This window comes from Microcoleus sp. Pol7_A1 (assembly GCF_036701085.1).
In the GTDB taxonomy this organism is placed as follows: Bacteria; Cyanobacteriota; Cyanobacteriia; order Cyanobacteriales; family Microcoleaceae; genus Microcoleus; species Microcoleus asticus.
The window spans coordinates 207,458-265,128 of record NZ_JAUBQD010000001.1; the positions used below are offsets into that span (position 1 = coordinate 207,458).

General features: G+C 47.1%; 52 protein-coding genes and 1 tRNA gene (1 of these 53 cut by a window edge). 28 read left to right on the top strand and 25 right to left on the bottom strand.

The window, feature by feature from the left end:
• Both QUA20_RS00930 and QUA20_RS00935 read right to left on the bottom strand, forming a co-directional pair.
• Positions 1–1,349, bottom strand: a 1,349-nt coding sequence (locus tag QUA20_RS00930) for a serine/threonine-protein kinase (RefSeq protein ID WP_333184458.1), incomplete at its 3' end; no start/stop codon positions are given.
• A 396-nt stretch (positions 1,350–1,745) separates the two neighbouring features.
• Positions 1,746–2,204, bottom strand: coding sequence for a GatB/YqeY domain-containing protein (locus QUA20_RS00935; protein WP_172193402.1), 459 nt, complete (start codon positions 2,202–2,204; stop codon positions 1,746–1,748).
• Positions 2,205–3,012: 808 nt separating this feature from the next.
• Between QUA20_RS00935 and QUA20_RS00940 the strand changes: the two genes are divergently transcribed.
• From QUA20_RS00940 to QUA20_RS00950, 3 genes are all read left to right on the top strand, one after another.
• Positions 3,013–4,005 (top strand): ribose-phosphate pyrophosphokinase, encoded by a 993-nt coding sequence (locus tag QUA20_RS00940; RefSeq protein ID WP_333184463.1) that lies wholly within the window; start codon positions 3,013–3,015, stop codon positions 4,003–4,005.
• A 346-nt stretch (positions 4,006–4,351) separates the two neighbouring features.
• Positions 4,352–5,095: a DUF3747 domain-containing protein gene (locus QUA20_RS00945; RefSeq protein WP_333184466.1), complete on the top strand. Its 744-nt coding sequence runs from the start codon at positions 4,352–4,354 to the stop codon at positions 5,093–5,095.
• A 145-nt stretch (positions 5,096–5,240) separates the two neighbouring features.
• The gene (locus QUA20_RS00950; protein WP_333184687.1) at positions 5,241–5,687 is read left to right on the top strand and encodes an S-layer homology domain-containing protein; all 447 of its coding nucleotides are present in this window, start codon (positions 5,241–5,243) and stop codon (positions 5,685–5,687) included.
• Positions 5,688–5,819: 132 nt separating this feature from the next.
• Here the strand turns inward: QUA20_RS00950 and QUA20_RS00955 are convergent, their stop codons facing one another.
• The 3 genes from QUA20_RS00955 to QUA20_RS00965 form a co-directional block, all read right to left on the bottom strand.
• On the bottom strand, positions 5,820–6,734 hold the full coding sequence (locus tag QUA20_RS00955; protein ID WP_333184469.1) for a hypothetical protein: 915 nt from the start codon (positions 6,732–6,734) through the stop codon (positions 5,820–5,822).
• The gene (locus QUA20_RS00960; protein ID WP_333184471.1) at positions 6,712–11,016 is read right to left on the bottom strand and encodes an AAA domain-containing protein; all 4,305 of its coding nucleotides are present in this window, start codon (positions 11,014–11,016) and stop codon (positions 6,712–6,714) included. Before QUA20_RS00960 ends, QUA20_RS00955 begins: the two co-directional genes overlap by 23 nt.
• Positions 11,017–11,198: 182 nt before the next feature.
• Positions 11,199–11,271, bottom strand: a tRNA-His gene (locus QUA20_RS00965).
• A 396-nt stretch (positions 11,272–11,667) separates the two neighbouring features.
• Here QUA20_RS00965 and QUA20_RS00970 point away from each other — a divergent pair.
• The 5 genes from QUA20_RS00970 to QUA20_RS00990 all read left to right on the top strand — a co-directional run bounded on the left by QUA20_RS00970 (position 11,668) and on the right by QUA20_RS00990 (position 17,137).
• Positions 11,668–13,191, top strand: a complete 1,524-nt coding sequence (locus QUA20_RS00970; protein WP_333184473.1) for a serine/threonine-protein kinase — start codon at positions 11,668–11,670, stop codon at positions 13,189–13,191.
• Positions 13,192–13,387: 196 nt separating this feature from the next.
• A complete protein-coding gene (locus tag QUA20_RS00975; RefSeq protein ID WP_333184476.1) occupies positions 13,388–14,071 on the top strand; it encodes a manganese catalase family protein in 684 nt (227 codons plus the stop codon).
• 269 nt (positions 14,072–14,340) lie between these two features.
• Entirely contained in the window at positions 14,341–15,075 is a 735-nt protein-coding gene (locus tag QUA20_RS00980) for a sirohydrochlorin chelatase (RefSeq protein WP_333184479.1), read from the top strand.
• Positions 15,072–15,881, top strand: a complete 810-nt coding sequence (gene cobA, locus QUA20_RS00985) for a uroporphyrinogen-III C-methyltransferase (RefSeq protein ID WP_333184483.1) — start codon at positions 15,072–15,074, stop codon at positions 15,879–15,881. Before QUA20_RS00980 ends, cobA begins: the two co-directional genes overlap by 4 nt.
• A 665-nt stretch (positions 15,882–16,546) precedes the next feature.
• Positions 16,547–17,137, top strand: coding sequence for a cytochrome b (locus QUA20_RS00990; protein WP_333184485.1), 591 nt, complete (start codon positions 16,547–16,549; stop codon positions 17,135–17,137).
• Between the two features lie 279 nt (positions 17,138–17,416).
• On the opposite strand, the gene QUA20_RS00995 is transcribed toward QUA20_RS00990, so the two are convergent.
• The 7 genes from QUA20_RS00995 to QUA20_RS01025 all read right to left on the bottom strand — a co-directional run bounded on the left by QUA20_RS00995 (position 17,417) and on the right by QUA20_RS01025 (position 22,128).
• Complete coding sequence (locus QUA20_RS00995) at positions 17,417–19,669, bottom strand: transglycosylase domain-containing protein (RefSeq protein WP_333184689.1); 2,253 nt, start codon at positions 19,667–19,669, stop codon at positions 17,417–17,419.
• Positions 19,670–20,005: 336 nt separating this feature from the next.
• Complete coding sequence (locus tag QUA20_RS01000) at positions 20,006–20,128, bottom strand: photosystem II reaction center protein J (RefSeq protein WP_172190233.1); 123 nt, start codon at positions 20,126–20,128, stop codon at positions 20,006–20,008.
• A 69-nt stretch (positions 20,129–20,197) separates the two neighbouring features.
• Entirely contained in the window at positions 20,198–20,320 is a 123-nt protein-coding gene (locus QUA20_RS01005) for a photosystem II reaction center protein L (RefSeq protein WP_172190234.1), read from the bottom strand.
• A 9-nt stretch (positions 20,321–20,329) separates the two neighbouring features.
• Positions 20,330–20,467: a cytochrome b559 subunit beta gene (gene psbF / locus QUA20_RS01010; RefSeq protein ID WP_006635504.1), complete on the bottom strand. Its 138-nt coding sequence runs from the start codon at positions 20,465–20,467 to the stop codon at positions 20,330–20,332.
• A 20-nt stretch (positions 20,468–20,487) separates the two neighbouring features.
• The gene (gene psbE / locus QUA20_RS01015) at positions 20,488–20,736 is read right to left on the bottom strand and encodes a cytochrome b559 subunit alpha (protein WP_006635503.1); all 249 of its coding nucleotides are present in this window, start codon (positions 20,734–20,736) and stop codon (positions 20,488–20,490) included.
• 56 nt (positions 20,737–20,792) lie between these two features.
• Complete coding sequence (locus tag QUA20_RS01020; RefSeq protein WP_172190235.1) at positions 20,793–21,806, bottom strand: photosynthesis system II assembly factor Ycf48; 1,014 nt, start codon at positions 21,804–21,806, stop codon at positions 20,793–20,795.
• Positions 21,793–22,128 carry a rubredoxin gene (locus QUA20_RS01025; RefSeq protein ID WP_172190236.1) on the bottom strand — a complete coding sequence of 112 codons (336 nt, stop codon included), beginning with the start codon at positions 22,126–22,128 and terminating at the stop codon, positions 21,793–21,795. Before QUA20_RS01025 ends, QUA20_RS01020 begins: the two co-directional genes overlap by 14 nt.
• A 162-nt stretch (positions 22,129–22,290) precedes the next feature.
• On the opposite strand from QUA20_RS01025, the gene ndhC reads away from it, so the two are divergent.
• From ndhC to QUA20_RS01070, 9 genes are all read left to right on the top strand, one after another.
• Complete coding sequence (gene ndhC / locus QUA20_RS01030; protein WP_006635500.1) at positions 22,291–22,653, top strand: photosynthetic/respiratory NAD(P)H-quinone oxidoreductase subunit C; 363 nt, start codon at positions 22,291–22,293, stop codon at positions 22,651–22,653.
• On the top strand, positions 22,644–23,366 hold the full coding sequence (gene ndhK / locus QUA20_RS01035; RefSeq protein WP_333184489.1) for a photosynthetic/respiratory NAD(P)H-quinone oxidoreductase subunit K: 723 nt from the start codon (positions 22,644–22,646) through the stop codon (positions 23,364–23,366). The genes ndhC and ndhK overlap by 10 nt, the downstream gene beginning before the upstream one ends.
• On the top strand, positions 23,359–23,862 hold the full coding sequence (locus QUA20_RS01040) for an NAD(P)H-quinone oxidoreductase subunit J (protein ID WP_172190238.1): 504 nt from the start codon (positions 23,359–23,361) through the stop codon (positions 23,860–23,862). The genes ndhK and QUA20_RS01040 overlap by 8 nt, the downstream gene beginning before the upstream one ends.
• A 176-nt stretch (positions 23,863–24,038) precedes the next feature.
• Positions 24,039–24,797, top strand: a complete 759-nt coding sequence (locus QUA20_RS01045; RefSeq protein WP_333184491.1) for a hypothetical protein — start codon at positions 24,039–24,041, stop codon at positions 24,795–24,797.
• Positions 24,798–24,962: 165 nt separating this feature from the next.
• Positions 24,963–25,247: a hypothetical protein gene (locus QUA20_RS01050; protein WP_333184493.1), complete on the top strand. Its 285-nt coding sequence runs from the start codon at positions 24,963–24,965 to the stop codon at positions 25,245–25,247.
• Positions 25,244–25,696, top strand: coding sequence for a PIN domain-containing protein (locus tag QUA20_RS01055; protein ID WP_190739498.1), 453 nt, complete (start codon positions 25,244–25,246; stop codon positions 25,694–25,696). The genes QUA20_RS01050 and QUA20_RS01055 overlap by 4 nt, the downstream gene beginning before the upstream one ends.
• A 107-nt stretch (positions 25,697–25,803) precedes the next feature.
• Positions 25,804–26,136 (top strand): DUF6883 domain-containing protein, encoded by a 333-nt coding sequence (locus QUA20_RS01060; RefSeq protein WP_333184497.1) that lies wholly within the window; start codon positions 25,804–25,806, stop codon positions 26,134–26,136.
• 18 nt (positions 26,137–26,154) lie between these two features.
• Positions 26,155–26,403, top strand: coding sequence for a DUF4926 domain-containing protein (locus tag QUA20_RS01065; protein ID WP_333184500.1), 249 nt, complete (start codon positions 26,155–26,157; stop codon positions 26,401–26,403).
• 115 nt (positions 26,404–26,518) lie between these two features.
• A complete protein-coding gene (locus tag QUA20_RS01070; RefSeq protein ID WP_333184503.1) occupies positions 26,519–27,139 on the top strand; it encodes a Uma2 family endonuclease in 621 nt (206 codons plus the stop codon).
• A 68-nt stretch (positions 27,140–27,207) separates the two neighbouring features.
• Here the strand turns inward: QUA20_RS01070 and QUA20_RS01075 are convergent, their stop codons facing one another.
• Both QUA20_RS01075 and QUA20_RS01080 read right to left on the bottom strand, forming a co-directional pair.
• The gene (locus QUA20_RS01075; RefSeq protein WP_172190243.1) at positions 27,208–28,473 is read right to left on the bottom strand and encodes an ABC transporter permease; all 1,266 of its coding nucleotides are present in this window, start codon (positions 28,471–28,473) and stop codon (positions 27,208–27,210) included.
• Positions 28,474–28,729: 256 nt separating this feature from the next.
• Positions 28,730–30,550 carry an efflux RND transporter periplasmic adaptor subunit gene (locus QUA20_RS01080; RefSeq protein WP_333184507.1) on the bottom strand — a complete coding sequence of 607 codons (1,821 nt, stop codon included), beginning with the start codon at positions 30,548–30,550 and terminating at the stop codon, positions 28,730–28,732.
• 212 nt (positions 30,551–30,762) lie between these two features.
• Here QUA20_RS01080 and QUA20_RS01085 point away from each other — a divergent pair, with 212 nt between their 5' ends.
• Both QUA20_RS01085 and QUA20_RS01090 read left to right on the top strand, forming a co-directional pair.
• Positions 30,763–31,041, top strand: coding sequence for a BrnT family toxin (locus QUA20_RS01085; RefSeq protein WP_333033472.1), 279 nt, complete (start codon positions 30,763–30,765; stop codon positions 31,039–31,041).
• Positions 31,004–31,282: a BrnA antitoxin family protein gene (locus tag QUA20_RS01090; protein ID WP_333184510.1), complete on the top strand. Its 279-nt coding sequence runs from the start codon at positions 31,004–31,006 to the stop codon at positions 31,280–31,282. Before QUA20_RS01085 ends, QUA20_RS01090 begins: the two co-directional genes overlap by 38 nt.
• A gap of 52 nt (positions 31,283–31,334) precedes the next feature.
• Here the strand turns inward: QUA20_RS01090 and QUA20_RS01095 are convergent, their stop codons facing one another.
• Positions 31,335–31,646 (bottom strand): helix-turn-helix transcriptional regulator, encoded by a 312-nt coding sequence (locus QUA20_RS01095; protein ID WP_333184512.1) that lies wholly within the window; start codon positions 31,644–31,646, stop codon positions 31,335–31,337.
• A gap of 18 nt (positions 31,647–31,664) precedes the next feature.
• Here QUA20_RS01095 and QUA20_RS01100 point away from each other — a divergent pair, with 18 nt between their 5' ends.
• Positions 31,665–31,814 (top strand): hypothetical protein, encoded by a 150-nt coding sequence (locus QUA20_RS01100; protein WP_333184514.1) that lies wholly within the window; start codon positions 31,665–31,667, stop codon positions 31,812–31,814.
• Here QUA20_RS01100 and QUA20_RS01105 read toward each other — a convergent pair.
• Together QUA20_RS01105 and QUA20_RS01110 are read right to left on the bottom strand one after the other, a co-directional pair.
• The gene (locus QUA20_RS01105; protein ID WP_333184517.1) at positions 31,783–33,051 is read right to left on the bottom strand and encodes a pitrilysin family protein; all 1,269 of its coding nucleotides are present in this window, start codon (positions 33,049–33,051) and stop codon (positions 31,783–31,785) included. The genes QUA20_RS01100 and QUA20_RS01105 overlap by 32 nt on opposite strands.
• A 279-nt stretch (positions 33,052–33,330) precedes the next feature.
• A complete protein-coding gene (locus QUA20_RS01110; RefSeq protein ID WP_333184520.1) occupies positions 33,331–34,596 on the bottom strand; it encodes a pitrilysin family protein in 1,266 nt (421 codons plus the stop codon).
• A gap of 435 nt (positions 34,597–35,031) precedes the next feature.
• On the opposite strand from QUA20_RS01110, the gene QUA20_RS01115 reads away from it, so the two are divergent.
• On the top strand, positions 35,032–36,060 hold the full coding sequence (locus QUA20_RS01115) for a hemerythrin domain-containing protein (RefSeq protein ID WP_333184522.1): 1,029 nt from the start codon (positions 35,032–35,034) through the stop codon (positions 36,058–36,060).
• Positions 36,061–36,938: 878 nt separating this feature from the next.
• On the opposite strand, the gene QUA20_RS01120 is transcribed toward QUA20_RS01115, so the two are convergent.
• Complete coding sequence (locus QUA20_RS01120; RefSeq protein WP_333184526.1) at positions 36,939–37,385, bottom strand: BP74-related protein; 447 nt, start codon at positions 37,383–37,385, stop codon at positions 36,939–36,941.
• Between the two features lie 81 nt (positions 37,386–37,466).
• Between QUA20_RS01120 and QUA20_RS01125 the strand changes: the two genes are divergently transcribed.
• From QUA20_RS01125 to QUA20_RS01135, 3 genes are all read left to right on the top strand, one after another.
• The gene (locus tag QUA20_RS01125; protein ID WP_333184528.1) at positions 37,467–37,706 is read left to right on the top strand and encodes a hypothetical protein; all 240 of its coding nucleotides are present in this window, start codon (positions 37,467–37,469) and stop codon (positions 37,704–37,706) included.
• Positions 37,707–38,252: 546 nt separating this feature from the next.
• Positions 38,253–39,056: an SDR family NAD(P)-dependent oxidoreductase gene (locus QUA20_RS01130; protein WP_333184531.1), complete on the top strand. Its 804-nt coding sequence runs from the start codon at positions 38,253–38,255 to the stop codon at positions 39,054–39,056.
• A 106-nt stretch (positions 39,057–39,162) separates the two neighbouring features.
• A complete protein-coding gene (locus tag QUA20_RS01135) occupies positions 39,163–40,005 on the top strand; it encodes an MBL fold metallo-hydrolase (RefSeq protein ID WP_333184533.1) in 843 nt (280 codons plus the stop codon).
• A 1,578-nt stretch (positions 40,006–41,583) separates the two neighbouring features.
• On the opposite strand, the gene QUA20_RS01140 is transcribed toward QUA20_RS01135, so the two are convergent.
• The 4 genes from QUA20_RS01140 to QUA20_RS01155 all read right to left on the bottom strand — a co-directional run bounded on the left by QUA20_RS01140 (position 41,584) and on the right by QUA20_RS01155 (position 48,117).
• On the bottom strand, positions 41,584–42,444 hold the full coding sequence (locus tag QUA20_RS01140; RefSeq protein WP_333184536.1) for an SDR family oxidoreductase: 861 nt from the start codon (positions 42,442–42,444) through the stop codon (positions 41,584–41,586).
• A 398-nt stretch (positions 42,445–42,842) separates the two neighbouring features.
• A complete protein-coding gene (locus tag QUA20_RS01145; protein ID WP_333184538.1) occupies positions 42,843–45,443 on the bottom strand; it encodes an SdrD B-like domain-containing protein in 2,601 nt (866 codons plus the stop codon).
• A 276-nt stretch (positions 45,444–45,719) separates the two neighbouring features.
• On the bottom strand, positions 45,720–45,920 hold the full coding sequence (locus tag QUA20_RS01150) for a hypothetical protein (RefSeq protein ID WP_333184540.1): 201 nt from the start codon (positions 45,918–45,920) through the stop codon (positions 45,720–45,722).
• 181 nt (positions 45,921–46,101) lie between these two features.
• Entirely contained in the window at positions 46,102–48,117 is a 2,016-nt protein-coding gene (locus tag QUA20_RS01155) for an SdrD B-like domain-containing protein (RefSeq protein WP_333184541.1), read from the bottom strand.
• Between the two features lie 196 nt (positions 48,118–48,313).
• On the opposite strand from QUA20_RS01155, the gene QUA20_RS01160 reads away from it, so the two are divergent.
• Positions 48,314–48,994: a peptidoglycan-binding protein gene (locus QUA20_RS01160; protein WP_333184543.1), complete on the top strand. Its 681-nt coding sequence runs from the start codon at positions 48,314–48,316 to the stop codon at positions 48,992–48,994.
• A 755-nt stretch (positions 48,995–49,749) separates the two neighbouring features.
• Here QUA20_RS01160 and QUA20_RS01165 read toward each other — a convergent pair.
• Complete coding sequence (locus tag QUA20_RS01165) at positions 49,750–51,627, bottom strand: DUF1565 domain-containing protein (RefSeq protein WP_333184545.1); 1,878 nt, start codon at positions 51,625–51,627, stop codon at positions 49,750–49,752.
• A 360-nt stretch (positions 51,628–51,987) separates the two neighbouring features.
• Between QUA20_RS01165 and QUA20_RS01170 the strand changes: the two genes are divergently transcribed.
• Together QUA20_RS01170 and thiS are read left to right on the top strand one after the other, a co-directional pair.
• Complete coding sequence (locus QUA20_RS01170) at positions 51,988–53,070, top strand: thiamine phosphate synthase (protein ID WP_333184547.1); 1,083 nt, start codon at positions 51,988–51,990, stop codon at positions 53,068–53,070.
• A 97-nt stretch (positions 53,071–53,167) separates the two neighbouring features.
• A complete protein-coding gene (gene thiS, locus QUA20_RS01175) occupies positions 53,168–53,380 on the top strand; it encodes a sulfur carrier protein ThiS (protein ID WP_333184549.1) in 213 nt (70 codons plus the stop codon).
• Positions 53,381–53,581: 201 nt separating this feature from the next.
• Here the strand turns inward: thiS and rpmA are convergent, their stop codons facing one another.
• Positions 53,582–53,881: a 50S ribosomal protein L27 gene (rpmA, locus tag QUA20_RS01180; protein ID WP_172190165.1), complete on the bottom strand. Its 300-nt coding sequence runs from the start codon at positions 53,879–53,881 to the stop codon at positions 53,582–53,584.
• A 27-nt stretch (positions 53,882–53,908) separates the two neighbouring features.
• Positions 53,909–54,301, bottom strand: a complete 393-nt coding sequence (rplU, locus tag QUA20_RS01185) for a 50S ribosomal protein L21 (RefSeq protein WP_333031963.1) — start codon at positions 54,299–54,301, stop codon at positions 53,909–53,911.
• A gap of 299 nt (positions 54,302–54,600) precedes the next feature.
• Between rplU and QUA20_RS01190 the strand changes: the two genes are divergently transcribed.
• Positions 54,601–57,671, top strand: the 5' portion of a protein-coding gene (locus QUA20_RS01190; protein ID WP_333184551.1) for a pentapeptide repeat-containing protein. 85 nt of this gene lie beyond the right edge of the window; 3,071 of the gene's 3,156 nt are visible here — the first part of the coding sequence; it begins with the start codon at positions 54,601–54,603; the stop codon falls past the right edge of the window.

Below are 57,671 nucleotides of genomic sequence, written 5' to 3' on the forward strand. Positions count from 1 at the left end.
TCTGGGCTTGGTTCCGGCAAAGGTTCTGGGCTTGGTTCCGGCAAAGGTTCTGGGCTTGGTTCCGGCAAAGGTTCTGGGCTTGGTTCCGGCAAAGGTTCTGGACTTGGTTCCGGCAAAGGTTCTGGGTTTGGTATCGGCAAAGGTTGCGGGGTTGGGGTTGGCAAAGGTAGCGGGTTTGGTATCGGAGTTAGTGTCGGCGTCGGACTTGTAAGTGCTGGCGGTGTCGGAGTGGGTTTGGGGCGCGAATTGTTGAGAAATGAGCCTACTAAGGCCCAGGAACCGAAGCCAGTCAAGATTACTAAGCCCGTCAGCAGTCCGATCGCAGCGATGGGATTGTCCCAAAAAGAGCCGCCAACAGGCTCAATTAACGGGTCTGGCTGGTTTTGGGGGTGGGAACTCTGGGCGGCTGGCTCCGGCGACCGGCCCACGGCCACCGTTGCTATTAGCGAAGGGTTTGTCGGCACTACTACTGCTGGCGCGGGCGGTACAGTTGGCTGGCTAGGCTTAGGATTAGTTTGGTTGTCGAGTGCTTGGGCGACTTCGCTGACAGATTGATATCGATCGCCCGGAGACCGGCTCAACATCCGATTCAGCACCAAAGCCAAACCCGTGTTCACCTGCACTCGCTGCTGCCAATTCCACTGCAGCGTGGTTTGATCGAGCAATTCCTGCGGTTCTTTGCCCGTCAGCAGGACGATCGCCGTTACAGCTAAAGCGTAGAGGTCGCTGCTGGCAGTTGCCCGCCCGCTTTGCAACTGTTCCATCGGCGCGTAGCCGATTTTGCCGACAGTTGTCGCGTGGGCTGTTCCTTCGGGAGACTGAACTTTGGTGGCGAGTTCCTTCACCACTCCAAAGTCAATCAGTACCGGCATTTGATCGTTTTCCCTGCGGATGATATTTTCTGGGGAGATGTCGCGGTGGATGATGCCGCGGGCGTGGATGTGAGCCAGTACGGGCAGCATTTGCCGGATAAATACCAAGACTTCGGCTTCGGTGAAGGTGCGACCATTTGAAGTTCGATCGAGCATCAGTTCGCGGTAAGTCATCCCTTCCACGTAATCCTGCACTAAAAACAAACGCTGGTTCTCTTCAAATATTGCCCGAAACTGGGGAATTTGTGGGTGCCCAATTTGGTAAAGTATTGCCGCCTCTCTTTGAAACAATTCCTTCGATTTTTCCAAAACGTAAGGCCCGCTTTGCACCGGAATCAATTCCTTCAGGGCGCAGCGTTCTTGAAACCGCCCCAAATCTTCTACTAAATAAGTCCGGCCAAATCCTCCTTGACCTAAAATATTCACCAAGCGGTAGCGGTTTTGTAGGAGAGTTCCAATAGCAATAGGTGGCTGCATAAGTTTAAGTAGAAACTGTTAAAAAATAGACGATCGCTCACAGACTTAGTAATGCTATGTCTTTAATGCTCTTGAGCATACTTCACTGTCTGTAGTCCCCAGTCCCGACCAAAATTAGCATTGTACATTTTTTTGACATTATTGAACGCAAGGATGCTGAGAAACCGGGTCTTTTCACGAAAATACACAGGTTGCAACCCGCATATCCGAGCAAAAACCCGGTTTCTGCGTCAATATCTCAAGGGAGAAATGCACGATTTTTCGTAGAAACCGGGTTTTTTGGTCTTAGCCCTAATAAATTGTCGCCCCTCGGCCTAAGCCATACATCTCTATAAAGCTTGAGATTATTTATCGGAGATGTCTACTGTCTACTGACTACTGACTGCTGACTGCTGACTATTGACTAAGCTTTGCTTTAACCATGTCTTGAATTCTGTTACCGTCTGCTTTGCCTTTAAGCTGCTGCATTGCCTTGCCCATCACCTTGCCCATATCTTTTGCAGAAGTAGCGCCAACCGAAGCAATCACTTCGTCAACGACTTGACTCACCTCTTCGTCTGACATCTGCGGCGGCAAATACTCTTCAACAATTGCTAACTCCGCCTCCTCTTGTGCGACTAAATCTTCGCGGCCGCCTTTGCGGTATTGTTCGATCGAATCCCGGCGCTGTTTCGCTATTTGCATCAAAATTTCCAGTTCTTGAGCTTCTGTCAGCGTGTCTTGGCCGGAGGGACGGAGGCTGACTTCTTTTTCGAGAATAAATTTCTTGATGCCGCGAACTGTTTCCAAGCGAACTTTGTCCTTGGACTTCATGGCTGCTTTGATTTCTGCGTCAATGCGTTCTCTTAAGCTCATCGATTTCTACCTTGCTTTGCCCGATATCAAAAATCTGGAGTGCGCTCCCGATTCTTAATTTTTTTTACAGTATTTTTCAAGTTTATTGCCTGTTGGTGGCATTTTTATTGCATTAAACCCGGATGCCTTCGGCCTTCGACTGAATTTTGGGCGGCTAGACTTCCAGCCTCGACCCCAAATTGGCTCGCGCCAGAATTTTGAGACGTAGGGGCAGAAGTGCGATCGTACTTCTGCCAGTAATGATATCGCTAGAGCCCAGATTCCGCACCCTGGGGTATCGCACAGCACAATTACGTAGAAAACTCTATCTTTAACCCACATTCCGCCGCCTGGGGTGTCACATAGTATAATTACGCAGAAAACTCTATCTTTAAAGTGATAAATTATGCCTTTAAAAAGTTTTTTACCAGTTAACCTACGGTATTAAAGTACGATTTATAGCTTTATTGATGGATAAAAATAAGTAAAAACCGATTGTGACCGTTGAGGGTGCGGAATGTCGGATCGAAAGTAAAGTAATAAATTATGCCTTTAAAAAGTTTTTGATCGGTTAACCTACGGTATCAAAGTATAATTTATAGCTTTATTGCTAGATAAAAATAACTAAAAACCGATTGTGACCGTTGAAAATGCGGAAGGTGGGCTAGAAACCCGGTTTATCGGACATATTTCTCCAAGTCCTATTCAGTTCGCCTAACTTCACACTTGTGGCAGCTCCGAAAGTTAAATCTCTCAAAGAATTGGCTGAATATTTCTAGTTTCAGATGGTAAGATAGCGGTGGAATAAACGTCCTGCAAGAGGCCTGCTGTGATCCGTTCTGCTACTTTACCGCTTTCGCTTCCCGAGCCGCCGGTTTCCGCTCACGACCGTCTCCGGCTGTTCTCCGGTTCTGCTAATGTTCCCCTCGCCCAAGAGGTGGCTCGCTATCTGGGGATCGATTTGGGGCCGATGGTTCGCAAGCGGTTCGCTGATGGGGAACTCTACGTTCAAATTCAAGAATCGATTCGGGGTTGCGATGTTTACTTGATTCAGCCCACTTGTGGTCCGGTAAACGATCGCCTCATGGAATTGTTAATTATGATCGATGCTTGTCGGCGCGCTTCGGCCAGACAAATTACTGCCGTCATTCCCTATTACGGATATGCTAGGGCTGACCGCAAAACGGCTGGAAGAGAGTCGATTACTGCGAAGTTGGTGGCTAATTTGATTACTGAAGCTGGGGCCGGTCGCATTTTGGCGATGGATTTGCACTCGGCTCAGATTCAAGGTTATTTTGACATTCCTTTTGACCACGTTTACGGTTCGCCAGTGCTTTTGGATTATCTGGCGAGCAAGAAGTTGACGGATATTGTTGTGGTTTCGCCGGATGTTGGCGGAGTTGCTAGGGCGAGAGCTTTTGCCAAAAAACTTGGCGATGCTCCCCTGGCAATTATTGACAAGCGCCGCCAAGCTCACAACGTGGCAGAAGTGATGAACCTCATCGGTGATGTGAGGGGCAAAACAGCCGTGTTGGTGGACGACATGATCGACACTGCCGGCACGATTTCTGAGGGCGCGAGATTGTTGCGCCGCGAGGGTGCGAGGCAGGTTTATGCTTGTGCTACTCATGCGGTGTTTTCGCCTCCGGCGATCGAGCGTTTGTCTAGCGGGGTGTTGGAAGAGGTAATTGTTACGAATACAATTCCTGTGCTTGAAGAGAACCGTTTTAAGCAGTTGACAGTGCTTTCGGTAGCGAATTTGCTGGGAGAAACTATTTGGCGGATTCACGAAGATAGTTCTGTTAGCAGTATGTTCCGCTAGACAGGAAAGGCGCTTTTTGAATGTTTGTTTTAGGGTGCGTTACACTTGGTTAACGCACCATTTTTTTTGCGGATAGTGCGATAATTTCCCGCAAGTAATATCAAGTACCTCGGTAAAATAGCCATAACACTTGTAGGGGCGGATCTCACGAAGAATGTGTAATTCACATCCAGAATATCTATAAACCCGCCCTCACCGGGCTACAAACCAATTTTATTGTCGTTGTGCGATCGCTTGGTACCACCGGAACAAGAGATGCTAAAATCCTATCTTGTTGTCTAAAGAACACGACTTTTTTATATTCTAGATAAGTCTCATTCAAATAAGGAGCCAATAGGCAAAAATCATGAAATATTCACTTGTACGAACAGCGGCCGCACTGGCAGGTTCAGCAATTTTAACACTCGGGGCGATCGGTTCGGCTAAAGCATTTACTTTTGACGAAACCGAAATTAGCCAAGACCGAGTAATTGTCATCGCCCAACCCCGCCCTTACGGTGGCTACCAATTGCTAATTTTAGAACAGGTATCTGACAAACGGCAGTGCTGGAGCGAAAGCGGCTCTAATCCCGTGAAAGTTAATCCGTTATTAGTTACTTTTGATTTCACCGGTATTTGTGGTCGCGCAACAGACAGTAACGGCTTTTCAATTCGCATGGCCGGCACCGATTTAGCATTAAAATACAGCCTGACATTGGAAAGTGTTGATGGCAATGTTCTATTAATGGGAACTCCGGTAGATTTCCAAGGTGATTCGGTGATTATCGGTCGGACAAACGGCGATGTTAACGACTTCATGAAAATCAGTCTCGATCCTGCTTGGCACTTGAGTAAAAGAGCTTACCAAGGCCGAACATTAGGTCACTTTTATTTCACTACCAATCAACCCGCACCGGGAACAATTGGCAATACCGGAGGCAATACCGAAGCAATACCGCAGCCCTTACCGCAGCCAATACCAATACCAATACCAATACCAATACCGCAGCCAACACCGCAGCCAATACCGCAGCCAATACCGCAGCCAATACCGCAGCCAACACCGCAGGAAATACCGCAGGAAATACCGCAGGAAATACCAATACCGTAGGCAATACTGGCTTTTCTACAATTCGGAGATAGCTACCGATGATATCTACGCTTCCGAAATTAAAGAAGCTGTGGGCTTTGGGTTTGTAGCCCGGTTTTCTCAAAATAATACCTTTCGACCGCAACTTGCTGTTACCAGAGAGCAATTGGTATCTTTAGTATTGGAATCCTGGAAAGGAATACAAGATGCTAATATCACATTTCCTAGCAATGTTTCTATCCGTCCCTATAGCGACCTTCCTATTTCCCGCTGGAGTACCGGAAAAGTTCTATTTGCGCGGGACAACAAGATAGTTAGCGGCTATCAAGATGGAACTTTTAAACCTACGCAGCCCGTCACTCGCGCTGAATTGATGGCGGTGCGCCGTCGAGCGGCGGAATTTGGTTTGTCGGCGCGGGGAATGCAGCCGAATTTAGTTGCTAAAGAGCCGTCTAAAACTTTTTCAGACATTCAGAATTATTGGGCTGCTTCTATTATTACTCAAATGTCTTCTTATTGTTCTGTTGCTGCCACTGTTAACGAAATTGGCGGTTTGCTCCGAATGATTCTGCAAAAAGGAATTACGGGGCGGCGGCTACTTTGCGGATACTGAAATGCGTTAAGGCTCAGTAATATCGTGTTCGGTCAATTATCCGCAATCAAAGTATTTGTAGTGAAGGCTTTAGTCTTCATTACAAACCAATCTTATTGTGATAGTTCGATCGGACATGGTATAATTCCTGTTTTATTGCTTCTTACTTTTTCCTTCTTCCTTCTTCTTTCTTCCTTGTGCTGTAGATGGCTTTTTGGGAGTTTTTTGAACGGGGATTGTCTCTGACTCTTGCTGTGCGATGTCGGGGATTGATTCGCACAAGTCGTTCAAGGAAAGTTTTTGTTGAGATTCAAGTTCGTTGAGTCGGTTTGATGCTGTTTCTAATATTTGCTTTCCCTGTCGGACTTGAATAGTAGTTTTATTTTCGATCGCATCTAACAACACAAAAATCGAGACTGTTTGCCAAATATCTAAATCGTCGCCGATGACATCGCAATTAGACACAATTTTGCCGTTTTCAGGGACGTGAATTCCTAAGCCGGAAGCTTGAATTAACGGCTGGATTTCTGCTATACTTAAATCCGCAAGGTCGGTAATTTTATGTTCGAGCAATACTAAATCTGCTAAATCTGGCAAGTTGACAGCTTCTGCCGCTAAAGCATCGAATTTAAAGGTAAGAGTTTGATTAAGCGGATCGGAAATGGCGTAAATTGATTGAATTTGCGATCGACTAACCGCACCTTTATCGAAAAAATCTCTGCCTTGCGGGGCGATCGCAATTTTCCCATTTTCAGCCACCTCCAAGCTTTCCAAACTAACCAGAGTCGCCGCCGCAGTCTTCACAAAAATCTCGTCTAACCCCAGCAAATCCGCCAATTCCTTCAAAGTTGGCGCAGGTTCAAACTCAACGCCCGCCCGCAAAATGAACTCTTCCAACACGTTAAACTGGCGCGGTTCGCTAATCGCCACCTCCAGCGGAGTTTGCCGGATCGCAAAGCGGAATTGACGCGCCGCCAACACTGACAAACCCGGATTTTGTTGCTCAATTTGTTCCGCTAGCGAACTTAAATTTGAGTCAATTGTTTTAGTTGAGGACGCTAGAAACATCTACAAAACCTCCGCAGTGACGCACCGTTTTTGAAACTTCCTGATACATTTTTCCGACAGTACCTGTTTGTTGGGTAAATAAATCGTGGCAACCGACAACTACCAGCAATTCTTGAGCGCGGGAAAATGCCACATTCACCCGTTCCGGTTCCTTAGCAAATCCAATATCGCCCCTAACATTATTGCACACTGTGCTGACAATAATTACAGGTCTTTCCATGCCTTGAAATATGTCAACCGTACCAGTGCGGATGCTCAAAGCAGGGAATCTTTCGCCTTCGATTCTGTCTTTAATTGCATTTAATTGAGCAGCATAAAAAGTGATAATTCCGATTTCTTTCGGTGGTTCACCGTCGGCAACTTTGGGCCGCCAAGCTGTCTCCATTTGTTCGCACAAACGCTCGATCGCATCAATCTCCTTGATATTCAACCGCGAAGTACCCTGTTTTTCCTCTTCAAACCCTTGTCCGATCGGCGTTTTCACCCACAGAATGTGATTATTTTCTTGAATGATTCTACCTGCGAGGTTGTGGGCGCGTTTGGTGTCAGCTTCCTGAATGCCACAGTTGAGTTTTTGCTGGTAAAACTGATTGATTGCGCCCATAATTTGCGGGTGCATTCGATACTGAGTTGTCAGCATTTTTTTGATGCTGTCGCTGGCATTTTCAAACAATACTTTAAACAAAGATTCTTTTATGAAGCTAAGTTCGTCGCCGGTACAGCCGATGTCTTCAGCAATATCGTCGATCGTACTTTGATTAAACATCGGCGGCAATTGCCTGTGATCGCCCACTAATACTAACTTTCTGCCTTTCAAAGCGGGAATTAACAACTCTGGGGGAGTGCATTTGCTAACTTCGTCAATGATGACTGCATCAAAGCTGGGAAAGTTTTTAGTAAAATCGAAACTGGCAGCTTGCACGCAAGTAATGCCTATTACGTTGGCATTGTCAATATAAATTTGCTTTAAATCGTTGCGGTCTTTTTCTGATGGATTGCGGAGTTTTTGAATCCAATCTGTCACAAACGTTTGAGAGCGATTTAGTGCTGTTTCTTCTTGTTCTAATTTCCGCTGCCAAGTTTTGAAGAGGCGCTTAATTTTACTTAAAAAAGCTACGCTGAATAATCCTGTATTCGGAACTTCTGGCTGGTATTGAGTCGGGATAGTTTGCCATGCTGACTCCCACCAATTTCTCTCAACAAGTAATGCTGCTGTTGGTTGCTGCTGTTGCAGTTGAGCGGTAATTTCGCTCAATTCTGCTTGAAGTTGTGCGAGTTGCTGCTGCGAAGTTGCAGCCGCAATTTGCAGCGGGGATAAATGCTCGTCAAGACTGTTTTTGAGAGTCTCCAAAACCCCAAAAGGATCTAAGTCAGCAATGGATTTTTCAAGCTGAACCGTGCTTGCTTTCCAAGCCTCAACTTGCTTGACAAACTGCTGCGGTTGCTCCCAAATATTGGATTTTTGGGCGAGATATTGTTCGGATAAAATCCGCAATTTTTCAGGTGCGTTTGGCTGTTGGACAATTGCTTGCAACAAATTAGTAACTTCGCTAATTTTTAAGTTTGCCTCTTGCTGCGCTGTTTCTACCTGAAGTTTAGCGGCGGATATTTGCTGCTGGTTTAAGGTTTGACCGATTTTATCTAATAACTGTTGCTGTTTTATAAGCTGCTGTTCGGTTTCGGTTTTCAGGGGAACCACGCACTGACGCGCATTTGCGAGGATACTGTGCAGCAATTCTTTGACTAGGCGATCGAAGGTAGCCTGGATATGATTTGGCTGCAAGGATTTACTGTAAAATTGTTGAATGCTACCTAAGAAAGTGCCAGCTTTTTCAATGATAAATTTGCGCTGACTCGGGCTGACTTGGGAGTAGCTGGCGAAGTCTTTGGCTAGTTGCTGCCACTGTGTACGATCGCCCGCAGAGAGAACGATCGGCGTTTGACTCAAATTTAGGTGCAGAAACTCGCTAAACCGGAACTGTTGCCCTTGTATGTCCTTAAAACCCGCGCTTTCTTCGTGGGATATCGCCTTTTGCAACCGATCTAAATCGGGCAAATTGATTTTGCATTTGGGCGGCACGATCGGCAATTTGAGCGATCGGGCAATTTTCAGCAATCCTGCGGGCAATTCTACCATATCATCCGTCAGCATTGCGCCCGTTTGCCAGCAAGTTTTCACAACTTCATAGAGCCCCGTATCTGCCGTCTCAATCCATTGTGCAACGGCAACGACAACGGCTGCAATTTCCGCTTTTCGCAGTTCCAAATTCTTGATTTTCTGTTCGAGATTGTGGCGGTGTGTCTGATTTTGCCGATCGCCCAATTCGAGTTGATTCACAGCATCCGACATCTGCCGCGACACCCGCAACGACTCCGCAACCGTTGACATAGCGTGACAAACATCATCAGCGCGATCGAATGCTGTCTTAAATTGCGATATTTGCGCTGCTACAGTTTCCTGCAGCCAAACCCCAATCCCAAACGCGCCGCAAGCAGGGCGATCGAAACCTATTTGAGTAGCATTGCTAGCGGCAATCCGAACATTTGCCATAAAGTTTTCTACTAAAACATTGCCTTCTGAATATGGTTTTAGTCGGGGCATAAACTCGGCAACTTCTGGAGATTCCCAGTTGAGCTTAGGCGCATCCAGCAGATTTTCTAAACCACTAACTAGAGATTCAATCTCGCTTTTCTCGGTTAAAATCAGTTCATAATCTGCTGTTTGCTGGCTGTACTTTTCCTCAATATTTGCTTTACTGTCGTGCAGGTGTTTTAGTTCATTAAAAAAATCTTTCTCGGCGACAAAGTAGGCGGTAAATCGCTCGGATTCTGCCACCAACTGGCGCAAAGATTTGACATTCGTTTGGCGCTGCGAGAGCTTTTGTTCGCAGTCAGTCGCCGTATTTTGCAGCCAAGTGCCGATCGCATTTTCCTCTAAAAACGGCTGCCCTTCTTCCTGCACCTTATGAGCTTTTCCCTTCCGCAAAGCCCGAATCGCCGGATTGTGAACTAACCGACTCAAAGCATTGTCTACAGCCAAATTTGCTTGCGAAGCAATAAGCGTTTTGCCGCCCTGACGGGCAATTTGATAGCAAATCTCCGCAATCACAGTCGTTTTGCCAGTTCCCGGCGGGCCTTGAATCAAAATTAAATCCCGCGCCGAAAGCACGGTTTCTACGGCGGCAAGTTGATCCTCATTAGCATTGCGATTTAATAAGTTTTCCCGATCCAATTTAATCAGTTTTTCCGGCATTCTCGCCTGAGAAGAGTCGAATAAAAACTCGCTCAAATAGGGATTTTGAGCGCGCCCGTCTGTCAGCATTTTTAAAGCTTTTTTCTTGCGTTCGATCTGACTGATATCGCCCGCAGCCTCAAAATACAAGAATCCTTGTTTGGGCAGTTGATATCTGCCGCCCGCCATGCGATCGCCTAAATCAACATCTAACTTAATGCGTAATTTACCATGTTCAAAGTCAATTTCAGCGATGCTGCCCAATGTCTCTCCATCGCGGCTGCTTCTGCTTCCGGGCGGCGAATCAAACAGGATAATTTCTTCATTTCGTGCCTTTTTTAGCCTTTCGCGAAAGTCGCCCAATTCTAAGAAATTTTCCTCGTAGCCGTCAAGAGTTGCGGAATTACGATCGATTTCAAAAGTGACGATTTTGAAGCCGGAACCGTAATTGTGTCCTCGGAAAGGCACGCAAAATTGACGCGCTTCCGCGATGCGTTTTTCCACATTTAAAAAAGTATGCCAAACTTTTAGCTGTTCGGTAGTTGGTATGTGTCTGTCGTCCCAAAATGGCATTTGTTGGACGCGGGCGATCGACTTTGCAGGAATTGGCGATCTACTGTTAGCCAAAAGTCGCAACTGCACCGGCAAAGCATACCCATCTTTCCTCCCTCTGGGAACCGCCACCAAACCAGCATCCAGCAGTTTTAAACCGCCAATTCCGTCTTCACAGCGTACAGTTGCTAACAACCGCAAAGTGCGATCGGCTTTTTGCAACAATTGGGGTAATTCAAAATCATCTCCATCCGTAGCAAGCAGCAATTCCCAGATTTCTTCTTCCGAAAATCTCTCATTTACCTTTTGGCGGCGCACGTAGAACAGATTGTGCGATTTGCCAGCTATCTCCGACATCAGAATTTCCGCACGTTCTCTGCATTCCCAATCGCAATATTTCCCTAAAGCTGCTTCTCCTTCAATATCCCGAATAAACTTATTAATTGTGCGATCGCCACTAAATTTATATCCCCAATCTTCTGTTACTAAAGATGGCATATTTTGATTTTAGATTTTAGATTTTAGACTTTAGATTGGATTTAAGATTAGCACATCAGAACTTGTACCGACAGAACCGCTAAATCCCCAAAAAGATTAAGGTGTGCACTGCACACCCTACGACGATCGCAAATTACCGTACAGCCGACGGGCGATCGAATTAAACAGTTCAGAATTAAAAGGGCGAATGATGGGAATTGAACCCACGAATGGTGGTACCACAAACCACTGCCTTAACCACTTGGCTACACTCGCCATATGTTTTTAACTATAGCATCAGATCTCAGCACAAGTCTAGGGGTAAGGCAAAAATATTTTGAAATATTTCTGAGCGTCCCTGAACCGGACAGATCGATTGTGCCTCAAATTTCAAGCACAGTAAGAGTTTAGCACAATTTTCGCTCCGCGCGATCGGCAACTATCCCGCGCCCGGGCCGTCGCGCGGCCCGGACTCAGCAGCTCTGGCAGCGTCCCGATTCGACCCAGCGCATTAAAATAGCCTAATATCTCGAACTACATCAGTTGTCAACCCTCTCTCTTCTCTCTTTTCTCTCTTCCCTATTCCTTCGCGCCGCTTCGCGTCTTCGCGGTTCGTTTAAAAAAAAGTCTTGTCCGCCATCTAAAATCTAAAATCTAAAATCTAAAATCGATATGAGCTACTGTGTCAACCCAGAATGTCAAAATCCTCAAAACTCCCACACCGCCAAATTTTGCTTAAACTGCGGCTTTAACCTGTTGCTGAGACAGCGATATCGCCCAATTGAACTTTTAGGTAGAGGCGGATTTGGTAAAACTTTCCTAGCAATTGATGAAGACATCCCATCTTTACCGCGCTGTGCAGTCAAGCAATTTTATTTTTACGACCGTGACCCCGCAATTTTCAACAAAGCCGTTGAATTATTTCGGCAAGAAGGCGTCCGTTTAGACGAACTCGGAAAACACCCGCAAATCCCCACATTATTAGCCTGCTTTGAACAAGAAGGTCATATTTATTTAGTTCAAGAGTTTATAGAGGGATCGACTCTTAAACAAGAATTAGACCAGAATGTCTACGATGAAGATGAAATTTGGCAACTGCTGCAAGACTTATTGCCCGTGCTGCAATTTATCCACGACAAGCGCGTCATTCACCGCGACATCAAACCCGAAAATATTATCCGCCGCCAATCGGACAACAAACTTGTATTGATCGATTTCGGCATTGCCAAACTAATGACTGATACAGCCATACTCCGTCCAGCAACGCTCATCGGCAGTCAAGATTATGTAGCTCCCGAACAAATGCGCGGCAAAGTATTTCCTGCTAGCGACCTTTACAGTTTAGGTGTTACTTGCATTCGCCTGATGACGCAAGTTCCTCCCTTAGATATGTACGACTGCAACAACGATCGCTGGTGGTGGCGCGAGTTTCTCCCCAAAGCCACGAGTATTAGCGAGGAGTTAGGCGAAATTTTAGATAAATTGCTGCAAACTAATCTCAATCAGCGGTACAGTTTTGCTGCGGAAGTTTTGCAAGATACCCAAGCAGCTTTAGATATTCGCCATCAAAATTTGCTTTCGCCGAAAAAGCCGATCGCTCCTACTCTCAGTCATAGCGACAACTCAACCGATCTCAGCGCGCTACAAACTCCTGATTCTCCAATTTTACCCACAAATGCCGTCCCCAATTCCGCAGAAACTTTTTCCTTATCTGTTACTTCAAATATCGAGCCGACCATGATTTCTGCACGGGGAGTTGATTATACCAAATTGCGGGATTTTTTGTCAAACAAAAAGTGGCAAGAAGCCGATCGCGAAACTTGGGGCTTGATGTGTCAATCTCTTTCCCAGCCACCGGGAACTCAGCTAGAAATTAGCCAAATTTACCAGCTACCCTGCGAAGATTTGCAAACAGTCGATCGTCTGTGGTTGCACTACAGTCAAGGTCGGTTTGGCTTCAGCATCCAAAAGCAGATTTACGAAAGCGTTAAGGGAGATTATATCAGATTTTGCGATCTGGTCAACTGGCAAACCTACAATTCTGCTAATACTTTAGGGCAGATTAAATTTAGTCAGCAAGCACCAATCGGACACCTCCCCTCTCGCAGTTGGGTTGGCGGCATTCAGTGGCTGCGGCATCTCGATGCCCTGTCAGCAAAATTAACCGAGTGCGACAATAAAGCTGCTCCTAAATAGTAATTTAGTCTACCGACTCACTAAGTAAAATTTCATATTTAAACTCTACCTGAAAGCAGAGAAATTTGTCGAGCTAGATGTATCCATCGACCGAGGCTCGGTGCGATCGCTTGTCGCACAATGGATTAAGGCGAACACAGATAAAGTCTGCAATCCTTCAGACTTTAACAAGAGAACTAGAAAGAGGTACCGATCCATGTTTTTTCACAAAAAAGAATTAATGTCTGCGGTGAGAGTAGACGAACCTAACCCGCGTTTTGCGCAATTGCTGCTAGAACAGTTTGGCGGAGCAACCGGAGAACTGACAGCAGCTTTGCAATACTGGGTGCAGTCATTTCACTGTGAAAATGCAGGGATTAAGGATATGCTCCAAGATATTGCCATTGAAGAATTCAGCCACTTAGAAATGGTGGGGCAACTCATAGAAATGCACACCAAAAACGTTGACCAAACAGAAGCTTATAAAAGCACTTTGTTTGCCGTGCGCGGCGTAGGCCCACACTTGTTAGACAGCCAAGGTCAAGCTTGGACAGCAGCTTATATCAACGAAGGCGGGGATGTGGTGCGCGATTTGCGCGCTGATGTCGCTGCCGAAGCAGGAGCTCGCCAAACCTACGAAGAATTGATTAAACTAGCACCGGATGCAGCAACGAAAAAGACGCTGCATTTTCTGCTGACTCGCGAAATTTCTCACACTCAAATGTTCATGAAAGCCCTAGAATCGTTGGGTAAACTCACCGATCCTTTGTTCGGCAATATTCCGCCAGATTCCACTGTGGATCTCTACTTTAACTTGTCAACAAATGGCAAGGATGAACGCGGCCCTTGGAACTCTGAACCTACTTTCCAATACATTGCTGAACCAGGCCCTAGAGTTTAATCGGAATATTCCGCAATTAGCCTCGCAGCACAGTAGCCGAGTAGGTTGGGTAACGCGAAGCTCTACCCAACCTACTCTTCACTATGAAGAGCGATCGGCTAAAAAATGTTATAGTTATTGAAACTCTCCCGGACTCAAGCAGAAACCGGGTTTTTTTTACGAAAATACTTCGCAGCAGCCTCTGGCAACCGTGGAAAAACCCGGTTTCTTGAGTTAGTGCGCGCAAGTCCAGATCCAGATCGAACATTAACATTAAATCCATATTGAAATTGCGATCGACCTATTTATTAGTCTCTCACGGCAGCCGCGACCCCAGACCCCAACTAGCTTTGGAAAACCTAGGTCAACTGCTTTCTCAAAATTTGGGTGACTCGTTCCCCGCAGTAGCAACCGCCACCTTAGAACTCGGGCCCGCACCGCTGCACGAACAAATTTGCAGTTTTGGCGAACGTACCCTGTCGCTGGGACTGACAGAATTGCAAATCCTGCCTGTATTTTTATTGCCGGGAGTTCACGTCGCCGAAGACATACCGGCAGAGGTGGAAATTGCCCAACAAACTTTTGGTAACAAGCTAAAAATTGAATTGCGCCCGCATTTAGGTTCCCAGAAAGCAGGCTTAACAAAATTGGTAAAAAGTCAGATGCAAGAGGTGACTTTTCTCCCCAATCTGCTATGGCCAAAATGGATTTTATTATCTCACGGCAGCCGTCGCCCCGGAGGTAACTCGACAGTTGAGGAAATCGCCAGCCAACTCGGTGCACAGACAGCGTATTGGTCGGTCAAGCCGAGTTTGGAAGAGCAAATTGACAGTTTGGTTCGTGGTGGACAGCAGCAAATAGGGATTGTGCCATACTTCTTATTTAATGGAGGAATTACAGATGCGATCGCCAAAAATGTCGCACAGCTAAAGCAGCAATTTCCTGCGGCGGAACTTCATCTCGCAAATCCTCTAGGCGCAAGTGTAGAATTAGCAGACTTAATTGGGGATTTAATTCAAAAATGAACCGCAGTGGCACAGAAGAGGTAAAGGAAGCAAGAAAAATGTCTTTAGGCAAAGTGTATTTAGTAGGTGCGGGACCCGGAGATCCGGGTTTGATGACCTTGAAGGGAAAAGCTCTGTTAGAGTGCGCGGATGTGGTGATTTACGACGCTTTAGTCAGCCCTCAAATTTTGGCAGCAATCAACCCCCAAGCAGAACGAATTGATGCCGGAAAACGCAAAGGCCGTCACTCGTTAATGCAGGACGAAACAACTCAGTTAATGATAGAAAAAGCTGGAGATAATGCGATCGTAGTTCGTCTCAAAGGCGGCGACCCGTTTATCTTCGGCCGCGGCGGCGAAGAAATGGAAGAGTTGGTAAAAGCTGGAGTGTCGGTAGAAGTTGTGCCCGGCGTAACTTCTGGAATTGCGGCCCCTGCTTATGCGGGAATTCCTTTAACACACCGATCGTACAGTTCCTCTGTCACCTTTGTCACCGGTCACGAATCAGCGGGAAAATATCGACCGGAGGTAAATTGGCAGGCGATCGCCCGCGGCTCCGAAACCATTGTAGTATACATGGGAATCCACAATTTGCCTTACATTATCGGGCAGTTGACAGCAGCCGAAATGAGTGCAGAAACGCCCGTAGCATTAGTGCGCTGGGGAACGCGGCCGGAACAAGAAGAATTGATCGGGACTTTGGGTACAATTGTAGAGCAAGTTGAGGCGACTGGATTTGCAGCACCTGCGATCGCAGTAATCGGAAATGTCGTCAATTTGCACTCGATATTGTCTGGCTGTCGGCCAGTTTCTCAGACTGTAGAATAAGCGGGAGGATGGGGTCAGAAGCGCTCTAATTTCGATCGCTTTGATTTCGCTCCCTCTGATTTGGCTCGCCGGGGACGTTCGCACCCTCGATGTCATTCCGATGTCATTCTTGGACGCATCAATGACATATTTATGTCATTGCTCGCTCTTGAGCGTTAGCTTTCGCCCTCTATTATGAAAGCTATCGCAGCATCTGTTGTTCATGGGTTTTGCGTCCAGCACTGGATGCCAGCGAAAGCGCGCGGAAAATCTCGCCGTTTGTTGGCAGTCATTGCGTGTTGTGAGGCGATAATTTGATAATATTTTTTTGGGTCGTTTTTTGAGGCTTTTTTTCCAAAGTTCCGTTGCATAACTGTTTGTTTCGATTCCTGTACTGCAATATAAACTATTTTCTCCTTTGCCTTAGTCGCCAAAAACCTACAATTTTTTTTTAAATCAATGGTCGATCTGAGATTTATAGAACTTGCATATATTGAATGACCGCGCCCAAAAATGGAGACAAGCCCCCGACTTAAATCGCGGAGATATAAAAATTTTAGACCCTAATTCATGCTCCCAGATTCATCTGTCGAGTAAATATAAAATCTACAATCTAAAATCTAAAGTCTAAAGTCTAAAATCGACTGACAGAACCAAAACACAATTCAATATTTAGGAGGCATTAGATGAGTTCCAAATTAGTTCCGCAAGAGACAAAGCCCCAGCCTAGAGCGAATTCAGCCTTCAAGCAATTATGGTCAATGCACGCGGTGATGGCAACCTGTTATCTGCTGCTGTTGCTTGGGGGATTTTGGATGGTTAAAATGCCAGACAATACACCATTACGAGGCAACTCTTATACTTTGCATAAATCGATTGGGGTGTTGACAATTGGATTGCTAACTTGGCGTATTTTCATTTTGCAGCGAGTTTGGTGGCGTAAGTATACGCGCCGCCTCCCCAAGTTTACAGGTGAGTGGATTCGCAGGTTTCTACTGCACACGGCAATTTATCTGTTTATGCTAGCGGTTCCTCTGAGCGGATTTTTCCTCTCTAATTCCTATAAAAGCGGGAATGTCCCTTTCTTCTGGCTGGCAACCTTGCCAGATATCTTTCCTCAAAATGCAGCGGTTGTAGATTTTGCAGGAGATTTACATTTCTGGATTGCTTATACTTTCCTGGCCTTTATTGTACTGCACGCGATCGACCAACGAAAATATGTGCGATCGCTTTGGAGACGAACAACCCAAGCCCTGAAAAAATCATCGCTCAGTTAACCTTAATCAGTCCTGAAATCAATAACGTATTGATGTCATTGCTCACTCTTGAGCGTTAGCTTTCGCTCAGTTTCTCAGACTGTAGAATAAATTTCAATATTGCATCTGTAGTCATTAGTCATTTGTAAAATGACTAAGCTAATCCGCATTTAAATTGCACGGTCAAATAAACTTTTACTCTTGTAGGGTGGGCAGGAAAGCCCGCCCTCAACATACAGTTTAAATGCACAACCGCTTACTAACTACTAACTAATGACTAATGACTAATGACTGATGATTTCAACGCGCCACTTCCCGCATATACTCCCCCCACAACTGAGCGGCATTTGCACTACCTCCCCCAGTCGGAGAATTATCATCATTTCCCAACCAAACTCCTGTCACGAGTTGCTGACTGGGAATATAACCGACAAACCACAAATCTCTATTATCATTAGTCGTGCCTGTTTTTCCAGCTTCTCCCAACCCCAAAGCAGCACTGCTGCCCGTACCTCCCCGCACAACACCTTGCAGCATATCAGTCATGGTATCCGCTACGCCTTCAGAAACTAACTGCCGATTGGCAATGCCATCTTTTTGATAGTCATAAATCACCCGGCAACTGTTAAAATTATTTCGATCTTTGCAATCGCTGCTGTCAATAATTCGCTTGATTACGTGGGGGCGATTCCCCAAACCCCGGTTCGCAAAAACCCCGAATGCACCAGTTAATTGCAATACGTTAACTTCACTTTCACCTAATACTAAACCTGGGTTAGAACGCAGTTCAGATGTAATCCCCAAACGCCTCGCCATTCCCACTACATTGTCTAAACCGACATCTTGTGCTACTCTCAAAGCAATTGCATTTTCCGACTGTGCTAAACCCCGATACATATCCGCACTGCCGCTGGTTCTTTCGCAGCCGCTGTAACTTTGTCCGCCCCAGGAAAGCGGCTCGCAAGAATAAGTTTTATCGGGTGAGATTCCCTGTTCTAGGGCGGCTGCATAGGTGAAAATCTTAAATGTAGAACCGGGCTGTCTCAAAGCTTGGGTAGCCCGATTAAACTGACTTTTCAAATAATCTACGCCCCCAACTAAAGCTAAGACTTCTCCTGTTGTAGTATTGAGAGTTACCACTGCTCCTTGAGAAAAACCTGCATTGGCTCCCGCATTTTCTACAGCATTTCTGAGGGAAGCTTCAGCCACTTTTTGCAGGCCGGGATTCAAACCTGTTTCTACAATAAAATTGCCTTCTCTGGCTAACTGCTCCCCCAGCAAAAACTCCAATTCGTCAAATACATAACTGTAGAAATAAGGAGCGATCGTACTTTGCAGAAATTCGCGAGCTTTGGGATTAATTTCAATTCGCGATCGCCTCGCGCGATCGGCTTCTTCCTGAGAAACCGTCCCCAGTGCGCGCATCCGTTCGATCACTCGATCGCGATACTGCACCGCTAACTGATAATTTTGAATCGGATTAAAACTGTTTGGCGCAGGCAAAATTCCCGCCAAAGTCGCCGCCTCTGACAAAGTTAAATCCTTCGCCGACTTGCCAAAATAAAACCGAGACGCATCCTCAAAACCGTAAAGGTCTATTCCCAAAAACACGCGATTTAAATAAGTCAGCAATAGCTCGTCTTTGCTGTAATAGTTCTCCAGTTTAAAAGCCACTACAGCTTCCCGTAACTTGCGTCCCGCCGAATCTTGAGTTCCCACATAATCTCGAAACAAACTCCTCGCCAACTGCTGCGTCAGAGTGCTACCACCTTCACGAATTCCGCCCCCGCGAACATTAGTTAAAAGTGCTCGCAAAACGCCCAGCGGATCTACCCCCAAATGCCAATTGTAGCGGCTGTCTTCCGAAGCAAGTACCGCCTTGGATAAATAGGGCGAAAAATCCTGCAATTTTTTTAATTCTAAGTGAGCGTTATTCTGAGGAGGACGCAGCGGAGTTTGCCCGTCGCGGGCATAAACAATCACGGGGCCATTGATACTTCTCGGCAGAGGCCGCACGTGAAACTTGGTCGATTCCATACCTACCAAAACCGCAATCAAGGCGGTAATTCCGCTAACGCCGTAAAAGCTGTAACGCACAAGTTCCAAATACCAAGGCGGCGGATATACGTACTGAACTCTGACAGCGGCGGCTAGTTCCGGCGGGCCTAAAGTGAACACGTCTCCGTGACGCAGCGACATACTTTTAATTCGCCTTTTGCCGCTGTAAATGCCGTTGGTGGAGTCTTCATCTTTGATGACAAAAGGAGTCCGCCGCCGAGTATCCCGCGACAGGGATAAGTGGACGTGACTGACAACGGGATTGCGAACTACAATATCTGAAGATTTGGACGATCGACCTAACAAATATCGATCGCCCAACAGCGGATAAACCTCAGCTTTAGCTGCACCCGCATCCTGCACCCACAGTTCGGGTACTTTGGCATTCGGTTTCAGCGCTAGCTGGTTAAAATTAACCTTGGCAATAGTCTGGACTGCTTGGGTAATAGCACCCAAGACGGTTTGAGGTTTGCGGGGCGGCTGCGGTGGGGTCATATTTCGCTGTGCACTACGATCGAGCGATCGGCTCTTGCACCATTCTACTCGCAACTTTTGGCTAATTTCAGGATCTGTCCACACTCTTGAGGCGATAGTCGGCTAGTGGCGATCGATTTTGGGGTTATTGGTGAACCTGCCCGGAATCCGTTTATTGAGCGAATCTCCACCCAACCACAAAAAATCCCGCTCTTACCAGAGAATTAAATTATCATAAACTTGCCGAAAAATTAACACTTTCGATAACATTTATCCCAGCTTTACCAATAAACTTCGCATAATTAAAACCCCCCTTTTTGAAGGGGGGTTAAAAGCCGAAAATCAGCTTACTTCTCCTTACAGCGAAGAACCCAAACCGGCATAAGCACCGTAGAAGAAAAGACCCAAAATGCTCAGAACACCGAGGCCTGCGACAGTAGCTACCAGCCACAAAGGAATTCTGCCACTTTCACTAAACATAGCCATCACCTCACTAATTCACAGCTAAACAAATTCGATCGAACTATCGAAACCCAACTCAGACACCAGTTAATTAAAGAAATAACTGGAAAACAAAATACCCAGAGTAAAAATCAACAACAGACCCAAATAAAGAGAAGTCCGATTTAACTCAACAGGCTGCTCGTTGGGATTAGGAACGCGCTCAGGCATTGTAAACTCCTATCGTTGAATAAATTGCATTGCTGCGATCGCGCCCAAAAAGAAAATTGTTGGGACACCTAAAGTATGAACTGCCAACCACCGCACCGTAAAAATCGGATACGAAATTGGCTCATTGTTTGGGGTTCTGCTCGTCATTTTTCCAAATCCTTGTTAAATTACTTGGCAATGAACTGATCTACTTGTTTCTTAGCTTCAAAGCGATCCGAGATAATCGGCACTTCTTCCCGCTGCGGTGTGAAATACTGGTTAGGGCGAGGAGTTCCGAAAGCATCGTAAGCCAAACCCGTTTGCACAAACAGCCATCCAGCAATAAACAAAGCCGGAATGGTGATGCTGTGAATTACCCAATAACGGATACTTGTAATAATGTCCCCAAACGGACGTTCTCCAGTTGTACCAGCCATTTAGAATCCTCCTTTCAACAACAAATCGACAGACAATCTCTATTAATATTCTACTATCAAGCAGCTTGCGCTGAACCTTGATATTTAAGTAGAGTACCGCTCGCGCCGATCACAAATCCGCGATCGGGGCCCATAAAGACAATCCTGTAAAAATTAGCGGGAACATCTTCAACTTCGCGGTCTTTTTGCCAAGTTTTCCCGCCGTCCAAACTGCACAGCAAATTGCCGCCGCCGCCGGCTACCCAAACTTCATTATCAGTACGGTAAGCCATGTCCAGCAAACCCCAACTCGCCTTGCGATCGGGAAAAAACGGTTTTCCCCAACCTTCAGGATTGGACGGGTCGCTAAACTGAATTTGACCGCCGCGGGCGAGCATCCACAAACGCCCGTCCTTGGTAAAGCCCATATTTTGCAGGCGGCGAGAACTGTTGCGGTTGTGAGGTTCCCAAGCTTCTTGTCCGGGTTTCCACACCGAGTAGAAATTGCCCTTCGAGGAAACCGCAACATACTGCCCGTCTTCAGAACGGTTGATATTGCGAACTACCCCAAAAGAATCCTGCACGACAGCTTTCCAATTTTTGCCGCCGTCAGAAGTCCGGTAAATCGCCCCCACATCGGTGGTCATCTCGGCGGAATTCGGGCCCAAAGCCGCGATCGTACTCGGAGAACCTGGCAACTGACTGCTCAAAGCAATCCGCGTCCAAGATTTACCCTCATCGTTCGTGTGGAGCAAAACAGAAGGCTGGCCGACAATCCAGCCTTCTGAACCCGAAAAACTCACCGACGCAAAACGCGACCTCGGATCGTCGATATCCAGTGCTATAGACTTCCAGCTAGTGCCACCGTCGGAGGTTTCGAGCAGAGTTGCCTCCGAACCCACAACCCAGCCGTGCTGAGGATTGCCCGTAAAGGCAATATCCTGCAAATTAGCTTTCGTCGGCAAAGAAATCACTTGCCAGGGGTTGTAACTCACGGAGCCGATCGTGCTGCAACTCGTACAGATGAGCGCAGCGGCCAATAACATTACAATTCGTTGCCAAAATCTCACAATCGTCTTACTGCAAACCATACATACTAAGTAACAACAAGAAACCAACGACCAAGCCGCCAAAAATCAGCAAACTTTTCTGACCTTCGGTCATGCCGTTGACACCGACACCGTAGCGCTGATTTGCCTTAAATCCCGATATCCCTTCCATCTGACCGAGATTTTGAAACGCCGACTTGCGCGCTGCGCAAACGGGACAGACCCAAGTTTGGGGCAAATCTTCAAAAGCCGTGCCCGGGGCAATGCCAATTTTAGGATCGCCCTTTTTCGGATCGTAGACGTAGCCGCAGGCGCGGCACTCGTGCCGATCGAGGGTCTTAGTCTCAGTGGCTCGATCGCTCATAGCTCCAAAAGAGTAGGTAAGCTAATCTTAAAATATACATTAAAAATTATTGCAGAAGATGGACGATTAATCTCAACCAACTCGTAATTTTAGCTGCCCAAAATCTATATAATGTAACAGACAAGTTACAGAACCCTTTCACCTAGGCAGTAATTATTCACCGTGTTTGCACTCAGCGGCTACGAGTATTTCTTAGGCTTCCTGTTAATTTCCAGCCTAGTCCCTATCCTCGCCCTCACGGCGTCTAAGGTACTGCGCCCCAAAAGTCGTCCCTACGACCGACGCACTACCTACGAATCCGGCGTCGAGCCGATCGGCGGAGCCTGGATTCAGTTCAACATCCGATATTATATGTTCGCCCTGGTCTTCGTCATCTTCGACGTAGAAACCGTCTTTCTCTATCCTTGGGCGGTTGCTTTCAACCAGCTAGGACTGTTGGCTTTTATCGAAGCCTTGTTTTTTATCACGATCCTCGTTATTGCTCTTGTCTATGCATGGCGCAAAGGAGCCTTGGAATGGTCTTAAGTTCTGACAAATCACAAAAAGCGCTTATCAACCCAGTCGAGCGCCCGGAAGTCACATCCCAACTCTCAGAGAACGTCATCCTGACAACAGTGGATGACCTCTACAATTGGGCGAGACTTTCGAGCCTGTGGCCGCTGCTTTTCGGCACAGCCTGCTGCTTCATTGAATTTGCAGCTTTGATCGGATCGCGCTTTGACTTCGACAGATTCGGCTTAGTACCCCGATCGAGCCCCCGGCAAGCCGACTTGATCATCACCGCCGGCACAATTACGATGAAGTACGCCCCCATCTTGGTGCGGCTGTACGAACAAATGCCGGAACCCAAATACGTGATCGCGATGGGCGCGTGCACCATCACCGGCGGAATGTTCAGCATGGACTCCACCACAGCAGTCAGAGGCGTTGACAAACTGATTCCTGTAGACGTGTACATCCCCGGCTGTCCCCCCCGCCCAGAAGCGATTATTGACGCAATTATCAAACTGCGGAAAAAAATCGCCAACAATTCCATGCAAGAACGGGCCAATTTGCTGCCAACCCACCGCTACTACACCAGACCCCACAAAATGAAAGTAGTAGACGACATTTTGGACGGCAAATACTTGTCTATTCCAGGCCGGATGGCGCCGCCGAAAGAATTGACCGAAGCAATGGGAATGCCAGTACCGCCGGCCCTGCTTGCAGGACAAAAACAGGAGGTAAACCGTGGCTGAGACAGAATCTGCAATTGTTGAAGCCGGGAAGGTTTCCCAGTGGTTGACTCAGAATGGCTTTGAACACGAAGCTTTAGCGGCCGATAATTTGGGCGTGGAGATATTAAAGGTCGATCGAGAATTCCTAATTCCGATGTCAACAGCACTGTACGCCTACGGGTTTAATTATATGCAGTGCCAGTGCGCCTACGACCAAGGCCCTGGACAAGATTTAGTCAGCGTCTACCACTTGGTTAAGCTGACAGATAATGCTTCCAAGCCTGAAGAAGTCCGCGTCAAAGTATTCGTACCCCGCGAAGATCCCAGAGTGCCATCAGTCTACTGGATTTGGAAAGCAGCCGACTTTCAAGAGCGGGAATCCTACGATATGTACGGCATTGTCTATGAAGGCCATCCGAATCTGAAACGGATTTTGATGAACGAAGATTGGGTAGGCTGGCCGCTGCGGAAAGATTACATTTCCCCTGATTTTTACGAATTGCAAGACGCTTATTAAGGGAGTTTTGCGAGGGCGGGTTTAGAGCATAAAATTTGACTTTTGGGGTTGAGTTTTATGCTAAACTCGCCCTCTATTTTTTTGATCTATTGCTGTAGGGCGATGTTTTGTGATATTCTTAGTCTAAGTATTATAATACCTGCGCATCACCTCAAACCCAAGTCGCCAACTCATTAATGATATTGAATCTCTCCAATGATATTGAAGCTCTCCTGGCGACAAGCGCAGGGCTATTTGCGTCAGAAGGTTCCCTGCGTGAGGTGGCTATCCTAGCAAATGCAGAGTATAGTACCGAGTGCTGTGCGGAAAACGACTTCGGCTACGGCATTTACCACCTCTATCTTCAAGTTCCTAATTACCTTTACTCGCAATTTTATGACGAGATTGAGGTATGTGAAGATCTAATTCTGAAGAAGGCAAGAATACTTCTCAAACCCTACCCAGATGAATTAGCTTATTTGAGTATTAGTCCCCTTCTGAGCGCAGGTGATAAGTGGCGCGAAAAAGCAAACAATTGGGTCACAGGTAAAGGTGTCAATAATCAAGGTCGTGTTAGGTCTGATAATATACCTTCGAGAACAGTAGACGGGCTTTTCTTTCGTTCTCAGAACGAAGAGCTTTTTTACAAAGCTCTTAAATCACTTGGGGTATCCTTTGCTCCATTACCCGTTTTCATTAGAGGTGGTGAAAAATACAGAAGAATTGAACCAGATTTTGTCATTGTTAAAAACGGTGTTTTACTGGTTGTAGAAGTAGATGGTGATACTGTACACAACGAAACACCAGCAGAAGCACATGATAGGACAACTATGCTTGCCCATGAGGGGGTTCATATTGAGCGAATCCGAGCCTCAGAGTGCCAAACCCCAGATCAGGCAGTTGCCTGTGCAAAGAGAATGTTGCAGGTTATTGATAAGATTAAATCTTCAAGGTAGATGACGTTGAGTCCCAAAGGTTATCTGCATCCGGTGAGCTTGGTCGTTAAAGCCGCTCTAATAATTGAAACAGATCGAAGTTTCTACGTCAATGCTCCCAAGTGATCGATCGCCAGCTTAGCCTAGTAGGTTGTAAAGTATAAGGGTAGAGCTATAAAAACACCTATGACACTCACCCTCACTCTGACACCAGAAATAGAGCAATACTTAACACAAAGAGCTCAAGAGCAAGGGCTTTCGACGGAAGCATACACTCTGCAACTGCTGGGAGAATATATTCTGCGAAAAGAAAAGCAGGTAAAATTGCTTAATCTGCTTCAGTCTTGGAGGGATGAAGAAGATGCCGAAGAGCAGCAAGAAACAGGTGAGTATCTGATTCATGCTCTTGACGAAGATCGTTTATCTGAACGCAAGCTATTTCCTATTGAATTAAAAGGTGTAACTTGGTGAGCAGAGTCGTTTTTCTGGATGCAGGACCAATTGGTTTAGTTACGAATCCAAAGCTATCTCCTGAAAGCACTCTTTGTACTCGCTGGTTGCAAGCACTTATTATATCCGATACTCGAGTTATTATTCCCGAAATAGCCGATTATGAAGTTCGCCGAGAATTGCTGCGGGCAAATAAGGTAAGGGGTATTGCTCGATTAGATGAATTAGCTAACTCGCTGGAGTATTTACCCATTACAACTGCTGCTATGCGACAAGCTGCGATGTTTTGGGCACAAGCTCGTCAGCAAGGACAACCGACAGCAGGTGATAAGACGATTGACAGCGATATGATTTTGGCAGCACAGGCGACGACTCTTGATGTTGTGGATGTTGTAATCGCGACAACAAATGTTGGTCATCTTTCTAGGTTTGCTCCAGCCGATTTATGGCGAAACATCAATCTCGGTTGAGATTCTGGTGCTGATTGGAGAGATACTTGCATCTGCACGACTCCACAGTTAAAGCGATCGCCGATTTCGATATAAACTGAGGGCTGCTTATTCGTATCAGCTTTTCTATGCTCATTCCAAATGCAAAGAATACAGTTTTTGATATTCGTAAACTTCGTGACTACTGCTTCAATCCAGAACACGACGATGGCAAACACAAAGCGCGACTTTTTTCGTCTATTCTTGAGATGACGGCTGACAATGCTGAGGAATTGCGCCAAATTTTGCTTGAAATTATTCAAAATGACGAAGCTCAGTTAGTGAGGCGGGATGGATTCGGGCAACGCTACATTCTAGATTTCACGATTCAATGGCAAAATGGAAGTGCAACCCTTCGGAGTGGCTGGATTATTGAGTATGATTCAGAGATTCCGAGATTAACAACCTGCTATCCTCTGTAATGTTTGGAGGTAATAAGAGTGACAAAGAATACAATTAAATTACTAGATGTCGTTGCCTTGACAATTGACATTCCTGAATACAATCTGTGGCGCGGACAAGTAGGGACTGTGGTTGAACTGTTGGCTGATGGTGCAGCGTTTGAGGTTGAATTTAGTGATCGCAACGGACGCACTTATGAATCTGTCGGGCTGCATCCAGAGCAAATCATGGTGTTGTACTTTGAGCCCGCATCACCTGATATCAAACCCGAAATGGTTACAGCCTAAGCGGCACAATAACTTGCGGACTTTATAAAAAATGGGAATTTATAACTGCCGATGCACGCAGATACACACAGATGGATAGAGATATAATTTCTATTATCAGTAATTGTAAAAATTTATGACTCAAGCTTTACCCAAACTCGTAAACTGCGAGGAATTTGTGGAGTGGCTGCCAGAAAAGGCGGCGGTACGCTACGAACTGCACAATCGAAATATTATTGAAATAATACAACCAGTAGGCGAGCATCAAGAAGTTACAGGCTTTCTTACGATCGCAATTGCTGTTCAAATTAATCATCTGGGATTGCCCTACGGTATCCCCAACCAAGCGATAGTTAAGCCTCCTGAAAAAGATTCTGGTTATTTCCCTGATGTGTTGGTGCTGAATCGTGCAAATCTGGTGAACGAAACTTTGTGGCAAAAACAATCTGTCCTCAGTTTGGGTGGATCGATACCGTTGGTAATTGAGGTTGTGTCAACCAATTGGCGCGATGATTACTATTTAAAATACGCCGATTATGAGGAGATGGGTATCCCTGAATATTGGATTGTGGATTATGCTGCGTTGGGCGGACGCAATTTTATTGGCAATCCCAAACAACCGACAATTTCTGTCTGTAACTTGGTTGATGGTGAATATCAAATCCTCAAGTTTCGAGAGAACGATCGGATTGTGTCGCAAACTTTTCCAGATTTAAACCTCACAGCAAACCAGATTTTTCAAGCTGGTTTAGTATAAGCTGAATTAAAATTTAGGCTTTCGGGCGGACAGGATGCCCAGCCCACAAGAGCTTATATTGCTTAAATTTAATCATTCCGCAAGGCTGCGATCGGATCTAAGCGAGCCGCATTCCGAGCCGGCAATACTCCAGCTAACAACCCGACGGTAAAAGATAGCCCAAAACCTGCTGTAATCGACCATACAGAAACCACAAACGGAAATTTGAACGCTGTCGAAGCCCCAAAGGCGATCGCAATTCCCAACCCAATACCCGCCGTTCCCCCCACCGTGGAAACTAAAATAGATTCCGCCATAAATTGAATTAGAATTGCTGCATTAGTAGCACCTACCGCTTTGCGAATCCCGATTTCCTTAGTGCGTTCGACAACAGACACCAGCATAATATTAGCAATACCGATACCGCCAACCACCAAAGAAATTCCGGCGATCGCTCCCACCATAACTGTAAATAAACCTATCACATTGCTGAAAGTATTAACGATCTCAGCTTGATTGACAACTCGAAAATCATCCGGTTGTGGCGGATAAATATTGTGGCGCAAGCGCATGATATTTTCCACTTGAAATTGAGCATCCGCTAAATCCGCTTCGCCGGCAGTTTCCAACCAAAAACCCGAGATCGCAATCCCCGCTAAAGAATTTCTCCCCACAATCCGCGAAGACATATTTTTGAGGGGAATATACACTCGATCGTCCTGATCGGTTCCCCCTACAGACCCCTTGCTTTCCATCACTCCAATGACCTTGTAGCGGTTGCCCTGAATGCGAATATCGGAGGATAGCGCATTAGCTCCGGCTCCAAAAAGTTCGTCCCGCACCTTAGAACCGAGGACAACTACTGGCTCAGCAGCATTCAATTCATCCTCGTTAAAAAACCGTCCTTGTTGAGGTTGAATGTTCTTCACATCTGGATAGTTTAAATCCGTTCCCAAAATAGCAGTAAATGAATTTTGTCCGCCGTAAACTACTTGCACTTGGCGCTGCAAATAAGCAGAAATTGCCTTGACTGCAGGAGCTTGTTTGCCGATCGCCTTAGCGTCATCCCAAGTAAGGGTAGTAGCAGAACCGCTTCCCTGACTGACACCGCCGGATCGCGCAGCACCGGATAACACCAACAGCACATTTGTACCCAAAGCCTTTAACTGTTCTTCAGTTGATTTTTGTACTCCCTGTCCCACCGAAGTAATGGCAATTACCGAAGATATCCCAATAATTACGCCCAGCATAGTTAAACTGGTACGCAATTTGTTATTCCACAGCGCCTCTGTCGCCATGAAAGCGATTTGAACGTTAGAGATTTTGTTGGTACGGGGGCGAGTCTGTAATTTCATTGGTAATAGGTAATAGCTAATAGGTAATTGCTAAGGAATAATTGGGAGTTTTAAGGAAGAAAGAACAAGCAACACGGAACAAAGAAGAAGGAAGAGTAAAAAAAAAGTTATCCGTGTATCCGTAACTTCCGTGTTGTGCTTTTGGGAATCGGTAATTGGTAATTGATAAGTGATAATTAGTAATTGGCAATTGGTAATCGGTAATTGTCAACCACTAACTAATGACTAATGACTAATGACTAATGACTACTGACTACTAACGCAAGCGCGTTCCGCCACCAGGTTGCAAACCCGGAATTCCACCCGGCGATGGATTTTGGGATCTAGGCCGCAATCCGGGGGGGAAACTAAGCAGCACTTTTTCATTTCCTTTCAAACCCGATCGCACTTCCGTCTTGTCATCCACCGTCATACCAGTCTTAATCGGCATAAAAGCAGGTTTGCCATCTTCTCCACCCGGAACAAAAACCCCCGTTTCCCTTTGTTGGCGGACAATTGCCGCAGTCGGGACTACCAAAACATTTTTAAGTTCACCGGCCTTAAATTCCACATTCACATTCATGCCCGATCGCAGCATTTCTTGATCGTCATTAATAATTGCCGCTTTTACCTCAAAACTTGTCACATTTTGCAGGACGATCGACTGAGGCGAAATTTGACTGATTTTACCTGCAAAAGTCTTTCCCGCAAAAGCATCGGCTTGAATAGACGCAGCCTGGCCGATCTTAATCTGAGAAATATTAGTTTCTGCGACGTTTGCTACTAATTGATTTTTTGAAGCTAAGGACAAAATCGAAGAAGAAGTCGCCGAAGAAACCGCACTACCTGCCGTCGTGGGAGTCACAAAAGCGCCCGGATCTGCGTACTTGCGGGTGACAGTGCCGGTGAAAGGAGCCCGCAGCACAGTGTCGCCGATCAGCGCTTGAACGCTTTGCAGGCTGCCTCTAGCGGAGAGAACTTGGGCGCGGGCTTGGGCGATGTCTTCGGGGCGGGAACCTGCTTCTAGCAGCGCCAAAGCTTGCTGTTTTTGCTCGACGGCGGCCTGCGCCGCAGCGATTTCTTCGGGGCGTGCGCCCGATCGCGCCAGGGCCAAAGCTTGCCGTTTTTGCTCCACAGCAGCCCGCCCCGCAGCAATTTCTTCGGGACGTGCGCCCGATCGCGCCAGGGTCAAAGCTTGCCGTTTTTGCTCCACAGCAGCCCGCGCCGAAGCGATTTCTTCGGGGCGAGTACCCGCTTGCAGCAAAGCTACAGCTTGTTCGGCTTGCCTGACTTGCGTTTGAGCTCGATCGCGCGCGGTGCGGGAGTTGTTGACAACTTGCAAAGCAATGGCTCCGGCATTATAGAGTTCCTGATTTCTCTGAAAGTCTTCCTCAGCTTGATTTTGGGCGTATTCGGCATCTCTGAGTTTGGCAATTGCTTGGGCGATGTCTTCAGGCCGATTGCCCTTGAGCAATTTTTGTAAATTTGCCTGTTGTTCAGCTAATTGTGCCTCAGCTACGGCAATATCCTGGCTTCGATTGCCGTTGAGCAATTTTTGTAAATTTGCCTGTTGTTCAGCTAGTTGTGCCTCAGCTACGGCAATATCCTGGCTTCGATTGCCGTTGAGCAATTTTTCCAAACTTGCCTGTTGTTCTGCTAACACTGCCCTAGCCACAGCAATGTCCTGGGTTCGAGTGCCGTTGACCAATTTTTCCAGGTTTGCTTCGGCGGCTGCGAGTTGTCCGCGAGTTTGGGTAAGTTGCCCTTGGAGGTTGGAGTCGTCCATGTAGGCGAGAATCTGCCCTTTTTCAACTTTATCTCCTTCCTTGACAAGCAAACTTTTGAGCATTCCTGAAGTTTTGGGGCTGACGTTAACGGAACGTTCGGGCACAATTGTGCCGTTTGCCGAAATTGTAATCGGCAGGTTCACCCTTTCGACAGCAACGGTTTTTTCCTTGCGCCTGGTTTCGCGGCTGGATTTGACTGTGAGTTGGCTGTAAGCTGTGTAGCCTACTCCTGCAAGCAGGGAAGCGGCAAGCAGCGCGCTAACCCACGGACTCAGCTCTTTTTTAATCTGAAAGTGCTTTACTAAGTACATATAAATTAGACTAATCGGGCGTCTGTTCAATTTAGACCGATCGGGAACAGAAAAGGTTCAATTGAAGTCTGACTAAGTTTTTTCCCGTGTTTAATGCTTGCGGGCGATCGAGTTTAGATCCCAACATCGATCTCCAGTGCAGCATAAAACCTGTTGGGCCAAATGCGTAATAATGAAGGAAGATAGTTTAATCTGGCATACCCTAATCCTTCATGCAATTTGAGTGGGACGAAGCGAAAAACCTTGAAAACATCCGTAAACATCAGATTGATTTTGCCGATGTTCCCGCGATGTTTGATGGTGAAATGCTGATTGAGCTAGACGATCGTTTTGATTATGGCGAAGATCGCTGGTTTGGAATCGGTTTTCTCGGTTCTGGAATAGCGGTAGTAGTCTGGACAGAACGTCAAAACAATGTAATCCGAATCATTTCAGCGCGAAGAGCAAACCGTCATGAGCAGAAACGATTTGAACAGTACCTCTGGTACTAACTGGGCAGCCTTAGAGTCAAGGTCAGAAGAGAATATCGACTACTCAGATATTCCACCGCTGACCGATGAATTTTTTGAACGATCGACTTTACGTATTCCAGCAGAGCAAGCCCACAACTTAGTTCAGCTCGATCCAGATGTGAAGCAGTGGTTTGAGGCTCAAGGAGAACAGTATAAAACTCTAATTAATAACGTTTTACGCCAATATATAGAGAAACACAAAACTCAGCACTCAGCATAACTGTGCGTTTTAAGTGGTCGTGCATAGTATAGTGGGTGAGTTATCGCTCTTTCTATCCTACTTGAGCAATAATTTGCCCTATATCTTGAGGCGTTGCACCTGTTGCCAGGATTGCGCGTATTAACAGTTCAATTGAAACCGAATCGTCGCCATTTTCTGCGGCAATACGAGGTTGGCTGGAGTTGATTTTCTCAGCTAACTCTGCCTGTGTCATCAATCTTTGCCGACGTTCTTTGAGATTAAGAATGAGGGCTAACTTAATGTCAATTAGGCTCGATTCCTCTGGTGAAAGTTCTAAGAATTCCGAGGCAGATCCAATCTTCCAGCATTTATCTTCTAGACGCTTCTTTTTTGAAAGTTCCATAACATTAGTCCTATATAAATGAGGCATTACGAGACTTTCACCTTGCTGCAAGTGTCTGAGAATCACACCAGCCTCTATGCGTGCTTCTTGACTAAACCGATCGAACTTTTGAAAAGTTCGATCGCCAATTTCCTACTCAACAAACAGCAGCTACACCCAACTCTGTAATCGCCGCCTCCGGGCCCACCAAAGAAATATACGGTTCTACAAAATATTTCTTAGCAGCATCCCGCGCTTGTGAAGCTGTCACCTGTGCAATTTCTTCTTGAAATTGTTGGTCAAATGTAATTCCCAATCCCAAAATTTCGTACCAACCTAAAACTTGGGCAATTTGCGAATTAGTTTGTTTTCCTAAAGCATATTGACCGAGCATTTTATTCTTGCAAGCTTGCAATTCTTCCTCGCTTAGTTCGGTGTTGGCGAGTCGATCGACTTCTGCACGCAATCCTTCAAAAGCTGTCGCCGTATTTTCCGGCGCCGTACCCATGTACGCGACAAACTGAGCCGTGTCCAAGCGCGTCGCGTAGAGCGCGGAAACGTCGTAAGCCAAGCCCCGCTTTTCCCGCAATTCCACAAACAATCGGCTCGACAAACCGTTACCCAAATAAGTATTCAGCAACTTAATCGCTGCGTAGTCGGGATTTTTGACAGAGGGTGCGAGGTAGCCCAGCATAATCACTGATTGCTGCGTATCTTGCGCCGTAACGACCGATTGAGGGGATGGGGACAGGGGGGGGACGCTTAAAGCTGGCAGGGGTGTTAAAGGCGCTTTCCAGGAGCCAAAAGTTCGATCGATCAGGGCGATCGCATCTTCGGTGGATATTCGGCCGGCTACAGAAATAACTACATTATCGGGACGGAAATAGGTTTTGTGGAAATGTTCGAGCTCGTTTCTGGTGAGCTTTGACATAGTAGCTTCCGTGCCCAAGGGAGAGAAAGCATAGGGGTGTTCCTGGTACATCGCGTGCCGCAATTGCTCGAAGGCGATCGCAAATGGCTGTTCTTGTTGCGATCGAATTGCTGATATGGCAATGCGGCGTTCGAGTTCGACTTCAGCTTCCGGGAAAGTGGGCGATCGGGTCAATTGCGCCGCCAACTCCAAAATCTCCTCAAAATCCGCAGAAACCGTCTTCAAACTCACTAAAAAATAGTCAGTAGTAGAGTCGGCACTCAACCTCGCTCCCACCGATTCTACACGCTCGGCAATTTCCAGCGAAGACAGCCGATCGGTTCCCTTAGTCATTACCGCCGACAGCAAGTGACACAATCCTGCTTGTTCCGGCTGCACGTAGCGACTGCCGGCCCGCAGGAATATCCTAGCTGCAATAATATCTGCTGCTGGATTTTCTGCTGCTAAGACAACAATACCGTTGTCTAAAACCGTGCGCTGGATTTCATTGTTCATGGTTAATTTAGTTGGGAACTTGTACTGAGCGTAGCTGAAGTATTGGTAATTGAAAATGGGTAATTGGTAATGGGTAATTGGTAATTTGTAATTACTCGATCGCCATTTTTCTATTTTCCATGTGCCTCTTGTATGATGTCATACCGGGCCGGGCCTGACCCACAACATCTAAATGTAACAACATCTATCCCCTAGGGTGCGCCCCAAGCACAAAGAAGCCCGGACAAATGCCGAACATCTATCCGGTACAAAATATATTTATATTCACAAGCTTAACGATTAGATTGGTTTGAGTACCACGGCTGTATAGCGCCGGGGAGAGAGATATTGTTGAGCTAGGCGCTGGAGGTCTAATGGCCCAAATGCTTTAATCCTGGTGGGATAGCTGAGCGCTAATTCCGCAGTGGCGATCGTATTGTAATATCCGTAAAGACCGGCTAGCTGTCCCGGCGTTTCGATGGAGAAAGCAAAATCGTTGCACAGCAAACGCTTACAGCGAAGTAGTTCTACCTCGGAAACCGGCTCAGACTGCAATTCCCAAAGCCGATCGCAAATCCGAGATTCCACCTGTTCGACATCCTTCGCGTCCAAGACTGCACTGATAGTAAATAAACTCGATTCCCGTTGCAGCGAGAAAGTGCTGTCGATCGCCTCTACCAATTGTAATTCTTCCCGCAGTTCCCTGACTAAACGGGAAGTCCGCCCGTTTGCAAGCAACACCGAAAGCAAATCCAAGCCGCAAGCACTTTGCAACTGTTCAACTCCTGGGCCCGTCCAAGCCATCATCAGCCGCGCTTGTTCCAATCGGGGGAGGCCGAGTTCCTGACGGCGAATTTCTATCAGCGGCGGTTCCGCCTCAGCGGTTAATTTGGGACAATCCCACCGATCGGAAAACTGCTCGAATGCTTTCCCCGTAACATCTCTAGCCTGTTGTTCATCAATTCCCCCGACTATCACCACAGTCATATTTTCCGGCTGATAGTGCGATCGGTGGAAACACCGCATTTCGTGGGGAGTTCGCGACATCAGCAACTCTTCCGTGCCGAGTACCGATCGCCTGTAGGGATGTCGCTGGTAAACTGTTTCCATCATGGCTTGGAAACCCACCCAATCGGGATTGTCTTGAGCTTGGCGGATTTCTTCTAGTACCACATCTCGCTCGCGATCGAATTCCCCATCGGGAATCGAAGCGCGCAGCAGCAATTCTGCCAGCGGCTGGGCAGTTTCTGCTAAATAATCGGCCGCTGCGTTGACGAAAAAATGCGCGTAGTCGTGACTTGTAGCTGCATTGGCGACACCGCCGCGATTTTCTATTACTTGGTCAAATTCTCCAGGGAGGATCGAATCCGTCCCTTTAAATATCATGTGTTCTAGAAAATGAGCCATTCCCGACCAAGAATCCGGCTCCAGCGTAGCGCCAGCCCTCACCCACACGTCTAGCGCGACCACCGGTGTGGCCGAAATCCGCTGGTGAATGACCGTTAACCCGTTGTTGAGCTTCCAGACATTGGCTGGGAACTCTAAAGCAGTGAGCAGTTGAGACAAGCTAGTTATTCTTAAACTTTAGTTAACTTCGGCTGCAACTATGGTAGCGCTTTACAGCTCTGCGATCGGGATTAATTTATACAGAAATTATCACTCAGTCGATTTGAGATTTGAGATTTGAGATTTGAGATTTACTGCACAGATGAATCTGGGGGCTTGAACAAGAGTCTAAAATTTTGAGCCATCGCGACAGGAGTACGTGGCACGGTATCCGTTTTTGGGTGGAGTCTTCTGCCATTAATCCTTACTCATCAGTTATTTTTTGCTTTTTGCTTTTTTTCAAGCAGTCTCAAATACTTACCATTTTTTCGCTCAAAAGTCAATAGCTTCTGCGGGATATTAATGAATCAGTCGCGAGAAAGAGGGTGTTATCAGAATATTTCAATAAATTAAAAGATGTAAGAACACTAAAGACCTTGAGAGGAGAAACGACAGATGGTAGCTACCTTAGAAGATACCAAGCGCCAAGCGATCGCAACTAAATTAGCAGACATGAAAGCGCTGCAAAACCTTTTGATCGCCAACGAGCAATTGTTCATCAATTCCTGCAACGACTCCGAACTAGCCCAGCGCTTCCGGGATATGCTCGATGACGATCGCAAAAACTTGGGCGTATTGGAAACCACGATCGTGCAATACGGCATTCAAGCCGAGCCCAAAGAAACCAGCACAAAAATGATTGAAGAAGTTCAGAAACTCATGGAAGGTTCTGAACTAACATTGTTTGAAAAAGTAGGTCAGCACGAACTGCTCAAACACAAACAAACAATGGCCGGCTTGTTAATTCACAAAGCTGCTCAAGTAGTCGGCGCCGACATCGAAGCCGCCATTACTCCCCTCAACACAGTTAACTTTGAGAACCGCGCTCACCAAGAACAACTCAAAGGAGTTCTCGAAATTTTAGGAGTGCGCGAACTGACCGGCAAAGACCCCGACCAAGGCGTTTGGGCGCGCGTGCAAGATGCAATGGCAGCCATGACCGGCATCATCGGCGGTGCAGTTACCCGCAGCAAAGATGAGATGAACATCACCGAAATCATCTCAATGGATCACCGCAAAACCGATACCCTCTTTATGGAAATCGCAAGCACCGACGATCCTCAAAAACTGCAAGAATTCTTCGGTCAACTTTACAAAGACCTCAGCGTTCACGCCGAAGCAGAAGAACAAATTGTTTATCCCGCAGTTCGCAGCTACTACGGCAATACTGAAGAACTGTACAGCGAGCAAGCAGAAATGAAGCAGATGCTCGCCCAAATTAAGTCTCTCAACCCCACTTCTTCTGATTTTAAAGCCCAAATCAAACAGCTCCAAACAGCGGTTCAAGATCACGTTCGACAAGAAGAAAACGATATGTTCCCTCAAATTCGCCGCAACCTGAGCGAAGCACAAATGGAACAACTTGCTACTCAATTCAAAGAAGCCAAAAGCACGCTCCAGCAAGAAATGGCTAACCAGAGCTAATTCAGCAGTCGGCTAATTTTAACTCTAGCAAAACTAGAGAATAGCTAAACTGCAACCTATCAATCCCGCTACCAACCTGGTGGCGGGATTATTGTTTTTTATAAACACACAAATCTTCAAATTATACGGAGCAATTCTCAAAACTTATGCAACAGCAACCAGGGCTGATAAAATGTAATCGCATCCGCTGAGAGATTCTATTGTTTGTGTTGAAAATTATTCACATATCAGGGAGAGAGTGGAGGGCGTCCGGTGGCTCTTGTGCGACGCCCGTAACGACCGCAACGAAGCATCCGTTAGTTTTCGCTCTGTCTGCCACGGGGTTCTGGGGGATACCCCCAGAGAACAACCCTCGCGTCGCGAATCGACAAAAACAATAAATGCTGTGAGAACGCAGGGGACGAGTGATATCAATTCGGGTAACACCGAAATGATGGGGAGTCGGGAGTCGGGGAATGTGGAATTATTGACCTTAACTATATCATTCCCATGCAACCGGAAACGAGATGAAGAGGAGACGCGAACACTTGCAGCGGCTGCGGTCGCACCGCCCCCATACCCCTCTAAAGGTGCGCCAGTTTTAGGCGATCGCCTTTCAACTGGCACACTAGCTTGTAAGCAGGGAAAGATGATGCCAGGTAATTAAGGGAACACCAAAGGCGATCGGTTATACAAATACAACCCGGCTGTTGAGAAGATACGTACATCCTTCAAAAATTCTGAAGTAGCACAACTGAAGGCAGAAGTTTCTCGACTTAAAGAGGAACTGGATGCGGCACAAAAAGCGATCGCCGACCTACATCAGCAAAACCAGGCTCTTCGACAAAAGGTGTTAACTCCAGAAAAATGCGATCGCTTTTTGAATGAAAGTTTTCGGGTTACTTAATTTCCTTGACTAGCCGTGAACTCCAAGGACACCAGTAAAGACCTGGTAAAAATGCTCCACCCGCTTCATCAAGGTGGTCTTCGACGTACCCAATATTAGCATCACAAACTTCTATCGCGAAGCTAAAGAAGCTGATAGACGCTGGATCTAATTGATAGCTCCATTTTGGATTGTAGGGAGCTGGTCTTTTTATGATTCTTCCGACTACATGGGTTTCATCTTTCTGGGTTCCATTGAGTATATTCCGGGCTTGTTGGATCTTACTCTCATCAGTGATTTCAATAACGAATTGATCGGAGGCGGGTGGGGTTTCCAAGACAAATCTAGCAGGTGCAGCCGCGTATGCTGGAGCACTAAAGCTGATACCAAGCATACCAACAAGAGCCAATACAATTATTACTCGGCGTGTCAGATAAGTTAGTTTGTGAAAGAGATTCATGGTAAAGACCTCTACTTGCCAAAAAAATTTTACCACTCTGGTGCACTTATTATTACTGCACCATCCGATCGAGAGTCTTCAATGTGGAAACTAACTATCGCCCTCTCCTGCTTGCCTGTGGCCACCGCCTACCTCTATCAATACGATCTTTGGGCGCGTCAGCGACGGGCGACCAAGCAAGAAAGGCGATCGCAGAATTCCACCTCACAAACTCCCAGCCCAGTAAAGCCGCGGGTGAAACCTGCCAAACAAGCAGCCCCCGAAGTTTCTGACTGGTACGTGTTTCGATCGGGTAAAGCCGAGCAACCCTATAGCAAATAGCAACTCTGGGAAGTTCAGAAAATTACCTATCGCACAAAAGTTAGACGGGGAAAATCTGACAGGCAGCCCGCCGGTGAAATTCCAGAATTGGCAATGTATCTTACTGTAGCGGAATTTGTGGTGAATGTTAGCGTGTCCAAAATAATTCAGAATTGCCCTAGTTTCTATCCCTTTGGCCGTCAAATAGTAGCCGCAGCCGTGCCGAAGCATATCCTGAAAACCCCGAGTTTGAAGTTCTAGTTTCAATCCCTGATTAGGACAATATTATTAATTAAAAAATTTTCAAACTCTGATTTAAGCGTTGGTTTCTGGCTGGCCGGAACAGGGAGGCAGGCAGTTAGAAAACAAGCTGAAGCGGGGATAGACTTTGGGAGTTATTGGAGATATCTAAAACACAATAGCGATACGTCCTTGGAAAGATGCGATCGCACTGCTGCCTTCCTAGGATGATAAAAGTTGGAAGCCCACAGTCCCCACAGGTTGTCTGGTAGAAAGAGAAGCCCCAGACAAACGAGTACGGAGCAGTTAAACAGGAGTTTTCTGATTATGAACAGTTCCTTGACCCGCCCCTTGGCCGTCGTGACGGGTGCCTCTAACGGCATCGGCTACGAACTCGCCAAACAGTTCGCTCAAAACGGCTTCGATCTTCTAGTCACCTCTACCGGCCCAAGTATCAATGAAGCCGCTCTTGCCTTCGAGAAGCTCGGTGCCCAAGTCGAGACGGTGGAGGCAGACCTCGCTACCTACGACGGTGTTGAAACGCTCTACAACAAGATTAAGGCGACTGGTCGATCGGTGGATGCGATCGCGATTAACGCAGGTGTTGGTGTCGGTGGCGACTTTGCCCGCGAAACTGACCTGAAAGACGAACTCAATCTGATCAACCTAAACGTCGTCTCGTCCGTACATCTCGCCAAACGGGTAGTGAAGGATATGGTCGATCGGCGCCAGGGTCGCATCCTCTTCACTTCATCGATTGCCGCCCTGATGCCGGGGCCGTTCGAGGCAGTCTACGCGGCGTCCAAAGCGTTTTTGCACTCGTTCTCGGAGGCGCTGCGTAACGAGTTGAAGGATACGGGTATCACCGTCACCTCACTCATGCCAGGACCAACCGATACCAACTTCTTCCATCGGGCAGGAATGGATGATACTAAGGCCGGTGCCGATCGGAAAGATGACCCGGCTATGGTTGCCAAGCAAGGTTTTGAGGCGCTGATGGCAGGCAAGGACAGCATTGTTGCAGGATCGCTAAAGACGAAGCTTCAGGGCACCGCGAGCAAGGTCTTGCCTGATACCGTTAATGCCGAACAGCACCGTCAACTTACTGAACCCGGGTCGGCTAATAAGTAATCTGCGCCTACCGATCGATGGAATATTGTCAGTTGACACTCTTTTCAACTATGCCGGAACTTAAACATTTAGGATGGCTCCTCGGAAGCATCGTAACAGAGGATTTATGCAAATTCACCATCTCAATTGTGGCTGTATGTGCCCGATTGGCGGGGCGCTTTTTGATGGCTTCAGTCGCGGGCTGACTGCGAACCTCGTCTGCCATTGTCTGCTCGTTGAAACGAATCAGGGACTTGTTCTCATTGATACCGGCTTCGGACTGCGCGATATCAAGGCGCCTTATTCCCGGCTGAGCGCATTCTTTGTCCACTTTAATAACATCCAGTTCGATCGCAAGTACACGGCGATCGCTCAAATCGAGCAGCTTGGATTTTCTGCAAGCGATGTGCGCCATATTGTGCTGACCCACCTCGATTTCGATCACGCTGGTGGTCTAGAGGATTTTCCTGAAGCAACGGTACACGTTATGCAGTCGGAAATCGATGCTGCGCACGATCGGCACGGTTTCATCACAAAAAGGCGCTATCGTCCAGGGCAGTGGGATGAAGTCAAACGCTGGAAATACTATTCGGCGGGGGGCGAACCTTGGTTCGGTTTTGAGGCAGTCCGCGATCTTGACGGCCTGCCACCAGAAATTCTGCTCATCCCGCTTACCGGTCACACGCGGGGTCATGCGGGCATCGCGATCGACACCCCGGAGGGTTGGCTCCTACACGCAGGCGATGCCTACTTTTACCGAGACGAGATGGGTTCCTCCAAACGACGCTGCACGCCCGGACTACGCGCGTACCAGTGGATGATGGAGGTAGACCGCAAGGCTAGGTTGCTAAATCAAGACCGGCTGCGCGCATTATCAGTCGATCGGAGTAAGGGCGTGCGCCTCTTCTGTAGCCACGACGCCCTTGAGTTGAAAGCGTTCGCTGGCAAGTCCAGCAGTTCTCACAACTAGACTTTTCATCATTGACAAAACCTGTGCCAGTAATACCGATTCAGGAACCCGAACTTATCCATGTTACCGACCTTTCAGACAAATCCTTGCTCTGATTTCCTATAGACCTTTATGTCTTTTAAATGCTTGGCGTTAGTGCTTTTGTATTTATGAGCTTATATAGCAAGTCCAAATCATTTGTGCAAAAGCATCATATTGTTTAAAGTTAGGAGCAATAAAATTTTTTAAATTCAAAAAATTGAAATACTTTCTTAACTCTGCTAAAAATTTTACATATAGCATAAAAACCTGTAATAAAGTTTTTACCTTGCAGCCAAATACTTTATACTGGATTTTATTCAGAGCAATAAAAGCAAAATCAACAACAAGTTATTGACCGTTCTGACTGTGATTTACCGTCGTTTTCCCTCATTAATAATAGCTGCTGCATTGCTTGATATCTATGGTAGCTAGCACCATCCCCGATTAACAACATTTCTTGATGTGGATTCATTTTCTTTAGTCCTTCAACCATTTTCCCTGTGTTTTTTTTCGATTTTCCGCTTTAGATAGCTTCACCATAAATTCTTTACTCACTAGCTAGATTTAATGCACTATAATAAGTTAGCTTATCTCGTTGATTGTCCAGCTTGACTACCGTTCGTTATTGACGATCGCCCTATAAGTAGTTAAAGATATCATCCCCTTGTAAGTGACGCTCATCTCAGGCATACACTACCAGTTCTATTGGTGCTATTTGTGGCTTGTACTTTGATAATAGCTCAGCAATTATAGCGTTTTTCTTAATAACTTCGGGCTGTTCCCTCGATTTTTATACGTTAGCTTTCTGACAGCTTAATTAACCACTTTTCAATATTCGACAGTAACTTTACCGCAATTTAAATATTACATCATAAATTGAGATCGAGTATCTTTCTAGTTCTAATAGATTCCGGTTTTTGGCTTGAGATAGCCACTGGATAGTTGCGGATAGCTGTTCTTTAGTTAAATAGCTTTTTGAACCTGGATATTTTAACTTTCATCCGGGAATTACCCCGGCTAAATATTTTCAGCGATCTTGTGCAAAAAAAAATGTTTAAACTTCTAATCGTTTTTGTATTTTTCGATAATTAAATGGTTTTAACCTAAGCTTAATAACCGGGGTTCTATTCCAAAAAATAATATTTTATTAGGGCAAATAAAATATTGCAACTCTTCTAATTGTGCCTCTATCCTATCGTTTTTTTGCTCAGACTCGCGACTGCAGGCGCGATCGGGCGCCCGCAGCTTCGGTGTTCGATCGCCTGCAGTCGCGAGTCTGAGCGTCCGCTGCTGGCACTAACTACTTCTATACCCCCTTTTTTTCTTGAATTTGAGCTGACCACTTTTCTGTTATTTACACAAACCATTCAGACGCGCTATAGGAGTGATTGTTAGCAAAACCCAGCCCTACAACATACAATTGTTTTTTGCAATGACCTACTTACCAAAGCAATTACAAGAGTATCTACCGGAAGGGCAAGGTTCTGAAACCTTACGCAAATGGGATATCACGATTATCCCTATTTGACTGGTACTTTATTTCTCCGCAACTCCTTTCTATCCGTTAACCACAGAGCCGCCATTGGGATGCAAAATTTGACCCGTCATGTAAGACGAATCTTTTGAAGCTAAAAACACGTAACTGGGGGCAACTTCATCGGGTTGACCGGGGCGTCCCAAGGGCGTGTCTGCACCAAATTTCTCAACTTTTTCTTCAGGGAAAGTTGCAGGAATTAGAGGCGTCCAAATCGGGCCGGGAGCTACTCCGTTGACGCGAATTTCTTTCTCAGCTAGACTTTGAGACAAAGAGCGGGTAAAAGCAACAATTGCTCCTTTTGTCGAGGAGTAATCTAGCAATTGTTGGTTGCCTTTGTAAGCGGTGACAGACGTAGTGTTGATAATTGCACTTCCTTCTTTTAGGTGTTTTAGAGCCGCTTTTGTCAGGTAAAACATTGAGAAAATGTTGGTGCGGAAGGTGCGCTCTAATTGTTCGGCGGTGATGTCTTCGATGCTTTCTTGGGGATGCTGTTCCGCGGCGTTGTTGACGAGGATGTCGAGATGGCCAAATTCTTTAACTGTTTGTTCTACAAGATTTTGGCAGACGCTTTCATCGCCGATGTCGCCGGCGATCGCAATACAGCGGCGGCCTTGTTGTTCGATCGCCTCTTTGGTCTTGTTAGCATCTTCATTTTCGTTGAGATAGCTGATAACCACGTCTGCCCCTTCCTTCGCAAAAGCGATCGCCACTGCACGCCCGATACCGCTGTCTCCGCCGGTAATTAAGGCTACTTTGTCCCGCAATTTGTCGCTACCGCGATATCCCTCGGCGAAGGATTGAGGTTGTGGAGTCATTTGGGATTCAACACCCGGTTGCTGTTCTTGATGTTGAGCCGGATTGGTTTGTTGTTGAGTTGGCATAAAATATTCCTCTATGTTCTACCTCTATAAATAAAGCTTTTCTTGGGGCAGGGAATCATTCTTTTTGCCGATCGCGCTCTACGACTAAAGACAGTAATTAAAGATATAAATAAACCTGTCAGCCGAGCCCATGATTGTGGCGGGCTGGTTTATATAAATTGTGAGTTTTCCTCAAAGATTGTCGGTAAAACCAGCGCCTACGAGCATCGGGATATATTTGTTGTAGAGGCGGGTTTCACGAAAAATATTTCCGGTAATTAAAGAAATCCATAAACCCGCCCCGCGAGCCTCTAATTATTGTCAAAACAGCAAAAAGCACGCCAAAACATCATTTGACGTGCAGTTTAAACAAGCTAGTTACTAATTGCTGAGTCTCAAACTAGAAACCCAACCTAACATTAAAACAAGGAAGTCGAAGCATTCTGAGTAGGAGCAGCTAACAGTAATTGAGGGAGACCCTGCTCTGCTAAAAACAATTCAATCAGCGAACTCGTCGAGTCTTTCAATTCGTTGAAGTCAACAAAGCTGCTAACACCTGCACTCTCAGGAGCGAGCAAGCTATCGGCGCTGCTGGCCTGTACCAAAGCCGCCGCTGAACGGCCGGGGTTATTCAGAGGATCGGGGATGCTAGAACCAGTTACCACACCCGTGCCGCCAGTCACCGGATCGGTTGTCGCTGTTGGTGTCGGTACGACTACAGTAGGCGTAGTATTAGGACCAGGTACGTCAAAGCTAACCGGGTTGGGCCCAGTTCGGATCGGGAAATTGTTGGGAACGCCCGGAGTATCGAAGACTTCCAAAACCGAGTAGGTGGCTGGAGACAAATTATTAAACCGAGCAATCCCATTAGCATCAGTTCTCACCAGCGGTTCTGTTGCAGCATCATAGCGACCGTTGCCGTTAAAATCCACAGTGAAGGGGACATCGGCAAGGGGCGGTTCGTTTCCGTCTCTTACACCGTTGCGGTTGTCATCTCGGAATTTAGGAACCAAGAGGTCATAGCGGCGAGAGTTACCGACCAAAGCGCAAGTAAAGGTTTGATTTGCACCGAGAACAACATCTACTGGTTGAGTCGTTTGGAAGTAACCAGGAGGCGTTACTTCTCGAATGCTGTAAGTGCCGGGGCGCAAATTGTTGAATGCAAAGACACCAAACTCATTGGTAGTAGTAGTGGCTTCATTTGCTTGCAACTGACCGTCACTATTACTATCGATAAAAATGGTGACACCAGCTATTGCTGGTTCATTGCCATCTCGATAACCGTTCAGGTTGAAGTCCTCAAACTTACACCCGGTGATGTTGCTGCTGGGTGTGTTGGCAAAGGTAACGTTGGCGTCCTGAGTGCTCAGGGTAACATCGACGCGATCTGCTGTAGAAGCCGAGAAATTCGGCGGTACAACTTCTCGGACGACATAGTTGCCCGGTGTCAAGTTGGTAAAGGCAGCTCTTCCCTGCTCATTTGTCGTGAGTTGCTGTTCTCCAGTGTTGGGAGTGCCATCATTGTTGGTGTCGAGGAATACTGTGACACCGTTAATTGGCAATTCACCCTGAGTTGGTTCAAAGCGACCGTTGGCATTCAAGTCGTTGTATTTGAAGACATTGATGATTGGTAGAGTGTTGCCGACACCGGCATTACTGCCAATACCCTGAGTAGCTCCAACTGGAGAAAAGGTAAGTGATGGTTGGGGGTTGGGGGCTGGTAAAGTTGTAACTGGCGCTGCAAAAATCGGCCGCTCACCAGTGGTGGCGATCGATCTTTCACCTGCTTGTTGAACGCCGTCGCGGTTGGTGTCTACGAATCTAGGGTCGTTTGGCTTCAGCGTGTAGGTTGAGTCTGCTACTAGCAGCGGTTGCTCTCTGCTGATCGTACCCTGGAATCGCGCCTGAGGCCCTGGTGCGGAAACCAGAGTGGGGTTTGGAGTTGTTGCTACTGGAGCATTGAGGTTTCCTGGGGCACCGCCACCTACTTCTGCAGGCAGTACACCTGGAAAAATTTCCAACACTCTGTAATCGCCAGCTCGCAAATCCTTGAAGGTAACTACTCCGTTCGCATCTGTGATGGCTATCGGTTCGGAGCCGGCTCCATCCCAGCGACCGTTCGCGTTCACATCTAAAATAAACGGTACTCTGGCAATGGCGGGTTCCAAGACTCCATTAACAACATTTCGCGTGCCGCTGCGGTCTATGTCTCGAAACTTGTTAACTTCAATTTGATAGAGCGGAGTGTCGCCAACTTGAGCGCAGGCAAAGGTTTGACCTGCTGCTACCGTCACGTCCAGTACCGGAACGTTGCCGGGGGGTGTGCTTTGGGGAAAATCTTGTGTTTCTAAGGGTTCTGCGCTCGGATCGTTAACTTCTAGTCCGGTAACAGAATTAATTTGTCGTGCGATCCGTTCTTCCCGAATCTTGTAGGTTCCGGGTGCTACGTTGAACGACCATGCACCATTTTTGTCTGTTAAGGTGTTCAGTTCCCCTGCATCGCGTTGACCGTTGCCGTTTGAATCAATATAAATCCTGACATTTTTAATGCCCGGTTCATTTCCATCTCGGAAGCCGTCGGCATCTATGTCTAAATATTTGCATCCAACGATCCGGCTGCCTAGAAGTGGTTCTACTGGGCCGTTGCCAAAGAAAACGTTGACATTTCTGTTGCCAACGGTGACAGCGAGGGGGTTGGGAGTAGTAGGGGTCAAATTACCAGGTATTACGGTTTCCGTGAGTACGTAATTGCCCGGGACAAGATTTATGAATGAGAACGATCCGTTAGCGTCCGTCGTGGTTGAGACTTCGCCAGTACCAGCATCAAATACACCGTTGGTGCTTGTTGCTGATTCGAGGAGGATGGGGACATTCGCCAGACCTATTTCAGTTGGCTGTCTGATGCCATCCCGGTTCTGGTCAAAGAACTTGATTCCTAAAATTGCCGGGCCAGCATTCCCAACCACAACTGGCTGTAATTGCTGGGCTCTGAGCTCTTGCTCTTCGTTATTTGAAGTCATGATTTCTCTCCTTCACACCTAAATCCACGTAAATTACAGACTACTGTATGGGTTGTAAGTTGCTGAGTAGTTTTTACTAATAGCTGACAACCGCTACTCGATTTTACATACGTCTGCACTTGAGGTAATGTTCCCATCTTCCACAACAGTGCCTCAAGCTTTGTCGCTGGCAAGTATATCAGGTTTTGAAGAACCCTGGCAATTTGAGGGCAACATCTTCAAGATTTGCACGCCTTCTCTGTCCGTACATACTTGCTGTTTCGAGCTTTAAAAAGCCTAAGACTGACTTCTCCCCCCTGATATCGAGTCCGGCGGCATCGTTCTTGTTTGTCCTGGTTCGCTGTGCTTGGCGATCGCATTGTCTGGGATTGCCAAGTACAGCGAAACAGCACCGATCGAGCTACCGGACTTGATATGACTTGCTTTGCCTGGAAATACGCCGATCGGGTTTGGGGGAATTGCCTGATAGTTTCTCACTCACAGAGATGCTACTGCCTCTGAATATTGCACCCAATATACAAGCCAGTTTCGGAGTTGCCGGAACTTAGGCTTGAGTGTTGGAGGTTGCCAACAATAGGGTATCACGCGATCGCCCTTTAACCTCTTCGTTATTTTTATCTGCGGTTTGGGATTCCGGGCGATCGAGCTTTGTGTCACCCTACATCACCGGGAAATCTCTCACACCCATCGGCACAACCGATTGAGCGATCGCCGAATTAATTAATTCATTTCCCTTGACAATTTGGTTGATTTCTGCATTCAGATTTAGACCGACATTCTGTTGCTCAAAGTTAGGAATATTGCCTAAATTCGCAAAAGATCCATCACTCCAAAAATCACTAATTCGATAAATATCACGACCCTGGCTCGAAAGCAAGCTATCCGCCCCAATATTGCCGGCAGGTTCGCCCGCGTAGTTGCTGGCATCCGTCCGCGGGCCGCCATTCAATGATTTAGCCGACCTATCCTCAGTATCTCCCGTCAGCAAATCTCCCGTCACCAAATCAATGCTGCTGGCCCGAATCTCTGCCGAGACAACAACCACCGCAGGCGGGGTCGTTAGAATGAAACCGGGCGGCGGAACTTCGCGGACAACATAACTACCTACCGGAACATTGCGGAAACTGTAATTGCCTTGAACGTCGCTTAAGGTACTCGCTTCACCCGGATCTAAACTGCTGTTGTTGTTGAGGTCGATGTAAATTTGAGTGTTGGCGATCGGCGGTTCCCCGGGATCTAGGCGGCCGTTAGCGTTAAAATCGTTAAATTTCACACCGCTGATCGTGCCCGTTACCAACACGTTGCCAAAGCTGAGATTAGTGGCATTTGTGCCGTTGCCCACGGCGATCGGAGTCGGATTTGGCGTCGTTTGTCGAAAACCGGGTTGCGGGAGTTCCCTCACCAAATAGGTGCCTTGAGACAAATTGATAAAAGAGAAATTACCTTGCGGGTTTGTTAAAGTCGAAGGTTCGTTGGGATCTGGGGCGCCGTTGTTGTTGAGGTCCAGGTAAATCGGCCAGTTGGCAACTCTCGGTTCCGTCGGTTCGTTGATACCGTTAGCGTTGAGGTCGTTGAACTTGAAGCCGCTGATGCTGCCGGTGGGAAAATTGTTGCCGAAATTGACGCCGACAGCGTTGGTATTGCCGGTAATGTCGATCGGGCCTGGATTTGGCGTAGTCTGTACCCATCCCGGTTGCTGGACTTCCCTCACCAAATACCGGCCCGGGGAAACATTCGCAAAAGTGTAGTTGCCTTGCGGGTTTGTGATGGTGTTGGGTTCGCCCGGATCAAAGCTGCTGTTGGCGTTGAGGTCGAGGTAAATTGGCCAGTTGGTCAGAGGCGGGTCTGTCGCATCTCGGACGCTGTTGGCATTGAGGTCGTTGAACTTGAAGCCGCTGATGCTGCCGACAAAAAAGACATTGCCAAAATTGATGTTGTTGACAGTGGCGTTGGAAGTAACATTAACCGGGCCGGGGTCAGGCGTGGTTTGGCGAAAACCCGGTTGCTGGACTTCTCTCACCAAATATGTATCTGCGGGAATATTGACAAAAGCGTAATTGCCCTCAACGTTTGTCAAAGTAACAGGTTCGACGCCATCGAGCCTGTTGTTGCGGTTGAGGTCGAGGTAAATTTGCCAGTTAGCTAGCCCTTGTTCCCCGAGATCTCGGCTGCTGTTGTTATTGATGTCGTTGAATTTTGTGCCTGCGATCGTCCCTGCGTTGAAGTTGTTGCCAAAATTGATATTGCCAGCGTTTGTCCCGCTGGTAATCGTGATGGGTGCGGGATTTGGGGTAGTTTGGCGAAAGTTCGGCTGCTGGACTTCCCTAACTTGGTAAGTTCCCGGCGGCAGGTTGGCGAAGATGTAGTTGCCTTGCGGGTTTGTGAGGGTGGAAGGTTCGTTAAACTCTGGCTGGCTGTTGTTGTTGAGGTCGAGGTAGATTTGCCAGTTGGGAATTGGGACTTCTCCGGGATCGGGGCTACCGTTGGCGTTAAGGTCGTTGTATTTGGTGCCGCTGATGCTGCCGACTTGGAAGTTCCCGATGTTGACGTTGCCGATGTCTATTTGGCGGGCGGTTCTGGTGGGATTGCTGCTGGATTCGGACATGGTGTTGCTGGGGCCCAAGGAACGCGATTCAATGTTTTCTGTAGGGCAATCTAGCAGTTTTTTTGCCAATTGCAGCTATTTGAGAGGCATAAATTTTTTTTAGGAAAGGGAAGGGGGGAAAAGTTGTGAGTTTTGAGTTAACTGGTTCCGAGGCTCTTCCTGGGAAACAATTAATGCCCCATGCCCAATTCCCAATGCCGAACTTCCCACTTTTTTCCAGATTTGATGTACGATCGCTACCAGTTTTGCAGAGGTCGAATTCCCAATGTCCCAAAACTTGACAGCAAGCTGGAATGACGCCCGCGAGGTTCCGAGTTGGCTCGGAGGCTGGAGTTTGTGCGGTTTATTGCTAATGGGATCGATCGCCTCTACTCCTGTTGCAGCACAGCTACCTACCTCGGAACAGAGTAACAGCAACAGCCCGATCGCTCAAACAGGTGCGATCGTCCGCCCCGCAATCAAATTGGGCAGCCGCGGATCGGAAGTGATCGAACTCCAAGCTGCTCTTAAATTGTTGGGCTTTTACGCTGACACTGTAGACGGGGTTTTCTCGCAAAGCACGGCTAGAGCTGTATCTGAGTTCCAAGAAGCAGCAGGCATAGCTCCAGACGCAATAGTCGGTCAAGATACTTGGAACAGGCTGTTTCCTGCTGCTCCGAGCGCGATCGTCGAAAACCCCATAGCCAACGATCCTGTAACTGCCGACAACTCAGAGATTAGTCCCGAAGCGCAGCCAACCAATTTTCCAGTTTTGAGAAGACGAATGCGGGGGCCGGCAGTCAGAGATTTGCAAGAGCGGCTGCGGGCCAAGGGATTTTTGCGCGTGAGTGCTGACGGCGTGTTCGGCCCGGCAACTCAAGCTGCTGTCAAGGCGGCTCAGCGACAATATCAATTACCCGCCGATGGCATTGTCGGCCGCGCAACTTGGGAAGCTCTGCTGCGTTGACAGCAAGCCAAAAGTGCCGGCTATGCACGTTGCGCGATCTGGCGATCGTACAAATTGTTAATAATCGCTTTTGGAAGTATTTCTGCACGTCAAAAAGTGTCAAGTTTGGTAAACAAAGTGTTTTCATGCGCGCAGTTGGTGTTAACTTAAAAACATGAGGGGCAAAACCAAGAAGCACAAAAACTTGGATAAAAAATTTGGAATTAGAGTATTTGTCCCGCTCGGCTCTAGTTCGCAGGCAACGCCTGAACTGTGTAGCTTATTAGCAAAGAAAGGTTGATATTGTGATCGGGATTTGTTAAATAGCTTGAGGCTATTGCATAAATCAAAAGTTGCGATCGCACAACAGTCAAACACAGAAGTCTGAATAGACTCCGCTAGTAGCTAAATGGCCCGCAGAGTAGTTGCAAAAAAGTCCACCTTAGTTGTAGTTTGCTGAAACTCAGCAGAGCTAAAAACCCACTTGAATCAACTTAATTTACAAATGTTTTAGGGTCTGGCATCCGATATGCTAGGCCCTAAAATTTTGTAATTTTGAAGTAGTCATATCAAATCCGTAGCATCGGAATTAATATTACCCACAGCCTGGAAACGGCATTGCCGTTTCCCTACAATTAATCGCAGTAGGCAAACGGCACTGCCGTTTCCTCTATATAATTCCGGTGCAACCGGAAACGATATCAGTAGTTTTTGACTGTTAACAGTCAACAGTCAACAGTCAACAGTCAACTAATAACTAATGACTAATGACCATTTCATTTAATGTCCTCAATTCGAGCATTCAAACCGTTAGCGCTGAGCATTTGTAGCAATTCCTCAGCTTTTTCGCGTTCCCGAAAAGCACCGGCTTGCATCACCGATCGCCCGCTGGAAAAAGAGCGAAAAGCACCGGGAACGAGAGATTTCATTTTTTGTAGATCGCCCGAACTGTTGGTATCCACCACAACTCGATACCGCAAACCCAAAGCAGACGGTAGATCGAATGACGGCGAATTGTCGGAATCGGGCAAAGAATTTCCCCCTAAAGCAGCAGGTACATAACCGCCCCTTCCTAGAGGAATGTTGCGGCCCGGAACAGGCAATCTACCTTCGGAAGAAACCGCAGTCGAACTATCAAAATTGGGAGGAATAATTGATTGCTGTACCGAAATTTCCGAAACAGATCGAGAATTAGGCTCGGGCACGGGAATTGCGATCGCCCCTGGGACTACCGGTGAAGCAGCGGCATTCCTCGGAGAAAGCTCTTGCCGCAACTGGGCGCTTCGCGGTGCGGGTCGATTTTGCACCGGTCGCCTGGAAACTGGCGCAGGTGGAGAAATTGGCGCTATTTCTACTCTAGGACTTAGCCGCCCGGGAGTGTAAGCAGGGAGAGAAGTTTCTGGGCCGCCGATGCTGGGAGGTCGATCGACCCTTAGCTCAAAAGCACTTCCCCCAATTGGCGCAGGAGGACTAAAAGTTCCCGCCACATCAACCGATCCCGTCGTCCGGTTGCTCGACAATTGATTGCCGTAAGCTGGGATTACTTGACCTTTGGCCGCATTGTTGACATCGTACTGACCGTTGTTGCGAATGACATTCCCCCCCGGTTCGGTCGCAGTTCCCAAATCCGGCAGAGCTCTCGCGATCGCCACAATTCCGTCCCGCCGGTTACTCTCGATATAATTGTTGCGCAGCACCGGTCTAGCATCAGCTTGCACTACCACGCCGTCCTTATTGCGAGTAATTTTGTTGCCGATCAGCAGAGGCGAAGCGTTCTGCGCTACATTCACCCCAAATCCCGTGTTTTCAAACACATTATCTCGAACTTCCGGCTGGGAACTGCCAAAAATCGTGATGCCGTTAGCTCCATTTTTCGAGAAAACATTCCCGCCAATCGTCGGCCTGGAAGTACCCACTACCGAAATTCCGTCGTGAGTGCTGCCAGAAAAAGTATTGTTGACAACCGTCGGAGAACTCGATTCGATCCACAAAGCGTAACCGCGAGAGTTGGTATTCGTCACCGTCACCCCGCTGAGTCCCGCCCCGTCTGCGGCTAAAATCGCGATATTTTGACCCGCCGAAGTCGGACTGATAAAGTATCCTCCGCCTTTGATGACAATATTCTGACCCCGAGTGTTGGGATTTCCCTGAACTGTCACGCTGGACCTGAGCATTAATGGAAATTTTTCGCCGGATTGAGCGCTGTAAGTACCGGGCGCTAGCAAAATCGCTGTTTTGGGCGGGGCCACGCTTAAGGCGTAGGTAAGGGTTTTGAACGGTGATCGATCGCTGCCGTTGCCCCCCGTGTCGCTGCCCCCGGTCGAGCTGACGTAGAGTATGTTGATGTCGCTCTGCAGCGTCTGAGAAAGTAGCTGCACTCCCGGTATCCCGGCAGCTATAACTGACGGTTGATGGTTGCAAAGGGCGGTGCTGGCAAAAACGAGCAAAAGGCAAGAACTCAAACAAGGTTTTTGCGATCGATTTTCTTTGCACCAGGTCTGTTGTGAGTAAATCAGCATAAAAAAACGCAACTTATCTGTGAGTCGAGTTTCGCCTCCGGTGTTTCGTGTCGGGTTTTCGCGATCGAAGTTTAAATACGCCCGCCTGTTTGGGTTGTTCTCCCTTAATCTTTTGTGTTGTTCTGCTAACCTCACGGCTCTCCTCCCAAGTGTGGTATGCAGCTTAACGATTTCACTCTCATCAAGTTTGATCTATTATGCTTCGTTTTTCTCAAATTCAATAAAACTTAAAAATTTGTCTAAATTAAATCGGTTGAGGTAAAAATTAGGCCGATCGCTTTGCTACGATCTTGACCAAGAATTTCTTGATGGTACCCGCCACGTGATTTATCCGTGGAATCAATCGAAAGCATCTCAAATCTAAAATCCTCAAGCCCCCGAATTTATCCGTGGGGTCAATCTAAAATCCAAAATCTAAAATCTAAAATCGAATGACGGCGTGGGAGAATATAGCGGTTTGACTGGTAGGATTAATTATAATTAGGGTGGTTCTGAATGACCGACAAACAAAACAGAACTTTACCGGCACAGCCAGCACTCTGCCGGATCTTAGATGCAAATTTAGATCGATCGCGCGAAGGGTTGAGAATTATTGAAGAATGGTGCAGGTTTGGTCTCAACAACGCCGATTTGGCTGGCGAGTGCAAGCAACTGCGTCAAGAATTGGCTGCTTGGCACGTCGCAGAACTTCGCAGTGCTAGGGATACGCCGGCAGATCCGGGTACGGAGTTGACTCACCCGCAGGAAGAGCAACGTTCGAGCATTCAGCAGCTACTTGAGGCGAATTTCTGTCGGGTGGAAGAAGCTCTGCGGGTACTCGAAGAGTATGGCAAAATTTACGATCGGAATATGGGGGCGGCTTTTAAGCAGATGCGCTATCGGGTTTATACTCTCGAAAGCAATTTGCTGGCTTACCGGCGCTACCAGCAGTTAATTCGATCGCAGTTATACCTTGTAACTTCGCCGAGAGACAACTTGTTGGGAGTCGTGGAAGCTGCTTTGCAAGGCGGACTGACTTTGGTGCAGTACCGCGACAAAAGCTCAGACGACGGCGCAAAGCTGGCCAACGCGCGCCAGCTTTGCGAACTTTGTCACCGCTACGATGCTTTGCTGATTGTGAACGATCGCGTGGATTTGGCGATCGCAGCGGATGCCGACGGCGTACACTTAGGCCAGGGAGATTGGCCTGTGGCGGAAGCGCGCAAGTTGCTCGGCCCGGGACGGATCATCGGTCGTTCTACTACGAATGGCGAGGAAATGCAGCGAGCTATTGAAGAGGGAGCCGACTATATTGGAGTTGGGCCGGTTTACCACACTCCTACTAAACCTGATAAACAGGCGGCAGGTTTGGACTATGTGCGGTATGCTGCTGATAAGTCGCCGATTCCGTGGTTTGCGATCGGCGGAATTGATATCAACAACCTCGATGAAGTATTGAATGCCGGAGCTCAAAGGGTTGCCGCAGTACGCGCGATTATGGAAGCAGAACAGCCTACTTTAGTCACGCAGTTTTTCATCTCGCAGTTGATTCGGATGGAGAATCTGAAAGCTCAGAAAGCTTTGCACGGAAAAAGCTAGGTTGATTGGGGATTTGTAGGGCGGGTTTAGCACAGGAAATCTGTGCATAAAATATAATTTTGTTACCAAACCCGCCCTGAAAACTGATATTTTACTTATGATAAATCAAATTGCGCTGCAAGTTAACGGAGAAACCCGCAATTGTGCGATCGACACACCGTTACCAGAATTACTAAAACAATTGGGATTAAACCCGCGCTTGGTGGCTGTGGAGTACAACGGGGAAATTCTGCACAAACAATTTTGGGAAGCTACACACATCAAAGAGGGCGACATCTTAGAAGTTGTCACAATTGTCGGAGGAGGCTAGCCACAAATTGGTGACAAATTAAGCCTCTAGTCCGCCAGGGAATGAATTCCCTGGCTAATAGCTAAAGTCCTCTCAAGAGGACTAATGAGTTCTTCAGTCCTCTTCAGAGGACTTTAGCTTTGAGGCAGGGGTTTCAACCCCTGTCGGACTATCGGTTTTACGTTAAGTTGTTAGAAATCGGCCGAACCTAGGAACAAGGAATTAAACGGCGACAGCTTCAGCCGCAGGCTCAGCCACAGGTGCTGCTACAACAGGATAAATGCTGACTTTCTTGCGAGTTTTGCCTTTTCTTTCAAAAGTCACCACACCGTCAATCATGGCAAACAGAGTATCATCTCTGCCGATACCAACATTATTACCGGGGTGAACTTTAGTGCCGCGTTGGCGGATCAAAATGTTGCCAGCTTTGACAACTTGACCGCCGTACTTTTTGACACCCAGACGCTGAGAATTAGAATCGCGTCCGTTACGTGTACTGCCTGTACCTTTCTTGTGGGCCATAATATCCTCAACTGTATTTACTATGTTTTATTCTGAATCAGTTTCGGCGGTTTGGGGAGTTTCAACAACTGCTTCAGTTAAGTCTCTGGCGGCTAAGACTGTACCGTTGACGCTAATCGAGTCAATCATAAAGCGAGTTGTTTCTTGACGGTGCCCTTTTTTCTTCCGAGTTTTCTTTTTCGGCTTCATCTTGTAGACGAGGACTTTGCGGCCCCGGAAATGCCGCAGAACCGTTCCTTCTACACTGGCATTTTCTAGTAGAGGCTGGCCGATATGAACCTCGCCTTCGTGCTGGATCAGAAATACTTTGTCTATGGTGACTTTGGATTCAGCTTCGACGTGAAGCAGTTCGATGTCGTAGAAGCGGCCTGGTTCTACCCGAAATTGTTTGCCGCCGGTTTCAATGATTGCGTAAGTCATGGGATGGTTGTTGAGATTGCCGTACAGGTAGCTGATGAGTCATTGGTCATTGGTCGTTGTGGACTTTTGACTGCTGACTGCTCTCCAGCTTTTGGAATGTCTTAACCTGATCCGAGCCGGATTTAGACAGACAATCTACTATTATTGCGGATTGTTGTAGTTTTGTCAAGGTAAAAGGCACTTAATCTTTTCTAATTGTTAGTTTGAGAACTGATTTGTGGCGACGAACTGCGGAATGCTTACAGAGTTAAATGTAGATTTTCTCAAATTCTCTCTTCTGAAATAGGGCAGGTAAAAGAATGACTCAGGAAAATTCCGAAACTTGGCTGAACAAATTCTGGAAAACTTTGACTACTGACCCTCGGCAATTGTTACGAGGACAGCACGATGTTGTGGTAGATAGTGTTGATAGTATAAATGTGGCGATTTCTGGTGCTGTTGCTGTAGTAGGAGTGACGGGTGCGGCTATCAATCCTGCTATTCCAGTTGTTGCCGCTGGGATTGGGCTCGTGCAAATTGCTGTGCGGTGGCACAAGCGTTTTAAAAATAAGCCTCAGCAAGAGCGCTCGTTCTCTGATTACGTGCAGTTAGCTGCGGTTCTAGCTTATTGTACATCTTTCGATAAATGTCTAAACGCCAGCGATGTCCTAACTCGAATTAATCTCAACTCTGTTGTATCAGAAGAGTTTAAACAACAAATCGAAGAACTTGCCGAATCTTCCTTAGATGAACAAGAAGCCAGGAAAACGATGAGCGGTTTTCCCGGATCTAAATTGGCTGAAAAATTCAATCATTTATTATTAACTTACTTACAGCGAGTAGGATTAACTGAAGGCGAAGCTCAGACTTTGACAGAGCGAGTAGCTTGGAGCACACCTCGCTACATCAGTCAGGCACTAGCTGAAGCAAAAGATGACTTAAAAGTGCTGGCAGAACGTTATCGCGATCGCTGGCCAAAAGATCTCGATAAATACGACAATATCGACGCTTACTTAAAAGAGCAAATAGCCCCCAAACCCGAAGAAAAAGTATTTAAAGGTGAAAAATTTACGTTTAAAGATATCTACGTGCCTCTGAAGGCACAGCGACTCGATCAAAAGGGCAAGCTTATTGAAGATGAAGAACCTTTCTATTTAGAAACTTGGGCAAAAGACTTGCTTGCAGATGAAAAAAAACAAAATCAGGTGATGTTTGTCGAAGCAGGGCCCGGACGCGGTAAAAGCATTTTTTGTCGGATGTTTGCTGACTGGGTGGGGCAACATTTGCATCCTGTTTGGACGCCCGTGTTAATTCGACTGCGAGATATTCTTAAATTGCAAAATAATTTTCGAGAGACGCTAAAATATGCAGTTCCTGCGGGTTTTGCTAGCGATGACCGCTGGTTGATGGATGGAAACACGCGATATTTGTTTTTCTTGGATGGCTTTGATGAGTTGCGGATGAAGGCGAGAAGTAGCGGGGGTTTAGAGCAATTTCTCCAGGAAGTAGGGCAATTTCAGGAGGACTGCGATAAGACTTCAGAAATGAGACACCGGGTTTTGATTACTGGCAGAACTTTAGCTTTGCAAGGAATTGAAAGGCAAATGCCAGATAACTTGGATCGAGTCGAAGTTCAGATAATGGATGATGGACTACAGCAACAGTGGTTGAGCAAGTGGGAAGCCCAATTTGGGGCGGAAAAAACCTCAGCTTTTCAGCAGTTTTTGCAAGATGAATGCTGTCCAAAGAATGTAAAATCAGAACTGTCGCGAGAGCCGCTCTTGCTTTATCTGTTAGCGGCGATGCACCGGGACAAAATCTTGAAAGTTGAGGATTTTCAAGGAACTAACAGCACTCAAGCAAAAATTTTGATTTACAACAAAACTCTGAATTGGGTACTCACTGAACAGCGGTCTGAAAAGCTCAATCGCGATTTGACAGCATTGGAAACAGAGGATTTGCGGCGCATCCTTACAGAAGCAGCGTTGTGCGTGGTGCAGTCGGGAGGGGAATGCGCGACTGTAGCGATGATTGAGAAACGATTGAAAGCAGATAACTCGGCTAAAGCATTACTTGAAAAAGCACGAAAACGGAGTGAAGACAACGATGATCCTCTGAGTAATGCTTGGGCGGTTTTTTATCTTCAGAAAGGCAGTCAAGAAGGTTCTGTGGAGTTTGTACACAAGAGTTTTGGTGAATTTCTGTGTGCGGAACGATTGAAAAAAAGTCTGCAAGAGTGGACGAAACCGGGAAACAAAGGTATAGAATTTAATACTCAAGACTCTGATATGGACTGGGAGATTTATGATTTGTTGGGTTATGGGCCGCTGACAGAAGAAATTGTGGAATATTTGATGGGGTTGTTAACAACTCCGGCTGTTGCAGGGAAGGAAAGTCTGTTTCGCCCTGTGAAGTTATTCAAGCGTCTGGAAGATTTTTATCTGCGGTGGTGCGACGGTAAATTTATTGATGCGCCGCCGGAAAATTTGCCTCAAAAGAAGATGGGCCTACTGCGAGATCAATTGAAAACCCAAGATTTGGGACAGCGACAAATAGATGTTTATGCTGGTTTGAATGTGATGATTTTGCTGTTGGAGTTGCACCGTTACGGTCAGGAGACACCTGAATTTAAAGACAAAATAATGTTTTATCCTTGTGGGAAACCTAATGCTGAAGGTGAACTTGACGATGCAATTCGGTTGTTGCGTCTCATCGGTTATAGCCGTTGTGTTGAGCATTTTGGCTTTCTCCACACAGTTGGGAGATTCCTCAGTGGCGCACACCTCAGCGGCGCAAACCTTGGTGGCGCAGAACTCTGTGGCGCAGACCTCGGCGGCGCAAAACTCAGTGGCGCAAACCTCAACGGCGCAGAACTCAGCGACGCAGACCTCATTGACGCAGACCTCAGTGGCGCACACCTCCACAGCGCATACCTCAGCAGGGCATACCTCAACAGTGCAAACCTCAGCGGCGCAAACCTCAGCGGCGCAAACCTCAACAGTGCATACCTCAGCGGCGCAGACCTCAGCGGCGCAAACCTCAACAGTGCATACCTCAGCGGCGCAGACCTCAGCGACGCATATCTGATCGGCGCATATCTGATCGGCGCAGACCTCAGCCGCGCATTCCTCTGGGACGCAAACCTCAGCGGCGCAAATTTCAGCCGCGCAGACCTCTGGAACGTAGACCTCAGCGGCGCAAACCTCAGCGGCGCAGACCTCAGCGGCGCAGACCTCAGTGGCGCAAACCTCAGCGGCGCAGACCTCAGTGGCGCAAACCTCATGGGCGCAAACCTCATGGGCGGAGACCTCAGGGGCGCAAACCTCAGCGGCGCACACCTCAACGGCGCAAGCCTCACCGATCGCACTTTTGGCGATGTCAAATGGAACGA

What these genes read in the sequence shown, in the direction of transcription:
- QUA20_RS00935 (WP_172193402.1), bottom strand. Translation starts at nt 2,204, where the DNA reads ATGAGCTTAAGAGAACGCATTGACGCAGAAATCAAAGCAGCCATGAAG.
- QUA20_RS00945 (WP_333184466.1), top strand. Translation starts at nt 4,352, where the DNA reads ATGAAATATTCACTTGTACGAACAGCGGCCGCACTGGCAGGTTCAGCA.
- QUA20_RS00955 (WP_333184469.1), bottom strand. Translation starts at nt 6,734, where the DNA reads ATGTTTCTAGCGTCCTCAACTAAAACAATTGACTCAAATTTAAGTTCG.
- QUA20_RS00960 (WP_333184471.1), bottom strand. Translation starts at nt 11,016, where the DNA reads ATGCCATCTTTAGTAACAGAAGATTGGGGATATAAATTTAGTGGCGAT.
- QUA20_RS00970 (WP_333184473.1), top strand. Translation starts at nt 11,668, where the DNA reads ATGAGCTACTGTGTCAACCCAGAATGTCAAAATCCTCAAAACTCCCAC.
- QUA20_RS00975 (WP_333184476.1), top strand. Translation starts at nt 13,388, where the DNA reads ATGTTTTTTCACAAAAAAGAATTAATGTCTGCGGTGAGAGTAGACGAA.
- cobA (WP_333184483.1), top strand. Translation starts at nt 15,072, where the DNA reads ATGAACCGCAGTGGCACAGAAGAGGTAAAGGAAGCAAGAAAAATGTCT.
- QUA20_RS00990 (WP_333184485.1), top strand. Translation starts at nt 16,547, where the DNA reads ATGAGTTCCAAATTAGTTCCGCAAGAGACAAAGCCCCAGCCTAGAGCG.
- QUA20_RS00995 (WP_333184689.1), bottom strand. Translation starts at nt 19,669, where the DNA reads ATGACCCCACCGCAGCCGCCCCGCAAACCTCAAACCGTCTTGGGTGCT.
- QUA20_RS01000 (WP_172190233.1), bottom strand. Translation starts at nt 20,128, where the DNA reads ATGTTTAGTGAAAGTGGCAGAATTCCTTTGTGGCTGGTAGCTACTGTC.
- QUA20_RS01005 (WP_172190234.1), bottom strand. Translation starts at nt 20,320, where the DNA reads ATGCCTGAGCGCGTTCCTAATCCCAACGAGCAGCCTGTTGAGTTAAAT.
- psbF (WP_006635504.1), bottom strand. Translation starts at nt 20,467, where the DNA reads ATGACGAGCAGAACCCCAAACAATGAGCCAATTTCGTATCCGATTTTT.
- psbE (WP_006635503.1), bottom strand. Translation starts at nt 20,736, where the DNA reads ATGGCTGGTACAACTGGAGAACGTCCGTTTGGGGACATTATTACAAGT.
- QUA20_RS01020 (WP_172190235.1), bottom strand. Translation starts at nt 21,806, where the DNA reads ATGGTTTGCAGTAAGACGATTGTGAGATTTTGGCAACGAATTGTAATG.
- QUA20_RS01025 (WP_172190236.1), bottom strand. Translation starts at nt 22,128, where the DNA reads ATGAGCGATCGAGCCACTGAGACTAAGACCCTCGATCGGCACGAGTGC.
- ndhK (WP_333184489.1), top strand. Translation starts at nt 22,644, where the DNA reads ATGGTCTTAAGTTCTGACAAATCACAAAAAGCGCTTATCAACCCAGTC.
- QUA20_RS01045 (WP_333184491.1), top strand. Translation starts at nt 24,039, where the DNA reads ATGATATTGAATCTCTCCAATGATATTGAAGCTCTCCTGGCGACAAGC.
- QUA20_RS01050 (WP_333184493.1), top strand. Translation starts at nt 24,963, where the DNA reads ATGACACTCACCCTCACTCTGACACCAGAAATAGAGCAATACTTAACA.
- QUA20_RS01060 (WP_333184497.1), top strand. Translation starts at nt 25,804, where the DNA reads ATGCTCATTCCAAATGCAAAGAATACAGTTTTTGATATTCGTAAACTT.
- QUA20_RS01070 (WP_333184503.1), top strand. Translation starts at nt 26,519, where the DNA reads ATGACTCAAGCTTTACCCAAACTCGTAAACTGCGAGGAATTTGTGGAG.
- QUA20_RS01075 (WP_172190243.1), bottom strand. Translation starts at nt 28,473, where the DNA reads ATGAAATTACAGACTCGCCCCCGTACCAACAAAATCTCTAACGTTCAA.
- QUA20_RS01080 (WP_333184507.1), bottom strand. Translation starts at nt 30,550, where the DNA reads ATGTACTTAGTAAAGCACTTTCAGATTAAAAAAGAGCTGAGTCCGTGG.
- QUA20_RS01085 (WP_333033472.1), top strand. Translation starts at nt 30,763, where the DNA reads ATGCAATTTGAGTGGGACGAAGCGAAAAACCTTGAAAACATCCGTAAA.
- QUA20_RS01090 (WP_333184510.1), top strand. Translation starts at nt 31,004, where the DNA reads ATGAGCAGAAACGATTTGAACAGTACCTCTGGTACTAACTGGGCAGCC.
- QUA20_RS01095 (WP_333184512.1), bottom strand. Translation starts at nt 31,646, where the DNA reads ATGGAACTTTCAAAAAAGAAGCGTCTAGAAGATAAATGCTGGAAGATT.
- QUA20_RS01100 (WP_333184514.1), top strand. Translation starts at nt 31,665, where the DNA reads ATGAGGCATTACGAGACTTTCACCTTGCTGCAAGTGTCTGAGAATCAC.
- QUA20_RS01105 (WP_333184517.1), bottom strand. Translation starts at nt 33,051, where the DNA reads ATGAACAATGAAATCCAGCGCACGGTTTTAGACAACGGTATTGTTGTC.
- QUA20_RS01115 (WP_333184522.1), top strand. Translation starts at nt 35,032, where the DNA reads ATGGTAGCTACCTTAGAAGATACCAAGCGCCAAGCGATCGCAACTAAA.
- QUA20_RS01120 (WP_333184526.1), bottom strand. Translation starts at nt 37,385, where the DNA reads ATGAATCTCTTTCACAAACTAACTTATCTGACACGCCGAGTAATAATT.
- QUA20_RS01125 (WP_333184528.1), top strand. Translation starts at nt 37,467, where the DNA reads ATGTGGAAACTAACTATCGCCCTCTCCTGCTTGCCTGTGGCCACCGCC.
- QUA20_RS01130 (WP_333184531.1), top strand. Translation starts at nt 38,253, where the DNA reads ATGAACAGTTCCTTGACCCGCCCCTTGGCCGTCGTGACGGGTGCCTCT.
- QUA20_RS01135 (WP_333184533.1), top strand. Translation starts at nt 39,163, where the DNA reads ATGCAAATTCACCATCTCAATTGTGGCTGTATGTGCCCGATTGGCGGG.
- QUA20_RS01140 (WP_333184536.1), bottom strand. Translation starts at nt 42,444, where the DNA reads ATGCCAACTCAACAACAAACCAATCCGGCTCAACATCAAGAACAGCAA.
- QUA20_RS01145 (WP_333184538.1), bottom strand. Translation starts at nt 45,443, where the DNA reads ATGACTTCAAATAACGAAGAGCAAGAGCTCAGAGCCCAGCAATTACAG.
- QUA20_RS01160 (WP_333184543.1), top strand. Translation starts at nt 48,314, where the DNA reads ATGTCCCAAAACTTGACAGCAAGCTGGAATGACGCCCGCGAGGTTCCG.
- QUA20_RS01170 (WP_333184547.1), top strand. Translation starts at nt 51,988, where the DNA reads ATGACCGACAAACAAAACAGAACTTTACCGGCACAGCCAGCACTCTGC.
- thiS (WP_333184549.1), top strand. Translation starts at nt 53,168, where the DNA reads ATGATAAATCAAATTGCGCTGCAAGTTAACGGAGAAACCCGCAATTGT.
- rpmA (WP_172190165.1), bottom strand. Translation starts at nt 53,881, where the DNA reads ATGGCCCACAAGAAAGGTACAGGCAGTACACGTAACGGACGCGATTCT.
- rplU (WP_333031963.1), bottom strand. Translation starts at nt 54,301, where the DNA reads ATGACTTACGCAATCATTGAAACCGGCGGCAAACAATTTCGGGTAGAA.